The sequence below is a fragment of the Rhodothermales bacterium genome (genome assembly GCA_017643395.1).
Lineage (GTDB): Bacteria > Bacteroidota > Rhodothermia > Rhodothermales > UBA10348 > JABDJZ01.
In genome coordinates this window covers 807401-865071 of the sequence record JAEPNP010000001.1, presented here as the reverse complement: position 1 = coordinate 865071, position 57671 = coordinate 807401, and the positions used below count along the sequence as shown (strand labels likewise).

General features: G+C 62.8%; 41 protein-coding genes (2 of these 41 running past the window's edge). 26 read left to right on the top strand and 15 right to left on the bottom strand.

The window, feature by feature from the left end; translation table 11 throughout:
- The 6 genes from pglX to JJ896_03355 all read right to left on the bottom strand — a co-directional run.
- Positions 1 to 1484 carry the beginning of a BREX-1 system adenine-specific DNA-methyltransferase PglX gene (pglX, locus tag JJ896_03380; GenBank protein MBO6778676.1) on the bottom strand. 2596 nt of this gene lie to the left of the window's left edge, so the window shows 1484 of its 4080 coding nt (coding positions 1-1484); it begins with the start codon at positions 1482 to 1484; the stop codon falls past the left edge of the window.
- 2 nt (positions 1485 to 1486) lie between these two features.
- Positions 1487 to 5029: a BREX system P-loop protein BrxC gene (gene brxC / locus JJ896_03375; protein ID MBO6778675.1), complete on the bottom strand. Its 3543-nt coding sequence runs from the start codon at positions 5027 to 5029 to the stop codon at positions 1487 to 1489.
- Between the two features lie 12 nt (positions 5030 to 5041).
- The gene (locus JJ896_03370) at positions 5042 to 5620 is read right to left on the bottom strand and encodes a DUF1788 domain-containing protein (protein MBO6778674.1); all 579 of its coding nucleotides are present in this window, start codon (positions 5618 to 5620) and stop codon (positions 5042 to 5044) included.
- Complete coding sequence (locus JJ896_03365) at positions 5617 to 6396, bottom strand: DUF1819 family protein (GenBank protein ID MBO6778673.1); 780 nt, start codon at positions 6394 to 6396, stop codon at positions 5617 to 5619. The genes JJ896_03370 and JJ896_03365 overlap by 4 nt, the downstream gene beginning before the upstream one ends.
- On the bottom strand, positions 6393 to 6953 hold the full coding sequence (locus tag JJ896_03360; protein ID MBO6778672.1) for a BrxE family protein: 561 nt from the start codon (positions 6951 to 6953) through the stop codon (positions 6393 to 6395). Before JJ896_03360 ends, JJ896_03365 begins: the two co-directional genes overlap by 4 nt.
- A 262-nt stretch (positions 6954 to 7215) precedes the next feature.
- A complete protein-coding gene (locus JJ896_03355; GenBank protein MBO6778671.1) occupies positions 7216 to 10629 on the bottom strand; it encodes a TM0106 family RecB-like putative nuclease in 3414 nt (1137 codons plus the stop codon).
- Positions 10630 to 10791: 162 nt separating this feature from the next.
- Here JJ896_03355 and JJ896_03350 point away from each other — a divergent pair, with 162 nt between their 5' ends.
- Positions 10792 to 13869 carry a DUF3427 domain-containing protein gene (locus JJ896_03350; GenBank protein ID MBO6778670.1) on the top strand — a complete coding sequence of 1026 codons (3078 nt, stop codon included), beginning with the start codon at positions 10792 to 10794 and terminating at the stop codon, positions 13867 to 13869.
- Between the two features lie 15 nt (positions 13870 to 13884).
- Here JJ896_03350 and JJ896_03345 read toward each other — a convergent pair whose 3' ends face one another.
- The 3 genes from JJ896_03345 to JJ896_03335 form a co-directional block, all read right to left on the bottom strand.
- On the bottom strand, positions 13885 to 14340 hold the full coding sequence (locus tag JJ896_03345; protein MBO6778669.1) for a hypothetical protein: 456 nt from the start codon (positions 14338 to 14340) through the stop codon (positions 13885 to 13887).
- A gap of 92 nt (positions 14341 to 14432) precedes the next feature.
- Entirely contained in the window at positions 14433 to 15401 is a 969-nt protein-coding gene (locus tag JJ896_03340; GenBank protein ID MBO6778668.1) for a hypothetical protein, read from the bottom strand.
- Between the two features lie 72 nt (positions 15402 to 15473).
- Positions 15474 to 17360, bottom strand: a complete 1887-nt coding sequence (locus JJ896_03335) for an ABC-F family ATP-binding cassette domain-containing protein (protein MBO6778667.1) — start codon at positions 17358 to 17360, stop codon at positions 15474 to 15476.
- A gap of 128 nt (positions 17361 to 17488) precedes the next feature.
- Here JJ896_03335 and JJ896_03330 point away from each other — a divergent pair, with 128 nt between their 5' ends.
- The 3 genes from JJ896_03330 to JJ896_03320 all read left to right on the top strand — a co-directional run bounded on the left by JJ896_03330 (position 17489) and on the right by JJ896_03320 (position 23513).
- The gene (locus JJ896_03330) at positions 17489 to 17785 is read left to right on the top strand and encodes a DUF1272 domain-containing protein (protein ID MBO6778666.1); all 297 of its coding nucleotides are present in this window, start codon (positions 17489 to 17491) and stop codon (positions 17783 to 17785) included.
- 335 nt (positions 17786 to 18120) lie between these two features.
- A complete protein-coding gene (locus JJ896_03325) occupies positions 18121 to 22215 on the top strand; it encodes a choice-of-anchor D domain-containing protein (GenBank protein MBO6778665.1) in 4095 nt (1364 codons plus the stop codon).
- 20 nt (positions 22216 to 22235) lie between these two features.
- Positions 22236 to 23513 (top strand): hypothetical protein, encoded by a 1278-nt coding sequence (locus tag JJ896_03320; protein ID MBO6778664.1) that lies wholly within the window; start codon positions 22236 to 22238, stop codon positions 23511 to 23513.
- On the opposite strand, the gene JJ896_03315 is transcribed toward JJ896_03320, so the two are convergent.
- Both JJ896_03315 and JJ896_03310 read right to left on the bottom strand, forming a co-directional pair.
- Positions 23506 to 24168: a TetR/AcrR family transcriptional regulator C-terminal domain-containing protein gene (locus JJ896_03315; GenBank protein ID MBO6778663.1), complete on the bottom strand. Its 663-nt coding sequence runs from the start codon at positions 24166 to 24168 to the stop codon at positions 23506 to 23508. The genes JJ896_03320 and JJ896_03315 overlap by 8 nt on opposite strands.
- Positions 24165 to 25181, bottom strand: a complete 1017-nt coding sequence (locus JJ896_03310) for an NAD(P)-dependent alcohol dehydrogenase (GenBank protein ID MBO6778662.1) — start codon at positions 25179 to 25181, stop codon at positions 24165 to 24167. Before JJ896_03310 ends, JJ896_03315 begins: the two co-directional genes overlap by 4 nt.
- 114 nt (positions 25182 to 25295) lie before the next feature.
- Here JJ896_03310 and JJ896_03305 point away from each other — a divergent pair, with 114 nt between their 5' ends.
- Complete coding sequence (locus JJ896_03305; GenBank protein ID MBO6778661.1) at positions 25296 to 26540, top strand: ATP-binding protein; 1245 nt, start codon at positions 25296 to 25298, stop codon at positions 26538 to 26540.
- A gap of 3 nt (positions 26541 to 26543) precedes the next feature.
- Here JJ896_03305 and JJ896_03300 read toward each other — a convergent pair whose 3' ends face one another.
- On the bottom strand, positions 26544 to 26834 hold the full coding sequence (locus tag JJ896_03300) for an N-acetyltransferase (GenBank protein ID MBO6778660.1): 291 nt from the start codon (positions 26832 to 26834) through the stop codon (positions 26544 to 26546).
- Positions 26835 to 27035: 201 nt separating this feature from the next.
- Between JJ896_03300 and JJ896_03295 the strand changes: the two genes are divergently transcribed.
- From JJ896_03295 to JJ896_03265, 7 genes are all read left to right on the top strand, one after another.
- The gene (locus JJ896_03295) at positions 27036 to 28832 is read left to right on the top strand and encodes a hypothetical protein (protein ID MBO6778659.1); all 1797 of its coding nucleotides are present in this window, start codon (positions 27036 to 27038) and stop codon (positions 28830 to 28832) included.
- 123 nt (positions 28833 to 28955) lie between these two features.
- Positions 28956 to 30452 (top strand): NADP-dependent isocitrate dehydrogenase, encoded by a 1497-nt coding sequence (locus JJ896_03290; protein MBO6778658.1) that lies wholly within the window; start codon positions 28956 to 28958, stop codon positions 30450 to 30452.
- Positions 30453 to 30463: 11 nt separating this feature from the next.
- Complete coding sequence (gene mmuM / locus JJ896_03285; GenBank protein ID MBO6778657.1) at positions 30464 to 31366, top strand: homocysteine S-methyltransferase; 903 nt, start codon at positions 30464 to 30466, stop codon at positions 31364 to 31366.
- A gap of 73 nt (positions 31367 to 31439) precedes the next feature.
- Entirely contained in the window at positions 31440 to 32750 is a 1311-nt protein-coding gene (locus JJ896_03280; protein MBO6778656.1) for a T9SS type A sorting domain-containing protein, read from the top strand.
- Between the two features lie 15 nt (positions 32751 to 32765).
- Complete coding sequence (locus JJ896_03275) at positions 32766 to 33899, top strand: serine hydrolase (GenBank protein ID MBO6778655.1); 1134 nt, start codon at positions 32766 to 32768, stop codon at positions 33897 to 33899.
- 108 nt (positions 33900 to 34007) lie between these two features.
- Positions 34008 to 34238, top strand: coding sequence for a hypothetical protein (locus JJ896_03270; GenBank protein MBO6778654.1), 231 nt, complete (start codon positions 34008 to 34010; stop codon positions 34236 to 34238).
- Positions 34238 to 34507: a type II toxin-antitoxin system RelE/ParE family toxin gene (locus JJ896_03265; GenBank protein ID MBO6778653.1), complete on the top strand. Its 270-nt coding sequence runs from the start codon at positions 34238 to 34240 to the stop codon at positions 34505 to 34507. The genes JJ896_03270 and JJ896_03265 overlap by 1 nt, the downstream gene beginning before the upstream one ends.
- A gap of 10 nt (positions 34508 to 34517) precedes the next feature.
- On the opposite strand, the gene JJ896_03260 is transcribed toward JJ896_03265, so the two are convergent.
- Entirely contained in the window at positions 34518 to 36752 is a 2235-nt protein-coding gene (locus JJ896_03260; protein ID MBO6778652.1) for a S9 family peptidase, read from the bottom strand.
- A gap of 171 nt (positions 36753 to 36923) precedes the next feature.
- On the opposite strand from JJ896_03260, the gene JJ896_03255 reads away from it, so the two are divergent.
- The 3 genes from JJ896_03255 (at position 36924) to JJ896_03245 (ending at position 40838) form a co-directional block, all read left to right on the top strand.
- Entirely contained in the window at positions 36924 to 38708 is a 1785-nt protein-coding gene (locus JJ896_03255) for a T9SS type A sorting domain-containing protein (protein MBO6778651.1), read from the top strand.
- A 488-nt stretch (positions 38709 to 39196) separates the two neighbouring features.
- Positions 39197 to 40117, top strand: coding sequence for an SDR family oxidoreductase (locus JJ896_03250; protein ID MBO6778650.1), 921 nt, complete (start codon positions 39197 to 39199; stop codon positions 40115 to 40117).
- 79 nt (positions 40118 to 40196) lie between these two features.
- Positions 40197 to 40838: a tellurite resistance TerB family protein gene (locus tag JJ896_03245; protein MBO6778649.1), complete on the top strand. Its 642-nt coding sequence runs from the start codon at positions 40197 to 40199 to the stop codon at positions 40836 to 40838.
- Here the strand turns inward: JJ896_03245 and JJ896_03240 are convergent, their stop codons facing one another.
- Positions 40839 to 42758 (bottom strand): cation:proton antiporter, encoded by a 1920-nt coding sequence (locus JJ896_03240; protein MBO6778648.1) that lies wholly within the window; start codon positions 42756 to 42758, stop codon positions 40839 to 40841.
- Between the two features lie 185 nt (positions 42759 to 42943).
- Here JJ896_03240 and JJ896_03235 point away from each other — a divergent pair, with 185 nt between their 5' ends.
- Together JJ896_03235 and JJ896_03230 are read left to right on the top strand one after the other, a co-directional pair.
- Positions 42944 to 45103 carry a TonB-dependent receptor gene (locus JJ896_03235; protein MBO6778647.1) on the top strand — a complete coding sequence of 720 codons (2160 nt, stop codon included), beginning with the start codon at positions 42944 to 42946 and terminating at the stop codon, positions 45101 to 45103.
- 65 nt (positions 45104 to 45168) lie between these two features.
- Complete coding sequence (locus tag JJ896_03230) at positions 45169 to 45495, top strand: hypothetical protein (GenBank protein MBO6778646.1); 327 nt, start codon at positions 45169 to 45171, stop codon at positions 45493 to 45495.
- Positions 45496 to 45517: 22 nt separating this feature from the next.
- On the opposite strand, the gene JJ896_03225 is transcribed toward JJ896_03230, so the two are convergent.
- Positions 45518 to 47956, bottom strand: a complete 2439-nt coding sequence (locus tag JJ896_03225; protein ID MBO6778645.1) for a TonB-dependent receptor — start codon at positions 47954 to 47956, stop codon at positions 45518 to 45520.
- A gap of 155 nt (positions 47957 to 48111) precedes the next feature.
- Here JJ896_03225 and JJ896_03220 point away from each other — a divergent pair, with 155 nt between their 5' ends.
- From JJ896_03220 to JJ896_03180, 9 genes are all read left to right on the top strand, one after another.
- Positions 48112 to 49491 (top strand): serine hydrolase, encoded by a 1380-nt coding sequence (locus JJ896_03220; protein MBO6778644.1) that lies wholly within the window; start codon positions 48112 to 48114, stop codon positions 49489 to 49491.
- A 92-nt stretch (positions 49492 to 49583) separates the two neighbouring features.
- Complete coding sequence (locus JJ896_03215; GenBank protein ID MBO6778643.1) at positions 49584 to 49928, top strand: hypothetical protein; 345 nt, start codon at positions 49584 to 49586, stop codon at positions 49926 to 49928.
- A gap of 937 nt (positions 49929 to 50865) precedes the next feature.
- Complete coding sequence (locus tag JJ896_03210; protein MBO6778642.1) at positions 50866 to 52290, top strand: 1-acyl-sn-glycerol-3-phosphate acyltransferase; 1425 nt, start codon at positions 50866 to 50868, stop codon at positions 52288 to 52290.
- A gap of 31 nt (positions 52291 to 52321) precedes the next feature.
- Positions 52322 to 53038: a hypothetical protein gene (locus JJ896_03205; GenBank protein ID MBO6778641.1), complete on the top strand. Its 717-nt coding sequence runs from the start codon at positions 52322 to 52324 to the stop codon at positions 53036 to 53038.
- A gap of 33 nt (positions 53039 to 53071) precedes the next feature.
- Positions 53072 to 53932 (top strand): phytanoyl-CoA dioxygenase family protein, encoded by an 861-nt coding sequence (locus tag JJ896_03200; GenBank protein ID MBO6778640.1) that lies wholly within the window; start codon positions 53072 to 53074, stop codon positions 53930 to 53932.
- A gap of 21 nt (positions 53933 to 53953) precedes the next feature.
- Complete coding sequence (locus JJ896_03195; GenBank protein MBO6778639.1) at positions 53954 to 54703, top strand: TIGR02206 family membrane protein; 750 nt, start codon at positions 53954 to 53956, stop codon at positions 54701 to 54703.
- A 54-nt stretch (positions 54704 to 54757) separates the two neighbouring features.
- Positions 54758 to 55585, top strand: coding sequence for a urate hydroxylase PuuD (locus JJ896_03190; GenBank protein ID MBO6778638.1), 828 nt, complete (start codon positions 54758 to 54760; stop codon positions 55583 to 55585).
- Positions 55578 to 56993 (top strand): FAD binding domain-containing protein, encoded by a 1416-nt coding sequence (locus tag JJ896_03185; GenBank protein MBO6778637.1) that lies wholly within the window; start codon positions 55578 to 55580, stop codon positions 56991 to 56993. Before JJ896_03190 ends, JJ896_03185 begins: the two co-directional genes overlap by 8 nt.
- Positions 56980 to 57671, top strand: partial view of a molybdopterin-dependent oxidoreductase gene (locus JJ896_03180; GenBank protein ID MBO6778636.1) — the beginning only. It continues 1582 nt past the right edge of the window; the window shows 692 of its 2274 coding nt (coding positions 1-692); it begins with the start codon at positions 56980 to 56982; its stop codon lies beyond the right edge, outside the window. The genes JJ896_03185 and JJ896_03180 overlap by 14 nt, the downstream gene beginning before the upstream one ends.

Sequence of the window (57671 nt, the reverse complement as noted above, 5' to 3'; positions counted from 1 at the left end):
AACAGCTCGGTATCGGCCCGTTGATCAGGCTGCCCAGGCACAAGCTCTAGCTGTCTGGGGCGCGACTCCCAGCGCTCTTGAGCTTCTCGGATCGCCCCCTGGATGTTGCGCTCAATCTTGAGCAGCATCCCAGCTTCATCGGCAATCTGGGTCTGCTTGAATGCCTCGTCCGCCAGGTGTCGAAGAGCCGGAGGCGTCAGCCCGGACGTGAATGCCTCCCAAAGCTCACTGCCGCCGGGCATGGGCTCCGCGATGGCGATGTTCGTCCGGCGAATAGCCGGTCGATAATTCCTTGCCGTCTCTTGTTGGGCCCAAGCGGTTTGTGCCCGCATCCACAGCGCGAGAGCTGCGATCTGAGCGGTGCGACTGTCAATATCAACGCCATACAGATTGTGGGCAAGCACAAGCTGGGGAACCTGTCGCAGGAGGTCCCGGCGTTCAGGGAAGTCGGCCCGGAGCGTCGACCCTGTCAACTTGGATGGCGGGCTATCCGGATCACCCCATGCTTCCTCATAGATCGTCTGGAAGAGAGAAAAGGCGTAGAGCAGAAAGTGCCCTGATCCACATGCCGGATCCAGCACTCGGATATCTCGGGGGTCCTTCTTCTCACGCCTTGGAAGCGACCCGGTGTCATCATCCTGTTCGGGCGATCTTGACTGATGCTGCGAGCCCGCCGGAACTGCAAGAAAACGACATCGCTGTGCAATGCTCGATCTCCCTTCACGCATCTCCATCCAAAGCCGTCCTAGGGTGTTGTCCACCAGAAACCGGACCACATATTCAGGCGTGAAGAACTGATTCCTGACTGCCAGCTCGCGACTGTCGAGTGGTGGCTTAGGACGACCATCGCGATCGTACTTCGCCTCATTGTTCTCCTTTTCGCTGTTGAAGAACTGGTAGACCCATCCGAGCGTCTCGTCCTTGACCCAGACGCCGGCGAGCTCGGTGTCGTTCAGAATACCGAGTAGCTCGAGGAGAGTGCGGCGATCTGGCCAGAGTAGACTTGCGGCGTTACTCCGATCGAAGAGGACCTTGATTTCCTGCCCGATCTCGTCAAACAGGCTTTCCAGATATAGGCGATATCCGTTGTCCGGCAGAGCGACAAGTCCTGGAGACAGAGCGACGAACTCGGTGAATCCAGCTGACTGCTCTCCGTTTGAGACGCATTCGTGAACGAGGTCCCGAGCCTCCAGCATCTTGAGCGCCACGAAGCGGTTGAGTGTCGTGAAGGCCATTTCGCGGATGAGCGTCTGCATAGCCTTGGTGGCCGTCGCTCCGCCCAAGCGTTCGTGTCCGAGCGCTGAAAGCAGCTTCTTCCGCACATGCCGCTCGCTTGCGGAGAGATGGTTTCCTTGGTCTAAGGACGGGGCTCCGTTGGCCAGGATATCGTACCTGCCCTCGAGTTGGTCACGGTAGGCTCCCTCAAGCAGCTGCCGCGCCCGCTGCGTCGCATCCCGAATTGCGTCCCGTGTCGCTTTGTCCATTCCTACTGCACCAGCACTTTCTTGCCCTCACCCAGAAGCTTCTCTACGCGCTTCTGGATGGCGCTCAGGGATGCGTGCAGCTGCTCAGGCGTTTCGATCCGGGCCTCAAAAAAATCGCCCGCATTTAGCGTCACCAATCTGCTGCCCTCAAGTACCTCCATCATCTCCTTGACGGCTGTCTTGAAATGCTGAGGGCAGGCGCTGATCTCAGCTCGCAGGAAGGGGATCGAGTTGTTGCGCTTGTCACGCGCGGCGGTGCGTGATCTTATGGGCTGCTCAATCCGATTCTTCTGCTCCTCGTTTAGCTCTGACCAGGCATCCATTTCCTGCAGCCGGTCCAACGCCTCGACATAGGCTGTGACTCGGGTCTGATCGGCCTGGGCGAAACGGTTTCCGTACTCCGCTAGTAGCGCGCTCGCCGCCTGCTCGATAGCAGGCAGGTCCCGGAAAAAGGTCTCCTTGGCCATCCGGTCGATCAGCGCCGCCGCGCGGTCCGCCACGCCCTCCGCGAGGTCAGGCTCCGATTCCAGAAATGGCCACGCGTCGTTTATCGCACGCCGAGCACGGGCTAGGTCGCTTAGCGCAGTCGTCGTGAGGGCCTGCCGCAGGTCGGCAGCGCGCTTCATTGCTTCCTTCAGATCCTTGTGCGCCGCATTGAACGAGGTGATCGCTCCATCCTCGGTTCCTGCACGGATGGCACGCATCTGATCCGCCGCCTCCTGCAGAATCTCGGAACCTGGCAGGTCATTGGTGAGAAGGATTCTGAGTGCTTCGTGGAGCTCCTCTTCGGCGTCACCGACCGCCTTGCGGATGCTGCTGGCAATCACACTGGCCTGAAGCTCTGGTAGGTGTTTGCCGAATACATCCTTGTACGCTTCCTCGCATTCCAGCCAGTCGTTGATGTCGGTGCCGCTGACTTTCTTCTGAAAGGAGCACGCGCGGAAGAGGTTGTTGCTGCCAAAGGCGCTCTTGGCTTCCACCGAAAGCGCGGAATCGATGATCGTCCCTTTGCTTGTCGCCCGAATGCTACCAGACCGGACTAGGCTCACGACAAACAGCCGAACCACGTCCAGACTCCAACCAAAGGGCTCCCTGGAGAACTCATCAATCAGGTACTTCCCGGTGGTGATCTCGCCGTAGCTAGCTCGGTTTTCGATCCTGTCGAGAACCACTTTGAGTGGGGCTTGGTCGGTGTTGAAAACCGGCTGCCCATTCTCATCGCGGATTAGCTTCAGCTGCGCGAAGACAGGTGTGAGACCCAGTAGGTTCTCATTGGTGAGGAGCGCATCCAAGTCCTTGGCAGTAACCCGAGCAGCTCCCTCGGAGAATCGGTTGTAGACGTCGGGCAGCACCTGCCCTAGCACCCGATTCACGGCCTTGGTGACCGTGTCAACGGTATGATCGGGGCTGCGATCGTTACCCCGGAAATAGATGGTACCCGCGAGCATCGCGTCTCGGGTAAGTCGCCTGAGTTCAGCCTCATTGCGCCGAAGGCGTTGCTTCTCCTCGCCGACAAGGGCCGTTTCGTCTTTGGTCCTGGCGCTCCGTTCCTTTCTTGCCAACATCTCTTTGGAGCGATGTACATCGAGAGTCATTCGCTCGATGGTGTCATCGATGGCAGCTACCCAGAATACTTCCTGGTGGTCGCTCTGGCTTCGGCTGCGGGCCTCCGCCGCACGCGTCGAGAATTCCTCGCCAGCTTCGGCGAAGACTACGTTCACACGGATGTCGTCCTCCGTAATGGAGCGGCCGTTGAAGGTGAGACCGGCCTTGAATGCCCTCGCGTCCTCCAAATTGTAGACGGGTTTCGGTTCCCAATGGGCCGACACCATAGCGGTATGGATCCGATTGATATCGCCCTGATTCGCTTGGATGCCTGCTCGGGTTACCTCCCAGTCGTCCTCGGTCGGGGTAGGGATCCGGAACTGGCCGTCGTGCAGGCGGACTTTGTGTGCCGCAACCAGCTTCTCCAGGGCCTGCTTGACCTCGGTCAGCAGCGAGTCGCCGTCCACAGTCGGATGTAGCGTTGCGGCGATGTTCTCTGAGGTCCGATGGATGTTCTGGACGTACTGAAGGAGGCAGATCGACTTGGCGACCGGTTGTGCTAGCGGATGTCCGACCTCCTGCGCGATGGCGCTGATCTTGCCCCGTATCTCACTGGGAATATTCCCTGCGACCAGATCGTAGATCTGATCCACACGCGCTAGGCTACCGACGGGTTGGTCGGCCAGACCGACCGCATCATGAATCAGAAGCTGCTGGGCCAGCTTGATGATCGTCCGATTCGCTCCGCCTACGTGCTTGCTCGCCCCACCCTGCATACGTAGTCCCGAAACGACCTCGATAATGAGGTCAATCTGGTAGGGAAGCAGGGGATAGAGATCCATGAAGCTCTGTGTGCTGAGCTCCGGGAGTTGCACATCGGCTGATAGCTTCGTGTGTGTGGTGAGCCGGCCGCTATTCTCGGTATACAGGCTCCGAAGGGTCCCTTCTGCATCCGCGTTTTTGGAAAGCACCCGTTTGCTGGTGACCTCCGAGATATCGGATGGCTCGAGGTGTACCTGGAGGGGGAATCGGTCCATCAGCCGAGCAAGCTCGACGCGCTTGTCGTCCAGACCGCTAACTAGCTCTGTCAGCTTTTCCTGAGAGGTGACGATCAGCCACACGTTGCCGCGAGAAACGCGGCCCAGGCTTTGGACGACGCCCTGGAGGTCCAGCATTTTCTGGACATCGCGCGATACGAACTGTCCGACCTCATCGACGACAAACACGAGGTTCCGACCGGGACGCCGTCGCTTCATCAGCGACTTGCACTGCTCAGCGAGCTTTCCAGCCGTGATGTCGTTCCGATCCTGCGCGGACTGCACCCAGCTGTCGGGCGTGGCATAGACGGTTGGCGACAGCTTGTGCATTACGGCGCTGGCCTCGCCCAGCGACAGCGCAACAAGGTCCTTGTTTTCGTCCCAACCTTGTCCGAACTCTCCCTCGTAGGCAGCCTTGAAGGTCTCCAGTTCCCCTTTCTGCTCAAGGGTGATTTCGAGGGCGGCCAGGTCGAGGTCTTCGGCGTAGCCCAGACTCTTCAGGAAGAGCCGGTGCATGATCTCCGTGATCGACTGATTACCGCTCTTGATGCCCCGCTCGGTGGATACATCAAAGATCACGGAGTCAGATGGGATGTGCTCGGCTATCTGGGAGAGCAACACCTTCGTCGTGTTGTCGCCCGTGCGATCGGCAAAAAGCGTCGCGGCCGACTGTCCCAACACCTGGCGGTTCTCTAGGGCGAGGCCGAGCATCTTTGCAAAGCTCGACTTACCGGAGCCGAAGAATCCGGAAACCCAAATGCCGATGCCCTCATGGGGATTATTGAGCGTCTCCCAGTATCGCTTGAAGATGGTCCGGTAGTATCCGCGAATCGCGTCGGTCGCGACATACTCCGAGATCTCATTGTGGACGATCTGCTCATCATCCTGGTCGACCTTGATGACCTCTTCGATGGGCCGCTCGATATCGAGCGCAAAGAGCTCTCTGATGCGTTGGTCCGACATACGGTTGGTCGTCTAGAAGATCTTTGGCCGGTAGTTGTGTTCGGCGTCCAGCACGCCCATGAAGCGCAGGCCGGCTGCCCCGTCCAGGTCGCCCGGGTAGAACAGGACTGCTGGCACGTTCACCTTTCCCTTCATCTGCTCTAGGAGGGATGACGTCCGATAGAAGGGGAAGAGTGCGCCAGCCCGAGTGAGGAAAACGACGTCCCTCAACGGGTCCGCGTCCGGCGGGATGCCCTCCGTGACGAGCTCGTCCAGTGGGTGCCGATAAGACAGTACCTTGTGGAAGGTGTCTATCATCTTGTGTGTGCCGGTCTGCTTCTCCGCCTTGGCGATGCGTTCGGTGGTGAGGTTGCCACGAGAAAGCGCCGTCCTTAGGCACTCTGCCAGGGAAATGGTCGTGACCCGCTTGCCCGCCGCTTCGAGTCGTGTCCTTAGCATGCTGCACTCGCCGCGCACTGCGAACTCTGCTTCCGGCGGGTACCGGAAGATGGCGTAGGGCATGTTGTGGTAAGCACTTATCTCTGGGCGCGGGTCTTTCGACGCCAGAATCGGCTCCAGACCCTTTGTCAATCTGTCCTTCCAGTCACTCATTGCGTCATCGCCCCCGCGAAGTCGCTCGATGACTGGTAGGGAAGCGTGAGCTCGACTAGGGTGCCAGCCTTCTCAAATCGCAGCTTGCGGAACTGGTGGAGGCGATACACATCACGCTCCACGTCATCGGCGCTCATCAGGTACATCCGCCAGTCCTCTGAGTGAATGACGTCATGGCCGTTGCCGTGCTGTTCATAAAGCGCGTGAAGGAGATAAAGGAAGCTCTCTTCAGGCAGGTGATAGGAATTGAATTCGCGCGCCGTCGTGCCCGTCATCAAGTCAAAGTCCACGGCCATGCGGAGGAGTGCCGAAGCCACTCGTTCCAAAGTCGTCTTCTTCCACGGTGCGTCGGTCAGCCCGCGTCCGTGGAGAGCGACCAGGTAACCGTGTAGGTCAGTGGTCCGGAGCCGGAAAGCGCCGTCTTCGTATTCAGCGTAGAGCCAGTTGACCAAAAAGTCGCGAACGAGAAACTCATCGCGCGTCATGTGCCAGAGGAGCGCGGGCTTCCAGAAAGAGAGCGGCACCCGAGCCTGGGCCATCGCGACGAGGTTCCGGTCCCGGCCATTCGGGTCAAAGCGGCGGCTGATTACAAAGTTGACATCTCGCAACCAGTTTTCGCTGGTTGCCCCGATCGGGTTTTGCTCTCGAACCCGCCCCAGGTTGTGTTCTTTCGACCGATCGCAATCCCAGTTCTGGAAGATGTGATAAGTTTCCTCAATTAGAGACCCTTTGATCACCGTGAAGGAGGAAACGACGTCAGACCGCGAACCACTCATGCGCCCGCCCCAAGCCTGATGTATGGGACCGCCAGCTTCCCGGGTTCGCCGCGGGAGAACGAGGCAGCGAGGAGCGCAATAGCATCGTTATCCAATCCTTCAGCACCTGAGACCAGAACCGCACGTTCCTCGGCCGAGCGACGAAGTGACTCAACTCGACCAATTTGGTCAGCCGTCACCAGGCCCTGGGACCTCAGCAGCTCTAGGAGATCGCCGGGCACCGATTGGAGCTCCTCGAAATAGGGCGGCCAATCTCCCGAGTCGATCCACGTCTCCCAGCGCGCATCGAACTCGTCTTCAAGCTCGGCGGGGAGACTCCAAAGCGAAACTGCGTTGGCGACGCCTGAGAATCTCTCCGCACAGCGTGAGGTGGCGACGGCGAACACAACTCGCGCTTGGGCGAAGAAGTGGGTCCGCGGGAGACCGCGGGCATACAGCAGTGCTCCCTTTCTTCCCAGCAATCCGTTGGTATTCCACCACTGCGCGCTATCCATCTCCCCGAAGCGTGCGACGGCGAGGCGGAGCTTCAGAAGCCGGTCAAGATCGATCGTTGACATAGATCTGGCGGGATCCAGGGGCGAAGAAACACAGAGGCCGCAGAGTTCGCGTCACACGAGACATGGTCAAGGTGTCTCGCATCGAGATTGTCCCCACCTTCGAACAGGTAAAAGTGAAACTTCATGCCGGCGGTATTCGGAGAAGCTCCTCATTGCGATCAAGGTCGTATCAGTTTCGGCACGGCGGCGGGTTGACAGCTTTGGTAATCGTTAATTAGTGGGAGAGCACGCAAAGTAGGCATCTGTTCCAAACGCATTCGGATCACCCATCGACTTCGCTCACACCACTCCTCTCCCCAAACGCACAAACCCCATTAGCCCACCGCATCGCCTCCACACTCACACACTCCGGCTCCAACACCGCCGGCGACGCCACCAGCACACAAACACATCTAGCCCTGCTGGTCGCCACGTTTAGCCGATTCGGCGAGTACAAGAAACTCATCCCCCTCGGCGCGTCCTCCGCACTCGAACTCGCCATCGAATAGATCACAACCGGCGCTTCCTGACCCTGAAACTTGTCCACGGTGCCCACCCGGGCTCCATCCGGAAGCTCCCGCACCGAAGCGCCGACCTGATCGTTGTACGGCGCGACAACCAGGATGTCGTCGATGGTGAGCGCACGCGCCTCGCCCTGTCGGTCGGTCCACGTCACGCCCGCCGCCGTCAGCTCATCGATAATCGCCGCGACTGCGGCCACCTCTTCTGGTGAGCCGCTCTGATTGCCGAAATGCTCCACCGGCTCATAGAACAGGCCGGACCCGGCAAACCGGGTAGGCCCGTTGATGCGCTGCCGCGCCAGATCCTCCCGTGAGCGCAACCGTCCCTGGTAGTACATCTCGGAGGTGAACCGGCAGATGTCCGGATGCAGACGCCAGGTTTCGTCAAGAAAGAGCCCACGGTCGTCGGGTATCGTATCGCGGCCGTTCAGGACATGCACAAGCGTCGCTACGTCGGCTCCTTCTGGATGCGACCCCTGCTGAGGCTGCTCCAACTGCTGCGGATCACCCAACAGCACCAGGTTGCGGGCCGCTCGGGATGCCACCAGCGTGTTGGCCAGAGCCATCTGCCCGGCCTCGTCGACGAACAGGAAATCCACCTGCTCAGCCAGCTCGGGCCGGGCCCACAGCCACACGGTCCCGCCGACCACCCTTCCGTGAGCCAGCGCGTCGATCACGTCATCATTCCCGATCTCATGGTAGCCGGGATCGTCGGGGACGTCGTCAGACTTGTGGGCCACCTCGCGGTCCGCATCCGCCTCACGCACGTTCAGAAGCATGTTCTCGATCACCTTGTGACTCACCGCCGTGACGCCGATGCGAAAACCGGCCGCCGCCAGGTGCGCGATCATGTGGGCACCGATGTAGGTCTTGCCCGTGCCCGGCGGCCCTTGGATGGGCAGCACGCCGTGATCCAACCCCTCGGCAAGACGGATGGCTGCCGACAGGAGTTCTTCCCCATGGCGTCGCAGCGGGCCCCTATAGTTGTCCTCCAGTCGCGGAGGTTCATTCAGCAGCAACCGGCGCCCGGCCACGGAGGGCCCATCGCCCGAAAAGTCGTCCGACGCCACCTGCTTTCCGAGTTCTAGCAGGGTCTCGCGTAGTCGCTTCGCCGGGATGAGGTCCCAGAGAAACACGTCCGACGGCGCCAGCTCCTTGGTCTTCCTGGTGTGCTTGATGTCGATGGTGCGCTCCGAGATGTCCACGGCCACCACGTGCCCCAGACGCTGCTCCGACGTCACCCAGACGTCCTTGTCCGGCTTGGCCGACAGCTCCTGCTCGGGGTAACGGTAGCGATTGGTCGGGATGCCCTGCCTGGACACTTCGAGCGTCTCCAGCAACTCAAGCCCCGCCACTCCGTGCCGGTCTCGTTCCCGGCACTCGGCGTCGAGGTCCGACAGTCGGAACTTGTCCCAAAACGTGACCTTGTCCTCGCGCCAGTGGTATTCCAGCATGTGCGCGAGGAGCCATCGCGCTTGCTGTTCGGCGCTGCGATTGGCCGCGGCTTCAGGCACGCCCGCCACCAGCGCCTCGAACACCGCTGCGACCTCCTCCGCCCGGTCCTTGCTGGTCTCTGACGTACCGTCATTCGGCTCCGGCCGATCAATCGGACCCACCTCCGCCACCAGCTCCGCACGACGCTCCTCGAGCCAGTCTCTCAACACCAGCGTGGACGCACAGTCCTCCCGGTTGTACGCCTCGATGGTTGCGCGCACGTCGTCATCGATGTCGCGGCCCAACTCCAGGTCCCACGCGGCCGTCCGGAGCGCCTTGCGGACTTCCGGCAGCGGGGCCGCCCGTTCGAATCCGACAAGTGGCTCCAACTCCTTGAGCCCGTATCCCTCGATACCCGCCCGCACACCCTGCTTGGTGACCGCCATCAAGTCCACGAAGCGCAGCCCGCGAAGCAGCTGGTCGACCTCGTCCTCGCGACTGCCATGACGTCCCATCAGCCGGCTGAGCGTGGCCTTTTCGTAGGGTGAGAAATGGTAGATGTGGGCGTCTGGATATTCTTCGAAGCGCTTGATGAGAAAATCCACGGTCTCCTCGAACGCGCGCCGTTCCTCGGCCCGGTCCGTGGCCCAGATCGGCCGGTACTCCCAGGCTCCGTCGGACTTGTAGTACAGCCCGAACAGGTATTCGAGCCCGCCACCCTCGACGAAGTTGTCGGACTCGATGTCGAAGAATACGTCCCCCTTGTCCGGGGCGGGCAGCATGGCCAATCCACGACCGGGTTCATGGACGATGAGCTCGCGGTGAATGGCACCCGTCCGCCGGGTCTCCAGCTGGGCGCGGGCCTGCAGGTGTGCGCGCTCGAAGCCCTCGCGTGACCCACGGCTCGGCCGCGCGGGCAAGGCGTGCGCCGCCTCGGCCCAGGGCTCCAACTGCGTGATGCCCTGGCTCTCCAATTCAACACGGTGCAGGCGAGTCACGCCAGCAACCAGCGACAGGTGGTCATCCTCGCGCCGCTTCGTGTCGCAGTGCTTCCACCAATCGCAGATGTCACACTTCGCGCAGGGCTCGGGGTACGTGCGGCGTGGGGCGGCTTGGACCGTTTCCTGAAGCCGCCGCTTCACCAATCGGTAGTAGGCGCCGAAGTCGTTGAAACGAAAAGATTCCAGCTGGAAGTCCGCGCCGGGGCGCACGACGTGTACAAACTCTGGCATGCGTCCCTGCAGTTCTTTCAGGAGGTCGGCGTACAGGCAGAGTTGCAGAACCGTCGAGCCCTTGGTTTCCGAGGCCAGCTTGGTGTCGATGGGCTCGTAGTGCCAGTCGCCCAGCGCGCTGGTGCCGGGGACTTTGCGCAGCACGTCGGCGATGCCAAGCCAATCGCCATGGACCAGGCGAGCCTGGACAATGAAGTCGGCGCCGTCCCGCATGGCTTGCAGCGTGCGCTCGATCGCTTTCAGTCTCGCGGTCTCTTTCTTGTCGCGGGGGAGGTCCTGCGGGACGTTGAGGTTGCGCACGTCGGCGCCCGTTGCCTCAATGTGCGCAACATAGTCTGCCTCAAACCGTCGTCCGCGCTCTTGAAGGAGTGCCAGCGCGTCGTTGTGATACGTGGGCTTGGCCCGCTCGCCGCGGATGGCGCTCAGGTTCAGCTGCGTGAGATGGCGGCAGCCCAGGTGGTTGGTGAGGTCCGAGGCTGAGAGGACAGTTTTGGAGCCGGTCTTGCGCACGAAATGTGGTGGGACTGTTGTGGTAGTCCAATATGATGGTCCGGTCAGGAAGAAACACGCGGCCAACGGGCCGAGACCCTCAGGTCGGTAGTAGCGATTGAATTCGGCCGCGGGCGATCATTGCCCCCGGCGTACTCGATCTCTAACCTCTCCCGTAGAGCTTTGGCGCAGGAACATCTCCCATATGGCCTCTACGAGCGCGTAGTCACCAACCGACTCCGCACTGAACTAGAGCGCGCCACGGAGAACGCCGCCGCCCAGCTCAGCAAGCTCGACGCCGACGAGGCCCACATCCTCCTGGCGCAGTACATCGGTGACGCAGTCCAGGCCGCCCTCCGTGCGCTTCCCCGCACGAAGCGCCTGGAGAACCAGGTGCACCTGGCCAACCGGATTCTCGAGACGGTGCATGGCGTGATCCCGGCCGCGGTCGACTCCGAGGATCACGTCCAGCATGAGATCCTCCAGGCCGTCCTCCAGCCGAATCAGGAGCCGCCTCCGCGCCCTGGCATTCCGCTCTCGCAGTCGGAACTCCTCGTCAACGCGCGGGACGAATACCGCATCGGCCACGAACTCATCCAGGAGATCGAGTCTGCGGACCGCATCGACCTGATCTGCTCCTTTGTGAAATGGGGCGGGGTTCGGCTGATGCGAGACGCGTTGAGCAAGCACCTCAAGCGGGGTCGGGCGATGCGCGTGCTGACCACGACCTACCTGGGCTCGACGGACCAGAAGGCACTCGACTTTCTGCTCGATCTCGGCGCCGAGATCCGCGTCTCCTACGACACGCGCAGAACGCGCCTTCACGCCAAAGCCTGGTTGCTCCATCGGGAGACCGGCTACTCGACGGCGTACATCGGATCGTCGAATCTCTCCGCGACCGCGCAGACGGACGGCCTTGAGTGGAACGTGCGCGTCTCCCAGGTAGATGCAGCGCGCATCGTGCAGAAGTTCGAGGCGACGTTCAACAACTACTGGGGTGATGGCGAATTCGTCCCCTATGACGGGTCCGAGGAGCAGCGAAAGAACTTCGCGCGGGCCATCAGCAAGGAGCGGGACGGTCCGGATCGCGAACTGCCCATCACGTACTTCGACATCCGGCCGTACCCGTTTCAGCAGGAAATCCTCGACCGGCTTGAGGTGGAGCGAACAGTCCGCGGCAGATCTCGCAACCTTGTCGTAGCAGCGACCGGGACGGGCAAGACCGTGGTCGCGGCCCTGGACTACAAGCGGCTCAAGAAGCGAAAGGAGGTCGAGTCACTCCTGTTCGTAGCCCATCGCCAGGAGATCCTCAGGCAGAGCCGGCGCACGTTTCGACATGTTCTGAGAGACGGTTCGTTCGGCGAACTCCTGGTTGCGGGCCTGAAGCCGGAGGAAGGCCATCACGTGTTCGCCTCTGTGCAATCCCTGGCGCAGATCGAATTGTCGGACCTGGACCCCGCGTCGTTCGACATGGTGATCGTCGACGAATTCCACCACGCGGCCGCGCCCACCTACTCCAGGCTACTGAACCACCTCAAACCTCGTCAGCTGCTCGGCCTCACCGCCACCCCGGAGCGCGCAGACGGCCGGTCCGTCAAGCACTGGTTCGACGACCACGTGGCATCCGAACTCCGGATCTGGGATGCCATCGAGCGCGGACTCCTAGTCCCGTTCCACTACTTCGGTGTGCACGACAACACGGACCTGACGCAGCTGGCCTGGCGGCAGGGCAAGTACGACGTCTCCGAACTCGAAAACCTCTACACGGGCGATGTCCTCCGTGCCAATATGGTGCTCGGTGCGCTGGAGGAAAGTGTGCGTTCAGTGGCGGAAGTGCGCGCACTCGGCTTCTGCGTGAGCAAGGCGCATGCGCATTTCATGGCGGACGCGTTCAACCGGGCGGGCGTGCCCAGTCTCGCGCTCACGGCCGACACCCCGTCCGCGGAGCGACAAGGCGCCATCGCCCAACTGCAGTCCCGGAAGCTGAACGTCATCTTTGTGGTCGATCTCTTCAACGAGGGCGTAGACATCCCCGAGGTCGATACGGTGCTCTTTCTGCGGCCGACGGAAAGCGCGACGGTGTTCATGCAACAACTTGGGCGCGGGCTTCGGCTGTTCGAGGACAAGGAGTGCCTCACGGTGCTCGACTTCGTTGGCAATGCCCGCAAGGAGTACCGGTTTGATAAGCGATTTGGCACCCTGCTCGGCATGGGTCGAGGACGAGTCCGCAAGCAGGTGGAACAGGGCTTTCCACTCCTTCCGAGCGGATGCAGCATCAAGCTGGATCGGCAGAGTCGCGAGATCGTGCTGGAGAACCTCCGGCGCACGGTAGGCGCGGACAAACGATCCCTGGTCTCCGAGCTGAGAAGACTCGGTCCCGACATGCCGCTTGCGACCTTCTTGGAGGAGGTCGGCCTGGAGCTAGAAGACCTCTACCGCGGCGGTCGCTTCATGACTGACTTGCGCGATGCAGCCGGAGGCACTTCCCAAGGCGCGGGTCCCAAGCAGGACAGCCTCGGAAAAGCCCTCGGGCGCATCCTGCATATGGACGACCCGGACTGGCTCATCGCGTCGCGACGATTTGCGCAGGGACACTCCTGGGAAGGCTACTCGCCCCGGGGTCGGGCGATGTTGCTGGTGAGCCTGCTCGGAGCAGAAGCCTATCGGGACCTCGACGCTGCCGAGGCACTCCTCCGGCAGCACCCAGCTATTTGCACGGAGCTGGCAGAATTGCTTGAACTCCTTCTCGAGCGCGTGGACCACGTCCCTCGTGAATTCGACCACCTGCCGGATGTGCCCCTTAAGCTCCACTGTCGCTACTCACGGGATGAGATCATGGCGTCCTTCGATTTCACCAAGAAGGGCGTGCTGTATCAGCCGCGAGAGGGCGTGGTGTTCGACCCGGAGTCCGGAGCGAATCTGCTCTTCGTGACTGTCAACAAGTCGGAGAAGGACTACTCGCCCTCGACCATGTACGAGGACTATGCCCTCACACCGACCGAATTCCACTGGCAGTCGCAGGCCACAACGCGTCCGGAGACGGAGAAAGGCAAGCGGCACTGGCAGCACCGGGAGTTGGGGATCACGCCGCTTCTCTTTGTGCGCGAGGCCCGCAAGACGGAGTACGGAGCCACGGCGCCCTACTTCTTCCTTGGTCCGGTCGAGTATGTGAAGCACCACGGCGAGCGCCCCATGAACGTGACCTGGCGACTGCAGCAAGCGATCCCGGCGGACTGGATGCGCAGGTTGCGGGTAGCCTGAGGAAAACGTCCGCGCCTAGTCAGCGGTCAACGACTCCCGATCTCGCGCACCCGCAACTACCTCCGGAAACGAGATGGCTCCCGGCTGGTCCTCCAGCTGCTCAAGAGACCAGCGGCCTCCGTTCCAAAGCGAGTACGCCGCCCAGAAAGAGCCGCGCGCGGCCGCATCCTCAAGTAGTTGCCAAGCGCGGGAAGAATCGGCAGGTAACTCGGGTAGACGCTCGTCGACAGGGTTGAGCAAGTGACTGACCACCCTGTTCATGCTATTGGTATCACCAAGCCGTGCAAGAGTCTCAAGTGCCTCCCAGCGCTCCTGGCGCATCTGCTCCTTCGCTCGCTGTTGCTTGGGTCCCTCGGCGATGCGCTCATAAAGGGGCTGGACAAGACGGGCCGAGGTGTCGGGACTCACTGCGCCGGCCAATAGCAGAATCAGCAGAACAGCTGTGGTGGAGGTGGTCTTGGGATACTGCATGATCAATCGGGCTGGTGGGCACCCGTGTTCATCGGCCGAATCGCGCAGAGTGTTAAACCCACGAATCCACCTGGCGCAACGGCTCGCGAGGACTACCTACGCCCAAACCCTCCAGTCCGCGCCTCAATATCCACGGCACCCAGCAGATCCTGCATCGCCTGCTTGCCCTTGCGCAGTCCGTAGCGGTATCCCCACCCGGTTGCCCATCCGAAGGCCAGGCCCACCGCAGCTGAGATCGAAGCGGTCAGCCCCGCAATGCCGACCCACCCCATCGCGGACTTATTGGCAGCGATCAGGGCCGTCATCAGGGCGGTGAACGCAGCCATGCCGCCACTTATCCAGCCGCCGACTCTGAAGCTGCGCCATTTGCTTGCCGACAGGTCGACCTGAAGGGATACCTCGGTGCGCTCGGCATCGATCTCGTGGAGCGTGGCGGTCATGCGATTGAGCGTGGAGTGGCTCATCGCGTAGGCGAACGAGTTGATTCCGCCGGCAGCTGTCATGATCTCGGATGTGGGCACCCGGAAAATCAGGGTGGAATCGGCCAGGTTGCGGGGGTCGCCGATGGCCTCGACCAGCTGGAGGTTGTATCGCTCACTGGTGAAGATGTCCTCGACCGCCTTCAGCACCGATTCCCTGTCGGCGTGGATCACGCGGGAGATGCTGATCTGCTCTTCGTTCGACCCGAGCAATCGCTCGGCGAGGGCCACCTGCTCGGGGCTGGGGGCTCCGACATCCAGTTTCTGGGCCGCATGCTGGCGAACGGCAAGGTCGATGAACTGCGCATTGATGCCCGCCTCATCCCCAATGTGCCTGATTTCGTCCAGGGAAAACGACTGGGAAGGCGTGCCGGATGACTCGGCAATCACCCGACTGCGCTCGTCCAGGCGTCGGCTTGCCTCGGCCTGAAGACGTGATGCGATGCTCCAGATGGCCTTTGCCTCCGCCGGATCAAACTGGCCGTCAGAGGCAGAATCGTCGGCCACGCCTGCCAGCTCGATTTCGTCGGCTGCGAGACCTTCGTCCGTGGTGACAGGACTGGCAGAGCGAGTGCGTTCCATGTCTCAAAAACTCGATAACGAAATCAACCCAATCGCAGCACCTCCCGGGGGTTCCGCAATCGGTCCGGTCGCCTATGCCCGCTCCGAAAGCTCCGCCCAGCGCTCCACGTCCCGGTCCAGCTGATCGCTCAGCTCACCAAGCTCCCTCGACAACCGCTCCAGCGTCTCGAATTCCCCTCCGGCCCCCCCGAGCTCGGCCTCCAACTGCTCCTTGCGAGCCTCGCCCGCCTCAATGCGCGCCTCCACATCCTCGAGCTCCCGTTTCTCCTTGAACGAGAGCTTCCCGTCAGCCCGCCCGGCCGCCTTCTTTTTCGGTGCCACAGCCTTGGGCGATGGCCTCGAAGCCGCCGCCGCCACCGCAGCCTCTTCGCGAGCACTCTGCTCCAGATAGGCCGAATAGTCCCCCGGATACGCCCGAACCTCCCCATCCTCACCAAAGCGCAGGATGTGATCCACCGTGCGGTCCAGAAACCACCGGTCGTGCGACACCGCAATCAGCACCCCCTGAAACGTGTCCAGGTACTCCTCCAGTGCCGCCAGCGTCGGGATGTCCAGATCATTCGTCGGCTCATCCAGGAGCAGCACGTTCGGCGCTTCCATCAGCACCAACAAGAGATGCAGCCGCCGCCGTTCTCCGCCGGACAGCTTGGCCACCGGTGTGTACTGGACCGCAGGCGGAAACAGAAAGCGCTCCAGCATCTGGCTGGCAGAGATCACCGCACCGTCCGCTGTGCGCACGCTCTCGGCCACTTCGGTCACCGTATCGATCACCCGCAACTCCTCCTTCAGCGGCCGACCCTCCTGGTCGAAATATCCAATCACGGTGGTGGCTCCTCGCAGTACGGAGCCCGAATCAGGCTCCAGGCGACCCGAGATCATCTCCAATAGCGTCGTCTTGCCGCTCCCGTTGGGCCCAATGATGCCGATGCGGTCATCGCGCTTGAAAGAGCGCGAGAACCGGTCGACCACGGTCCGCCCATCGAACGTCTTCGTAACCCGCTCCAGGTCGATCACCTTGTTGCCGAGTCGGGTAGACGCGGCTGACAGCGCGAGCGATGGGTCCTTTCCCGCGCCCGACGCCTCCTGCAACGCCTTGGCGCGCTCAACGCGATACTTCGCTTTGGACGTGCGCGCCTTGGGCCCCCGACGCAGCCACGCCAGCTCCCGTCGCGCCAGGTTCTGCCGGGTCCGCTCGGTGGCCTCGGCCAGCCGATCGGCCTCTTCCTTCAGCTCCAGATAGCGCTGGTAGTTGCCCTCATACCGCGTCACCCCGCCCGGGTGTACTTCCAGCATGCGGTTCGTCACACGGTCCAGGAAGTGCCGGTCGTGGGTCACCAGCAATAGTGCGCCCGAATAGCGGATCAGCCACTTCTCCAGCCAGTCTATCGTCGCGGTGTCCAGGTGGTTGGTGGGCTCGTCCAGAATGAGAAGGTCCGGCTCCAGAATGAGCGCCCGGGCTAGAGCCACGCGCTTTCGCTGCCCGCCGGACAGCGTGTTCACCCGGGCCGCGACGTCGGTCAGCCCAAGTCGGTCCAGAACGGCCCTGGCCGCGGCCTCCCGATCCCAACCGCCCGACACATCGAGCTGATGACTGAGCTCGGTCACCCGATCCAGAACGGAGTCGTCGCCGCGCGCCAGTCGATGGGCTGCCTCTTCATAGTCATGCATGAGCCGAAGCGCGGGGTCGTCCGCGTCGAACACGGCATCGAGAACCGTATGTGCGGGATCGAATTCGGGATTCTGCGAGAGCATCGCCACTCTGGATCGAGGTGGAATCCAGACGCGCCCCCCATCGGCCGTTTCCTCTCCGGATATGATGCGCAAGAGGGTGGACTTGCCAGAACCGTTGGCTCCGATGAGGCCCATCTTTTCGTCCACTCCAAGGCCGAACGTGACGTTTTCCAGCAGCGGCTTCATGCCGAAGCTTTTTCTCAGGCCCTCGACCGTAAGCATGTTCATTGGAGCACCACCACGCGCGTTAGCAGCGCGCTTGTAGCTGGCAGGAAGGCGCATGATCCCCGCCGATGCGATTGGCGGCCGCTCGGCCCCAAATGCGGGCACAGGCCCAGCTTGACACTCGGGGGTGAATGGCCCGTACGTCCTCCGACGACACACCGCAAATCCGAACCTGCCATCTCATGCTCGAAATCCGCCCAAACTGCGAGTGCTGTGATCGCGACCTGCCCTTCGACTCCGCCGATGCGCTGATTTGCACGTTCGAGTGCACGTTCTGCCGAGACTGCGTCGATGGTGTGCTCCAGGGCACGTGTCCGAACTGCGGCGGCAACTTCGTACCGCGTCCGATTCGGCCCAAACGCCTGATCGCAGCGTACCCCCCGTCGCAGAAACGAGTGCTGAAGGAAGGCGGTTGCGTGGCTGCCTGAGGTGCTGGCCGATGGGCGGCTTCGACTTCACAACATTGACGGTGGACGAGCGGATGCCCCAGTGAAAGCACCTCCGTTGTGGAAGAATTGCGCTAGCTCGGACCGGCCGGTACGTCACACAGCGATCGACCACTTGCGGCGCGCTCAGCGGGCCGCATCTGTTCGAGCATCCACAAGACGATCCTGATCGATCGCGGTGGCCGCCAGCGGCCCCTCCCCCCGAAGACATCGGGCCGGGATGTCACCGGGGATTCAGATTTATTCAGCGCGAAGTCTGCACGCGGACGAAGGTGGTGGGAGTAGTCGGGCAAGAGATAGTCAGGAGCCCATACACCATGAGAGTCCTCATACTTGCCATCTGCTCATTCCTCCTTCTTTGGCCGCACGACGCGGCATCGCAAGCGCTTCGGGGTGAACTCAGTCCGTTCGTGGAGACCGCCTCCATGTTCAGCGCCTACGACCCTACAGCGGAGCAGATTTCTGCCGCCGCTTGTGTCACGGCCCCGACCAGCCTAGAGGGTGGGGAAACGTTCTTCATCGACCTCTCCGGCCGAATTCGCCAGTCCGACATCAAAAAGAAGTTTGGACTGGATCTACAAGGCAGTTACAACTGGAAGGTGACCAAGGCCTCCGCAACGCTCAACTACCTGCGGGAAACGGAAACCTCGGGCTTCTCAATAGGCGTCAACTATGCGGCAGACTACACGCTCGGCTCTGAGCGAATCGCAGGGGACGCCACGCTGACGGCCAACACGCCGGATCCGACCGGCAATCCAGGTGGGTTCGCGGAGAAATGCGGGAGCTCCTTCATCTCGCAGATCGATTACGGTGCCTACCTGATGTTCTCGGTTCGCATCGATTTTTCCTCTCGCGAGGATCTGGAAGACTTCAGGGCATCCTTCAGCATTGAGGGCCCTTGGGGAAGCGCAAGTAAGAACCTCTCGGCGTACGAGAAAGCTCTGAGCAGAGACGCGCGGATCAGCGTGTCGGTGACCCAAATAGGGGGCATCGCTTCTCAGGCGAAAGAATTGCTTGGAGAGGGCGGAGGGCAGGGTACTACGCAGTGTCTCACCGGCAACTTCGGTCGGTGCCTTGGGGTGGTCGCCGCGCTGATAGACTACTCCCAGACCGGATTTCTGACCCAACTTGAAGACCCGAACGGGCCCAAGCCAATTCGATACCACTATGCGCCATACACGGACCTTGGTTACTCGCCGGGACCGTGGCCCATGCTCGAGGCGGCCATCCTGGGTGCACGGGAGTCCCTATCCGTCCAGATGGAGCAGCAGCTCAACGTGCAAGCGGTAGCACTGCGGTTGCTCCAGTACCCGCTAGGCGCACGTAGATCGGCGGTCGAGGAAGGGCTGGCCGCCAGCGAAGCCAACATCGTGCTCATCGCCGACGCGACCGTTACGTGCTACACCCGAATCCCGGAGTGTCTTCAGGCTGTGGCTGACCTTGAATTGACCCCGGTCGACCAGGGCGCTCTTGAGTTTCCCCCGCGACCTACGTCAAGCGTCCGGATCTACAACACCCTGGAGGGTCTGCTTTCCGAGGCAGAGTCCGCCAGGCGGCTGGAAGCGGTGGACAACCAGGCTGACGGAGAAGTGACCGCGGACATGCACGCCGCGCTCGCGCCAAACGGGGGAAGCTCTACCGTAGCACTCCTGATCGATGGCCAGGCGCTCGAGACAGCGCAGTTCAGGTTCGACCGGGTAAGCGATCCGCTGCGGGTCCTTTGGAACGGAGCCGCCACCAACGGCGGCCTGAAGTCGCAGACGACCATTCCTTTTGACGAACTACCGGATTTCAAGAGAGTGGGGGAAGCACGTCTGCTCTTTTTGACAGACGATACCAAGCTGGAGGACGACGACGGGCTTTATGCGGGGCGGGATATCAATATCCCCGTCTCTCGATCGGAGATCATCAGGGGGAGGGACGGTCGAACTCGGCCCGACGATGGGTCCGGGCTGTTCACGAGCAGCGGATACTTCTACGTGTTGGTCTTCGACGGATACGGGCGCGAGTACCGATTCAACCTCGCATACTCGGAGTGGATCCTTGAGCCGCGGCGCGTAGCGCCAGAGGGGAATCGGCGGAACGGCACAGAGGCTTCTTCAGATTTCTGGGAAGTGACGGTTGATTCGAGGACCATCTGGCACAACACGAACTCCGCTCCTCCCAAGGGGCGCTTGCTAACACGGCGAGTCGTGGGAGACACCGGTCAACCGAAGACGTTTCCTCGCAATCGTGAGCAGTACGACTACTGGGGCGCGGCCGGCTATGACAGCCCGTATTACTGGTGGTACGCAGACGGCATCGAAACGGTGGCTAACCCGGGTCGAGGCGCGCTCGTAAACATCTGGCATCCCTACTCAGACGGGGTGGGCGGCGTGAAGGAGCGCAACGTGATTTACCGATTTGACAAGGACATCGCTGTAAGTACGAATTCTCCCCTTTATCGCTACGCCAACACGGGTTCAGGAGCAAACTCGGAGGCCTCCGTCTTCATGTACGATTGGGCTGCCCGATTTGAGGCCGATGCCAGATTGGCAAGCCCGACACGGGACTCCACCAACTTTGGCAGCACCGAGATTGGCGAGACGGCGGTACGCGAAGTCGTGTTGATGAATGAAGGCAATGTGGCGCTGGAAGTCACACCCGCCATCTCAGGTGATCAGTACGGCGCGTTCAGTGTGGCGAGAGGAGGCAGCACCTTTGCGATCGAACCCGGACTGACCGACACCCTGCAAGTCCTCTTCACGCCCAGCACTTTCGGCTCTCAAGCGGCCGTGCTATCAGTCCAGCACACGGCGGACAATCAGTCGAATCCGCTAGAGTTTCTCCTCTCCGGGGTAGCCGTTGGCTGTCCCTGGACCGCGAGCCCGACGAACCTCGTAGCCACCATTCGCGGTCAGGCCCAGGTCGATGGGGAGCCGGCCACGTCGGACGACTGCATCGCGGCGCTAGACGAGGACGGTAATGTGGCTGGCGCAGGCGATCTCGCGATAGACGGTGGGGTTGCTTACATCAACCTACGAATCTACGGCGACGATGAGACGACCACAGATGTGGATGAGGGCATGTCCGGGTCCGAGGATTTCACATTGAGGCTGTTTGATTCCTCCGGCTCTCAAATCCTGGTCTACCCCCATGCCCTGGGCGGGTGGAGGAATACAAACGGACAGCCTCTTCCCGACTACTCGGACTTATCCAAGATCTACAACTTCACGCAGTCTGGCGTTCAGTCTCTGACCCTTGAGGAGGGCTGGAGTCTGGTGTCGCCGGTAGTGCAGCCATCAGAGGCATCAGGCGCCCTCGAAGAGGTAGCGCAGAGGGCCCCCGACGTCACCTTCGTCTCTGGGTTCAGGTGTCCGTCCGACTCGTCTCCGGGCGGCATAATCACCTTCGATCCCACGGGACCCCCGTTCCTACAAGACCTGAACGCTCTGGAGGCAGGTCGCGGATACTGGTTTAGATCAGGCGCGGCGGCGACCCTCGAGCTAGAAGGGTTGGGGCTGCCTTCAGACTTCAGTCTATCCCTATGCGAAGGGTGGAATCTGGTGGGGTATTGGGGCACGGGTTCCTTACCCGTGAGAGAAGCCTTCGCGACGCTGATAGCCGATGACATTCTCGAGTTTGTCACGGGCTTTCAAGGGGGCGTCAAGACCTTCAATCCCGCCGACCCCGATTTCATAAACGACCTCGACACGCTGGAAACCGGCCTCGGCTATTGGGTGAAGGTTCGAGACGACGTGAGTGGCTTCCGGTATGACGAATCTTCCGGATCGAGCGCTGTCGCGGGAAGGCATCTCACTCAGAACACTCAGACGCAGCCGAAGCAGCTGCGCCCCAACCCGGTTTTCATGACCGTCGGCGGAAGGGTGACTTCTGACGGATCCGAACTGCCGCGGGAGATCCTGGTCCACGACCCGAGGGGTGTTCTTGTGGGGGTGCTTTCGGTCTCGAGCGACGGACGCCTTCGCACCACCGCAGTCTACGGTGATGATCCTGGCACGCAAGACGTGGATGGGGCACTTGCCGGCGAGTTGCTGTCGTTCTCTGCCGAGGGCTGGCAGATCACGAGTAGCCATCGGTTTGGTTCAAGCCTGGACCCGACGAGCCTCGACCTCGGCGCCACGCGGACGCTGCAGGCGGAACTGCCCTCAGAAGTGGAGCTGGCCAAGAACTATCCCAACCCATTCAACCCCTCCACGACGCTGAGATTCGCGCTCCCGGAGGCTGGCCGGGCAAAGCTGACGGTGTTCAATCTGATCGGCCAGCAGGTGGCACGGCTGGTAGACCAGGAACTGACGCCGGGTTGGCATGAAGTCCAATTCAATGCTGCTGAACTCGCTTCAGGCGTGTACCTCTATCGCCTAGAGGCAGGAGGCACCTCGCTGCTCGGCAGCATGCTACTGCAGAAGTAAGTAACCCGATCCATAGAGCTATGAAGAACCTGACACAGGGCACGCTTGCCGTTTTCATTCTGGTGCTCGTCCAGGTGGACGCCACACAGGCTCAGCAAACGGTGGGGCCATATGCATTCACACCCAATACTCAGGCTGCCAAGTTTCGCGGGCAGGCGACGATTTCAGGTGTTGCCGCCAAGGCTGAAGACGTGATCGCGGCGGTGGATGAAGGTGGAAACGTCGCGGGTGCTGCATACATCAAGGTAAACGCCGGGGTCGGGTACATAGACCTCACCATTTACGGCGACGAGCCGAGAACTTCGGCGGATGAGGGCATGGATGGCTCGGAGACCTTCACTCTCAGACTCTATGACACATCGGAAGGTGTTGAGTACGAGTCTGCACAGGCGTTCTCGGGTTGGACCAACACGAATGGACAGCCTTTGTCTGACTATGCTGAAATCACGACGATCTATGACTTCGTGACGCGTGTCGCGGCCGCACCGGAAACGGTAGCCGCAACGCCCACCCAACCGTCCAGCGAGGTGACCTCTCTCTTTTCCGACGCCTATGCGGATGTGACGGTCGACTCGTGGTCGGCCGAGTGGGACCAGGCCGATGTTGAGGACATCGAGATTGCAGGAAATGCGCTGAAGAAGTACACGAACCTTAACTACGCGGGTATCGAGTTCACGTCGTCCCCAATTGACGCGTCCGGTCACACGCATTTCCGGCTTGACCTATGGACACCCGACGAGGTCACCGCAGGCACGGTCAGGGTGAAGCTGGTAGACTTTGGTGCCAATGGGGTATTTGACGGAGGAGACGATACCGAGCACGAGCTGACTTTCGATGCCTCGTCCGGATTGGCTGCGCGTTCGTGGGTATCAATCGACATTGCTCTCTCAAGTTTTGCCGGGCTGGCGTCTCGCGAGAACCTGGCACAGTTGATTATTTCTGGAGACCCGGGTACGGTTTACCTGGACAATGTCCTGTTCTACGGTGTGGCCTCCGGAACGGGGACGGGTGTCGATGATCAGCTCGATCGCCCCGCAGCGTTTCGACTATCCCCTAGCTACCCGAACCCGTTCAACCCCCAGACCACGATTCCCTACTATGTTGATCGAGCGACCAAGGTCAATCTGTCCGTGTATGACCAGCTAGGGCGCCGGGTCGCCACGCTCGTGGACGGCTCCGTCGGGCCGGGTCACCATGAGGTACTATTCATCGCGGGCGGACTTCCAAGCGGCACGTACTATAGCGTATTGCGTGCGGCAGGCAGCCTCACAACGAGGGCTCTGACGCTGATCAAATAGCGCGGCCCCCCTCCGAACCGTCCAGCAACCTCTCCAACCCATCCAGCACCAGCTGCAGGCCGAGTTCAAAGTCACGTCGGCCGTGATGCCGGCGCTCCGCGACGGCCCGGGTCATTTCGGTCAGATGCGGCAGCGCCTGGGTTTCGAGCATTGGCAGGTAGGCCGCGGCGGTCTCCGCGTAGGCATCTTCTTCGATGGGAAAGTCCAGTTCCTGCAACACGAATCCGTAGACGTAGCTGTCCAGAATTCCCCACGCCTGATCTACAAGGTCGATGGAAAATCCGCCGGCCCGGAGTGCACCGATGGTACCGTCAACATAGCGCAGCATATTCGGACCTGTGTTGACGCGCGACATGAGCAGGCCGGCGAGCCAGCGGTGGGCGAGCAGCACCGCACGGGCGCTTCGACATCGCAGTTCCATGGCGGATCGCCATCCCGACATGGTAGAAGGAACGGCAATCTCTCCGACAGTCAGGTCTACGATGCCGTCCAGGACGGCATCCTTGTTGGCGACATGGTTGTACAGCGACATCGCCTCCACACCAAGCTCCTTGCCCAGGCGACGCATGGTTAGTGCGTCGAGTCCGTGCTCGTCGGCAACGCGGACGGCCGCGCGCAGCACGCGGTCCCTGGTGAGCGGAGTTCTCCGGCTCATGCGGCGGACCGCACGCTGATCACGCGTTTGCCGCGGGCTCCGCCACTGGCCTGATCGGCCAGGGCCCGAGGCGCCTGCTCGAGGTCGTACGTCTCCTGGAGCACCGGGCGCAGTGTGCCCTGTTCGACACGCCTTGCCAGTTCCTCAAGCTTCTCCGCGCCGGGCATGGTGATAAAGCTGATGATTTTGGCGCTCTTGCCGAGATTGCCCATCGCCGCCGTCAGCATGCGCGGGATCGGCCCCAGCCAGTCGCCCAGGTTGCCGGCGCTCACAGCCACCCATCGGCCGCCCGGCCGGAGCATGCGGCGCGCGGTTCCAAGAGGGAGTCGGCCGGCGGTGTCGATGACCACATCGTAAGCAGCCACCGTCGAGGAGAAGTCCTCCTTTCTGTAGTCGAACGCATGGGCAGCACCGAGTTCGCGTGCCAGCGGTGCGTTGCGTTCGCTGGAGACGGCGTGCACCTCCGCGCCCTCGGCTACAGCGATCTGCAGTGCGAAGTGGCCTACACCTCCTGTCGCGCCGATGACCAGAACGCGATCGCCCGCGGTGACCTGGCCGTGCTCTTTGACGGCTGCCAGCGCGGTCATGCCCGATGTCGGAATCGCGCCAGCCTGCTCGAAGGTCAGCCCTTTGGGCATCCTGGCCAGCAGGTCCTGAGAACCCACCACGTAGTCGGCGAATGCGCCACGCTCGAGTTCGCCGTAGACCTCATCGCCCTTCTTGAACCGGGTTACGCCTTCGCCAACCGCATCCACCACGCCGCTGACATCGAGTCCGGGGCGACCATACTTGGGGGCCAACACGCCGTATCCGAACAGGCGAATGAGATAGGGGCGGCCGGTCATCATGTGCACATCGCCAGCCGCGACGGACGAGGCGTGCACGCGCACACGCACTTCTCCAGGTCCGGGTTCGGGAATGGGCTGTGTGGTACTGAGGGAGAGCGTGTCCGGGCCTCCGTATTCCCGTTGGATGACGGCCCGCATGGTGGTCGGCGTGAGGGGTGCGTTCATGACTGCCCAGTGGTTGTTGTGGAGGGTTTCTGAGCAGACTTACGATGTAAGTTTGGAAGAGTTGCGTAGATAGGCCACGGTCAAGCCTTACCGAAGAGCTATTCATTCGCATGAATGATTATCATTCATGGCGTGAATAATCCTCATGACCTGATATCTCGCCACCTGACCTCGGTCCTGGACCGGCACCTCAGATCAATGCCGGTTGTGGTTATGACCGGGGCACGTCAAACCGGAAAAAGCACGCTTGCCCAGTTCCTGTTGCACCAGGACCGGATCTACCACACACTCGACGACCTCGACGCGCTGGAACTCGTTGGATCGAACCCGGGAGGGCTCATAGGAGACCGCCCTGTTACGATCGATGAGGTTCAGCGTATGCCGGAGCTGCTGCTGTCGGTGAAGCGTAGTGTAGACGCGGATCGAGTAGCCGGACGTTTCCTTCTCACGGGCTCGGCCAATCTGCTCTTGATGCAGCGTGTGTCAGAACCCCTTGCCGGCAGGGCGAGCTATCTGACGCTGCGGCCATGTACCAGGGGAGAGCTGTCGGGGCTGCCCCCAAGCTTGTGGACGCAACTCCAACAAGTGGAAGACAGGGAGTGGCAAGCGGTCATCCAGGATTCCGCTCGGCCCGCTGCGCGTTGGGCAGCCGTAGCCCGGCGCGGGGGCTTCCCTACGCCCGCTCTTGGGTCTGAGGAGCATGGCGCCGCATCACCCTGGTACCAGGGCTACATACGTACCTACCTGGAGCGGGACCTGCAGGACTTGTCGTCCATCTCATCACTCGTCGACTTCCGGCGCCTCATGCGCCTGGTCGCTGCGCGGACGGGACAGATCCAGAATCAAAGCAATCTGGCACGGGATCTGGGCATGGCGCAGCCGACTGTGCATCGATATCTGAACCTACTGGAAACCAGCTACATGCTGGTCAGGCTCCCCGCGTACACTGCCAATCGAGGAAAGCGACTCATCAAGTCGCCGCGCATCTACTGGGGAGATACGGGTCTCGGCTTGCATATGTCTGGCTCCCCGGACCCCACCGGTGCCCACCTCGAGAACCTGATCCTCCTGGACCTCCTCACCAGTCAGGACTGCTACAATCAGATCAACCAGCTGTACTACTGGAGGACCACGACCGGCCAGGAAGTGGACTTCGTAATCGAAGGCTTAGACGGCAGGCTGATGCCCATAGAGGTTAAGGCCACGGCAAAACCGCGGCTGGGGCATTGCAGGGGATTGAACGCGTTTCTGGATGAGTACGGAAAGCTCTGCCGGTCAGCCCTCCTGCTTCACGCCGGCTCGGAGACGCGTTGGCTGACGCCCCGAATACTCGCTACTCCGTGGTGGGCCGTGGCGTAACAGTCAGCGTCCTTCCACCAGGTCCGCGTACTCCGGATTCCGATCGATCCACTGCGCCACATACCAGCACTGGGGCCGGACCTTGAGACCCTCCTCCCGTGCCCAGTCCAGCGCTGTCTTCACCAGCCGGCCGGCAATCCCCTTCCCCCGGAACGCGTAGGGCACGAGTGTATGGTGGAATGACACCCTGTCTCCCGCGCGGATGTAGTCGGCGATGGCCACGGGGCCGCCGAGGTCGATTTCGAAGCGGGTTTTGGCCGTGTTGTGGTGGACTTCGAGTTCAGCTAGATCCATACGATTGACTGCGGGTAGATCGACACGATCGGGGAAGCGTTCCGGACAATGCAACGATTTCATTCCGACGATTGCAACGCTTTCGTTCCGACGATTGCAATCAACGCACTGCGAAACCACCGTGCCCCGGCCTTCCGACAAGCGGCGTATCCCCAACGGACCAGAGCAGTAGAAGTTGGAGCAACTTATCCCTCCAGCTGCATGCCCAAGTCGTTACTGCTCCTGATTCTGGCTGCGTTTCTGCACTCCCCTGCCGTCGCTCAAAGCGTGACAGTCCACATTCTTGCGGAAGTGCCCATCGGCGCCCGGCTGGAACTCAGGGGAGATACGGCCCCCTTGTCCTGGGATGCTGGCCTTCCCATGCAGGCTGTCGGCGGCACGCACATCCTTGCCCTGGAGTTCGAGGACGGGGTCGAGTCGGTCCAGTACAAGGCGGTCCTGATCCGAGACGACGGCTCGGTTGAGTGGGAGCCAGGCGACAACCGGCTGCTGCTGCCGGGCCTCATGGATGAGGACCGCCGGGTGTTTGGCGCTGCGCAAACGGGTCTGCCCGAAATCCGCCTTTCGCTGGATGCGCTGCAGGAGGACGCGGCCGTGCTGTGGAGCACACTGAACGCAATTCACCCGGGCCTTTTGCTGCACAATACCCCCGAGCAATCCGCTCGCATACAGACGGAGCTGCGCGAGGAACTCAGCCGACTGGCGACTGAATTTCAGGACGGCGTGCCGCTGTCCAGGGCCTATCTGACCATCGCCAAATCCGTGGCCGCGATCCGGGACGGCCATACACAGGTGTCGATGTACAACCAGGGTGGCTACCTGAGCAGCCTGTTCTATTCGACTCCGGACAGGGTGCCTTTCACATTTCGCATCGTGCAAGGCCGCATGATTGTAACAGGGGACGCCACACCCGGCAACGTGCTTCCCAGGGGGACGGAGGTGCTGGCCCTCGACGGCCGGCCCGTATCGACCGTGCTGGAGGCGCTCCGCCGCTACGCCTCGGCCGACGGGAGCAATGACGCCAAGCGCATCGAGCAATTGGAGGTCTCGGCAATGCCCGCGCCTGCCCAGCGGTTCGATGTGATCTACAGTCTGTTGTTCGAGCCGGAAGGTCCGCTGGCATTGACCGTGCGGAGACCGGGACAGGCGGAAGCCGCTCTCGAGGTGAACAGAATGACCGCCGCCGATCGACGCGCCGTCCTGCAGCAAAGAGATCCGTCGCTTCCCAAGACTCGGGACGACCTGCTTCGAAGCTACTGGTTGGATGACGGTACTGCGGTGGTCTATGTCGGCTCCTTTGCCACGTTCAACATGAGCATCGACTTCAACGGCTGGGTGTCGAACGCCTTTCGTGAGATCAACGCACGTGGAGCGGAACGTTTGATTCTGGATCTGCGCGATGTGGCAGGCGGCATGGACAATGCGGCCGCCTATCTCCTGCGCCACGTGCTGCAGTCTCCGGTAACTCTGGAGCGGTGGCAGGGCGTCACGGCCTACCAGGTGCTTCCGGCCGAGCTGCGGCCGTACGTCCGGTCGTGGAACAACGATTTTCATGACCTGACCGGCAGGGTGACACAGGACACGGACGGCACGTATCGCTTGCCTGCCAACCCGCCTGTGACGCTGCGTCCCGCGCCCGACGCGTTCGTGGGGGAGGTCGCCATCCTCGTGGACGCCACAGCCTCATCGGCCACCTTCTATCAGGCCAACTATATCAAGGAAAACCAGATCGCACCCCTGGTGGGGCAGACCACGGGAGGCAGTCTCAAGGGCCTCAACGGAGGCCAGATGGTCTTTCTGACGCTGCCAAACACCGGCATCGTCGTGGACGTGCCCCTCTATGGATCCAGGCCGGCGGTTTCCGGACCTGACCGCGGCGTTGAGCCCGACCTCCTGGTCCCTGAAGACGCCGAGACAGTGATTGCGGGCCGGGACCCGGAGCTGGAGGCGGCAATTCGACTGCTGAAGGAGCGCTCCGGGGCCAGAGGTGGCAACTAGGACTCCGAGCCGCAACGGTTCAGTCAAGAACGGCTCAATAGCGGTCCGGGCGATAGTCCCCGGGGAACCACCGCCGCGCCAGAGGGGTCGGGGGTGGACTCTGATCAGCCACCCGAGATTTCCATGTCGTCGTCGCTCGCCAATCCTGTTTCCGAAACCGAATCCAACGGCCGTCCGGTGGATACTGGCGTCACCGTAGCCGCCGGAGACGGCATCGGCCCGGAGATCATGGACGCCACGCTGCGTGTGCTGGACGCGGTCAGGGCACCCCTGCGTTACGAGACCATCGAGGTCGGCAAGAAGGTGTTTGAGGCCGGCCACACCAGCGGCATCAAGCCCGAGGCGTGGGATACCATCCGTCGCAACCCGGTCTTCCTCAAGGCGCCGATCACGACCCCGCTGGGCGGCGGTTACAAGAGCCTCAATGTCACCATCCGTAAGACGCTGAGTCTTTTCGCCAACGTGCGGCCGACCAAGTCCTATGCGCCCTATGTGGCGTCGCCGCATCCGGGCATGGACCTCGTCATCATCCGCGAGAACGAGGAAGATCTCTACGCGGGCATCGAGCATCAGCAGACGCCCGAGGTCACCCAAGTACTGAAGCTGATCACGCGGCCGGGCACGGAGCGCATCGTTCGTTATGCGTTCGAATACGCCCGCGCGTATGGGCGCGAGAAGGTCACTTGCATGACCAAGAACAACATCATGAAACACACCGATGGGCTCTTCCAGCGGGTGTTTGCGGAGATCGCTGAGGAGTATCCGGATATTGAGAGCGAGCACCAGATCATCGACATCGGGGCGGCGCGCGTGGCGGCCATGCCGGAGCAGTTTGATGTGATCGTGACGGCCAACCTGTACGGGGACATCCTGTCCGATATCGCCTCCCAGGTTGCCGGTTCAGTTGGCCTGGCGGGCTCTTCCAACGTGGGCGAGACCGTCGCCATGTTCGAGGCCGTGCACGGCTCGGCTCCAGACATCGCCGGAAAGGATGTGGCGAACCCGTCGGGCCTGCTGTTCGGCGCGGTGCAGATGCTGGTTCATCTCGGCCACTCGGACCTCGCCGAGGTCATCAACAACGCCTGGCTGACCACCATTGAGCAGGGCATCCACACGCCCGACATCTACCGCGAGGGTGTCAGCAAGCGCGACGTGGGCACGCAGTCTTTCACAGATGCCGTCATTGCAAATCTGGGCGAGAAGCCCAAAAAACTGCGTTCGGCGAGCTACAAGAAGGGTGGCATCAAGGTGCGTCTGTCGGAGACGCCGAAGCAGAACAAGGAGCTCAAGGGCATCGACGTTTTCCTGGATTGGGCAGACGCCGACCGCAATCCCGACGTGCTGGGCGAGGGCCTGGAAGCCGCGGTCAAGGACGCCGGCTGGAAGCTCAAGATGATCACCAACCGGGGCGTTAAGGTGTATCCGGATGGCATGCCGGAGACGTTCTGGACGGATCACTGGCGATGCCGTTTTCTGCCGACAACCGCCGACACAGTCACGTTTGACGAGGTGCTGACGCTGCTCAGCGCCGTGCACGCGGGAGGCTTCGACGTCATCAAGACGGAGCACCTCTACACGTTCGACGGCGAGCGCGCCTACTCGCTGGGACAGGGGGAATAACACCGGCCGATGTGAGCAACCCGCTCCAACCGTTTCTGGATGCCCAGGGCTTTGTCGTGCTCGACGGAGGCCTGGGCACGAGCCTGGAGGCGGAGGGCGTGGACATCAACGACCCGCTGTGGTCGGCGAAGGTGCTGCTGGGAGACATGGCGCCGCTGCGGCGGGTGCATGAGCAGTTCCTGGAGGCCGGCGCGGACGTCATCGGCACATGCACGTATCAGGCCACTGTGCCGGGGCTGGTTCGGGCCGGGCTTTCGGAGGCGGAGGCCCGCCGCGTCATGGGCGATGCGGTCTCGCTGGCCCTGGAGGTTCGGGATGGGTTCACGGCGCGCAGGGCGCTCGTAGCAGCCAGCATTGGGCCGTATGGTGCGTTTCTCTCGGATGGATCTGAGTACACCGGCGCGTACGGTCTGACCGCCGGCGAGCTCAAGTCATTCCACCAGGAGCGGGTTCAGATTCTGGCTGAGTCTGGAGCCGACCTGCTCGCGTTTGAGACCATTCCGTCTCTCGCGGAAACGCAGGCGTTGCTCGATCTTCTGGACGAGTCGCCGGGAGTCTGGGCGTGGATCAGCTTCAGCGTCAGGGACGCCGAGCACCTTGCGGACGGCACGCCGCTGGCAGAGGCCGTTGGCGCTGTGCACGAGCACCGGCGCATTGCCGCCATCGGGGCCAACTGCTTCGCGCCGTCCCTTGCGGTGCCTCTGGCCGAGCAGCTCGCTGGGTTAGTCGACCTGCCCATCGTCCTCTACCCGAACTCAGGAGAGCGCTATGATGCCCGGTCCAAGTCGTGGTCGGGTGCTGGAGCGGGCATCGGGCCCGCCATGCTGCGCCAGGCAGGAGCCAATTGTATCGGAGGCTGCTGCAGGACCACGTATGGCGATATCAGACGACTGCGAGAGTCGCTTTTGCCCTAGTGGGCGCCCGGACGGAAGCAGGGAGATTGCGAGCGGGGAGTGACACTCGACCTTGAGGGATAGATTTGAGCGCATGAAGGTCCGCCGATTGATACCTCGCCTGCTCGGGATAGCACTACTACTCTTTAGCGCGAGACTCTCGAGTGCGCAGTACACCGAGCGCATCGACGACTCCTACACGGACGGTGTGCTGTCCTCCAGGTCGCGCACCACCCTGCAAGGCGATGCGAGTAATGGCTCACGTGTCGCGACCTTCTACGATTGGGTGGACAACGACTGGTGGCCGGTGAATCGCAACCACTCCCACTTCGGCGATGACGGCCTGATCGCCGCGACGGTGCACACGTACTGGACGGGAAGCGAATGGAAGATCACGAGGCGGTATTCCTACGAGTATGATGCCGAGGGTCGCCGAGTCTCCCAAACCGCCGAATCCTGGAACGGCACCGCGTACGACAAGCTCTACCGGGAGCTGTCCGCTTACGACGCGGAGGGCCGTCCGATCGAGTACGCACGCGAGTACTGGATCGATGGCGGCTGGCAGTTTGGTGTATGCCCGTTTTGCCGGCACCACCTCCCCAGCTCACGCTCTACGGTGGCCTATGCCGCCAATACGCGGGAGTACCTCTGGTTGACCTGGAACGCCGGCTGGGACCCCGTTCGCAGGGAGGTCCGTGAGTACAACGACTCAGGACAACAGCTGACCTGGCTTCGCCAGGACTGGGCGGACGGAGCGTGGCAAAACCGGCGATGGGAAACCTTCAACGAAACGGGCACCGGGGTCACTGAGTCGGAACACATCTGGCACGACTGGACCGACGGAACGTGGGTGCCCACCCGGCGGCAGCTGACGACGCGCGACGCTGACGGGCAATGGCTGGGCTCCGTCACGCAGTCTCGTGTGGATTCGGATTGGTTGAACGTCAGTCGGATTGTCAACACATATGGCCTGTGGGGCCAGGATAGACAGGAAGTCCAGCGATGGCAGTCGGGCGGGTGGGGCACGACGTCACGCGTCAACTGGACCTACGATGGCGAGGGCTTGCTGATCGAACAAAAGTCGGGATCGTGGACGGGTTCGGTGTGGCAGCTGACCCGCGTGACCACCTACGGGTATGGCGCCGTGGTCTCGGTAGAGCCCTCTCCTGAGCATGCCCGCGGCCTCGAGCTCTTTCCCAACCCGGTCGCCGCTGGCGAGGCTCTTCACATCCAGTTGCCGGAATCGGCGGAGGTGCACCTTTTCGACGTCACCGGCCGGCTGGTTCGCACGGGCATCGGGGACACGCAAAGGCTATCAACCTCCGGCCTCACCCCGGGACTGTACTTTGTGCGGGTGCAACTGAACCACCGCGTCGAGACACGACCTGTGACGATTGTGCGATAGGCCCTCAGCCACGCCATGCGAATCTGCCTCCTTCTGGCCGCGCTCCTCGCGGCGGCTGCCCCCGCCATCTCCCAGCCCTGGCCGGCCGGCACGCCCGCTTCGGAAGGGCTGGACCCCATCGCCCTCGAAACCCTGGACCTCCGCATCAAAGCGGGAGACTTCGGCTTCGTCAACCGCGTGGTGGTAATGCGAAACGGCCTGTTGGTCTTCAATGCCACGTACCCGCAGGACTTCGAAGCGATCAGTGCGGGCCGCGAGAACGCCATCGGCTGTGGATATGGGTGCCAGGACCCGTCCTGGGACCACCAGTTCAACTACCTGCATCCGGACTGGCATCCGTTTCATCAGGGCACGGACGTGCACACGCTGCAGTCCGTGACCAAGTCCGTCGCGGCCACGGTGCTGGCCACGGCCATGCACAATGGTGCGATCGGCTCAGTGGATGAACCGCTGCTCGCCTACCTCACGGCGTACGACCTGACCGGCCTCGATCCCCGCCTGCAGGACGCCACGCTCGAGGACCTGCTCACCATGCGCACCGGTATCGAGTGGCACGAAACAGATCGCCCGATGGACATGACCAATACGACCATCGCTCTGGAGCGGGCGGATGACTGGGTGCGCTTCACGCTGGCGCAGCCGATGGACGCGGCTCCGGGGGAGAAGTGGGTTTACAATTCAGGCGGCAGTCACCTGATGGCGGCCATCGTGCAGCAGGCCACTGGCCAGCGCATGGACGCCTATGCGGAGGAGCACCTGTTCGGGCCGCTGGGCATTGAGGACTACCACTGGAAGATCACGCCGGCCGGGCTTCCGGACGCGCTCGGTGGGCTCTATTTGGAGGCCATCGACCTCGCGAAAATCGGCATGCTGTATCTGCGCGACGGGGTCTGGGAGGGGCAACGTTTGCTGCCGGAAGGCTGGGTCCAGGAGGCTACCTCAAAGCACGTCGAGAGTCCCGGGTACGGCTACCAGTGGTGGCGCCCCGATCCCGGCGGAGTTGAAGTCTGGGCGGGGCAGGGCTTTGGAGACCAGTACCTGCTGGTGCTGCCCGACTACGACACGGTCGCGGTGATCAACAGCTGGAATCTGCTGGCCGGACGGCGGGCGAATCTGCGGAATGCGCTGGTGGGGGTGCTGGCGAACTAGCCAGCGAAGAGGCCCCGACCTGTTGTCACCGCTCGCGAGCCGTGTGAGCCCGACGGAACCGGTCAACGGACCCGTTCGTTCGCATTGACGTTACAACGTTATGACGTCATGTCCAAAGACAAGAGAGTCACAGTCTATTTCGATCCGGAAGTACACCGTGTACTCCGACTGAAAGCCGTCGAAACTCAGCGCTCCGTTTCGGACCTCGTCGACGAAGCCCTGCGCGAGTACCTGCGCGAGGACGCCGAGGATCTGGCTGCGCTCCGGGATCGCGTCAGCGAGCCGACGATCCCATACGAAGCCCTGCTGGAGCAGATGAGGTCAGCCGGCGAGATCTAGTGGCCGAGCGTCGCGTCTACAGGATCGAGATCACGGCCAAGGCGGCCCGGGAGATTCGTGCCCTGCCAACCAAGCATGACCGGGCGCTCGTCATGCGACGCATACAGGCGCTGGCCCACGACCCGAGACCGCCCGGATGCAGGAAACTTGTCGGGCATCAGGCCTGGCGGGTTCGGCAGGGACGCTACCGAATCCTCTACACCGTAGATGACGACGTGGTGTCGATCGTCATCATCAGGGTCGGCCCCCGAAAATACGTGTACCGCTGACAGGCCGTCCCTAAGACCCAGACGTAGCAGGCTCCGGCTCCACCTCCTCTTCCGCGCCGGCCTCCTCCTCCAGCGTCTCCAGCACCATCTCCCACTCGAACTTCTCGCCGATCCCGCGCACGTAGTAGTCCATCCAGGCCATCTCGCTCACCGACTTCACCAGTCGATTACGTGCGTCCGGAATGCCGTGGCTGCGGCCGGGATACATGAAGAGCTCCGTCGGCACACCGAGCTTCTTCAGCGCCATGTGCAGCTCCACCGACTGTGGGCTCGGCACGCGCGGGTCACCCTCGACCACGTGTACCATGGTCGGCGTCTTCGCATTGGCGATGTACTTGAGCGGGCTCTGATCCCAGTACGGTTCAAAGTTCTCGTACAGGAAATCGTCCCCGATGTAGAACCGCCGGTTCCGCTGCACATCACTCTGGGCGTACATCGAAATCCAGTTCATGGTGCCGGCCCCCGATGAGATGGCCTTGAACCGGTCCGTCTGCGTTAGAATCCAGTTGGACCAGTGACCTCCAGCACTCCACCCGAACGCACCCATGCGGTCCCCATCGACAATCCCCTCATCGATCAGGTGGTCCACACCTGACATGATGTCCTCGTACCCCATCGTGAAGTAGTCCCCCACGATGTCCGTGCGATGGGCATTGCCGTAGTTCCGAGAACCGCGATAGTTCGGCTGGAAATGCACATATCCAGCACCGGCGTACACGTTGGCGTTGTTGTCGAACCGGAGCAGGTCCGCCGAGGCAGGGCCGCCATGAATGTCGACCACGAGCGGATACCGCGTGCCCTCCTGGTAGCCCACCGGATACGTGAGCACGCCGCCCACCGTCTTGCCGTCCGATGAGGTCCACTCCACTTCCACCATGTGTCCCCGGGCGATGTGGTCCAGCTGCGGGTTGGGTTCCACGAGCTGAATCCAGGTGTCCTGGTTCGTGATGTCGTCCAGGGACGCGACCGTGAACGGCCCCGAGGGAGTCTCCGGGTCGGCGTAGTTCAGCATCAGCCGCCCCGAGTCTTCATCCCGCGAGGTGAAGAGCGATCCCCGCACGTTGGTGACCTGCTGCACGCGGCCAGTCGCGATGTCGATGGCGTGCAGCTGGTTCGTCACCTTGACACCCGCCGTGAAGTACATTGTCGATCCGTCTTCTGACCAGAATCCGCCGCGCACGCTGTTGTCGAAGTCGCTTCCGAGCTTGCGGAACGCGCCTCCCGCATCGCCCACTTCACGCACGTACAGCCGGTTTTCGGTCATGGTGTAGCGCGTCAGGTCATCGGGTGCGCTGAAGGCCACCCAGCGGCCGTCCGGGGAGAACATCAGCCCGCTCTCGGACACCTCGAAGTTGTCGGTGAGGCGCTCCACGTTGCCCGTGGCAACCTCCATCAGCCACGCGTCGGCGTACAGAAACTGACCTGTGATATTGCGTTCGTAGCGCTCAAGCGAGCCGCCCCGAATGCCAATCCAGGCCCCGTCATCAGAGAGCGTGAAGCCTTCCACGCTATACTCGCCATTCCGGCCGGCCAGGTGGGTGGCACTGCCGGACAGATCCACGGACCACAGGCTGGATGCGGGTGTCACCTGATTCCGGACGTCGACCGTGAACCCCATTTTCCGGCGTTTGCGGTCAGCATCGTCGACCTCGTCATCCCGGATGAAATAGATGCGGTCAGACGAGGGGGCCCACTCCCAGCTGCCGGCGGGGGCCTCTCCGTCCGTAAGGGCGATGGGCTCTTCTGTGGTCAAGCCGGCCGTCGGCAGCACATGGATCTGCCGCGATTCGGCTTCCCCCGCGCGGAAGGCGAGCCACATACCGTCCGGGCTGAAGGCGTAGTCGGACACGCCGCCCTCGACCTCAGTGAATCGCTGTCCCTCACCACCCGCAAGGCGAAGCAGGAAGAGCTGTCGACCGGAGTCTTCGCGGTCGGACAGGAATAGCACGCCGGTGCCGTCTGGTGTCCAGCCGGGGGAGGTTTCGTCGTGCTCGGTCGTGAAGGTGAGCTGCCGATCCGACTGCACGCCCTCGGCCATCGAGACCAGGTGGACGTCAGTTTGTCGCTCGTCCTCCTTCCAGTTCGGGGTGGACAACGTGTACAACATCCAGGCGCCATCCGGTGACGGCGTGAACGAGCCAGCGCGCTTCAGCTCCTGCACGTCCATGAACGTCATGGCGCGCTGCTGCGCGGTCGCGGCGAAGGTTACCGAAGCGAGGAGGACGAGAGGGAGGAAGCGGCGCATGGCAGTCAGGGGTGTGGATCCCCACAATTACGTGGCGCGCGCGGGATGGGGCAAGGCTTGGGGGTACCTCCCTACCTTCCGTGTAAGCAAGTCGACCGGCCCCAACAATTCCGGCCGGCCAACGCCTCTCCCCTCGGGCGCTGAGAGTTCAACCTAATTCTACTATCAGCCATGCGCCTGTCTACCGTACTGAGCCTGCTGCTGGTCGCCCTGTTACTGGCGCCCGCGGAGGCCGTCGCACAACGCATCCACGCCGACCTGGAAACCTCCAGCGATCCGGCATTCACGGAGCTGACCCGCTCCTTCACGGCTGCCGACACCATATATATCCGCGTGATCACGCAGAACGCCGATGCGGTCGCGCTCGCCCTCGCCCCGCGTGGCGCCGGCGACGCCATTTCACTCACCCCGGAGGTGGCGGACGGTCGGTTCGCAGCCCGGATTCCTGCCTCCGAACTCACTCGATCATCGCATTGGCTGGTGATCGCTGAGGTTACGACCGGGGACCGTACACGCCGACTGACCCAGCCCATCCGCATCGGGGACCGCGGTGACGGAAATGATCGCCGTTTGGTCGAGATCACCGGTGCGATTGAGGCCGTTTCAGACTCCTCGATCACGGTAGACGGCACCGAGATCCTGGTGACCGATTCGACCCGCATTCATGCCAATCGGAATACGCCCGTGACCTTGGCAGACCTTGTACCGGGGCTGTTCGTGCAGGTCATTGCGACGCCCGGGCGGGACGATGTGCTCATCGCCCTCCGAATCCGGGTGCGCGAGTACGACCCGGATCACGTGACGGTCTCCGGTCGCATTGAGGCCCTCGGACCAGATGCCCGCACGCTTACGGTGGCATCGATGGTGTTTCAGGTCACAGACGACACGGAGATATTCACGCGCTCCGGCGAATCCATGACGTACGCAGATCTGCAGGTCGGCATGCCGGTGCGGGTCCATGGCGTCGTGCGTGACGATGCGCTCGTTGCGACTGAGATCCGGGTGCACGACTCCATATCGGTGCGAGGTCGCCTGATGGCTGGCGTCACGGAAGGGGACGGATTCAGCGTGGCCGGAGTCACCTTCATCATCGATGATCGCACCCGTGTCCAGAATCAGGATGCGCTTCCGGCGCCGGGCACCCGGGTTGTCGTGGGTTTCCGCTACAGTCCAGACGGCGGGCTACACGCGGAGCACATCCGCATCCTGGACCAGAATGATGCCCGCGATACCCTGATCGGCACTGTGCTCATCGACGGGGACGCGCTGTTCGTGTCTGGTATCCGCGTCGGACTGACCGATTCCACCCAGTTCCTGAATGGCGAAGGCCAGCCCATTACCATCGAGAGCCGCATGCGCGTGCGGGTGCTGGGCGACTTCAGTCAGGGCGTCGTGGCATCTGTGATCCAGGCGCGTGCCGAGAGTGACGTCACCGGCCGGGTTACCTCCCGTCTGGGCGATGCGCTCACAATAGCCGGCGCGGTCGTCACCCTGACGGAGACCACGTCGGTTCTCAACGCTGACGGGCGGCCAGTAGAGGCTTCGGAGGCGCAGCCAGGCCAGTTGCTCGAAATCGTGGCCTCAAGCGGAGACTCGGGTCTGGAGGCGGAGATCGTGACCATTCTGGAGTCTGCCGACTTCTCGACGTCGACCGAGCCCTCCGCGGAGTCACTGCCCGAGCGATTCACCTTGAAAGGCAACTATCCGAACCCGTTCAACCCGACCACGACCATTGCGTTTGAATTGGCGGAAACCACGGATGTCCGGCTGGAGATCTTCGATGTGATGGGTCGCCGTGTGGCCATGCTGGCATCCGGCGTGCTGCCGGCCGGCAGCCATCAGGCCTCGTGGAACGGACGGGCGATGTCCGGGGAGCCGGTCACGAGCGGCATGTATCTCTACCGCCTTTCGGTGGGCGATGTGGCCCAGACTCGATCCATGCTTCTGCTGAAGTAGGGCTCGCCGGCCGTCAAATGAGGGGGTCGCTCCGCGCCAAGGGCCGGGGCGGCCCCTTCTCATTGGTGTCGAGTGGAATTCAGCCGGCCGATTCCACACGGGGAATGTTTGCCGCGCGGGGGCGTGTCGAATCGGGGCCCGTATTCCACTCCGCAGCGGCAATTTTCGGGGGTTCTGTGGAAAACGGCCCTCGTATTCCGTTTCGGGCGGTGCCAGGGCGCGCTTGGCGGCGTTTTGGCCCGCCCGGCGCCGCGGCCGTCACCGCCACGCCCACGGCAGGCGCCGAGCCAGGCGCCGCGCCGCGGCCTTCACCGCCGCCGCGCCCCGGCCAACGCCGCGTCCCGGCCAGCGCCGCGCCAGGCCCCCGACGCCACGCCAGGCCCCCGACGCCGCGCCAGCCCCCAACGCCGCGCCAGCCCCCAGCGCCCCCCCACAAGCGCCGCCCCGCTCCGGGCCGTACCATTGCCCCGAAATCAAACCCCATCGTGATGCGCACGACCATTCTCTGCCTCGCCTTCCTCTTCGTGCTCACCCCCGCTCAGGCTCAGCAGACGGTGCTTGTTACCGGCGCCAGCTCCGGCATCGGCCTTCGCATGACGGAAGTGCTCTCCGAGAACGGCTTCCACGTCTACGCCGGCGCGCGCAAACAGGAGGACCTGGACCGTCTCGATGCGATGGAGAACGTCACGGCCATCCGATTGGACGTGACGATCCAGGAGGACATCGATGCTGCGGCTGATCGTGTGCGTGCGGAGGGGCGAGGCCTGTTCGGGTTGATCAACAATGCGGGGGTGGCCGTGGTCGGCCCACTTATCGAGATGCCCGAGGAAGACCTGGACTTCCAGCTGGACGTCAACGTCTTCGGGCCCTACCGCGTCACACAGGCCTTCGGTGACCTCATCATCGAAAGCGAGGGGCGCATCATGAACACGTCCTCCATTTCCGGCATTCTGTCGGGAGGTTTCCTGGGCGCGTACAGCATGAGCAAGCACGCGGTCGAGGCCTACACGGACGCCCTGGCCGCAGAGATGGGCGTGTTCGGCGTGTCCGTCGCTGCCGTGGAGCCGGGCAACTACAAGTCTCGCATCATCCAAACCATGGTTGAGCGCATGGAAGCCGCGGGCTACACAGCGGAGAACTCGCGCTACGACCGTTCGATGTACGAGGTCTTCGGCGGCCCCAGGGATCGCTCCAACTTTCAGGAGCCCGATGACGTGGCGCTCGCCGCGCTGGACTTCATGACGTCCGACACGCCCCAGAGACGGTATATGGTGGTGCCCAACCAGCGAGAGGCGCAGATCACCATCATGCAGATCATGCGGGAGATGGTTCAGCTGAACGAGAACCATCAGTTCTCCTATTCACGGGACGAACTGGTGGAAATGCTGGACGGGCTCCTCGGCAACTGACCTTCTTGAATCCGGGCTTCATAATGCAACCCCGGCGCCCGCCGTCGTAGGCAGAATTACCTCACCTGACTCGACTGCGATGGACGTCAAACTGCTGCTGGATCAATTCCTTGGAGAGGGGGCTTCGACCCCCGGAACGGACACCAACCGGGCCGCAAAACGCGGTGCAGCCGGCGGATTGGCCGTGGGCGGTATGCTGGGGTTGATGATGGGCAGCAAAAAAGTGCGCAAGAAGGCGCGCAAGGCCGCCAAGTATGGCGGAGCGGCGGCGTTGGGCGCATTGGCGTATCGTGCCTACCAGAATTACCAGACCGACCAGTCGGCGCCCCACATTCCGGAGGACCGGTTCCTGCCGTCAGCCGCTCCTTCTGCGGACGGGCAGCCCTTCGAACTCGCACTGGTTCTGGCGATGATCTCTGCGGCGAATGCGGACGGCCACATCGGGCCGGACGAGCAGCGCGTGATATTCGAGCGCGTCGGAGAGTCGGACCTGGAAGCTCTGGAAAAAGGCTTCGTGTTCGATGCGCTCTCAGACCCGCCGGGGCTGAACGATGTGGCCGCGCTGGCAACGGGTGTAGAGCAGGCCACCGAGCTCTACATGGTGTCTCGAATGGCCATAGACGTGGATCACCCGGCAGAGGTGGCTTATCTCGAGGCCCTTGCGGCCCGTCTGCAACTGCCTCGCGAGCTGGTCAACCAGATTGACCAGGAAGTCGGCTAATCAATAGCCGAGTCGCAGAGTCACGGCGTCGAGGCTTTCCCGACTGCCGAGCAGCGTGATTTCGTCCCGCAGCTTCAGCACGGTCGTGCCATGTGGTACGAGCGAAGCACGGTTGCGACGGATTCCCAGCAGAAGCACATCGCCCGGGAGACGCAGGTCGCGCACTTCAACCCCGCTCATTTCCTCGTGGCTGAGGGTGATCTGGATGACCTCCCGGTCGTCGCCCTGGTGGAGGAGCAGAGCGGCCGTCTGGGGCGCGCGCACGGCCTGATCAATAAGGCTGACCAGGGCAGAGGTCGCATCGACCACGAGCACGCCCATCTCCCGGAAGGGGCCCATGTTCTTCATGTCCTGCAGCCGAACGACCATGCGGTCGACGCCATACCGCTCAAACGCCTGGGTGCAGGCCTCCAGGTTGGCTTCGTCGCTGCGCAGCATGGCTACGAGCGAGTCGGTGTCGCCCGACAGCAGCTGACTCAGTGCATTCGGGTCGTCCTCGTCGAGCACATGGCCCGTGAGGCCGGAGCCCTCCAGGCGCTTGATCTGGGCCGGGTCGGGATCGGCCAGTGCCACCTGCCAGCCTTCCTCCTGGAGCTGTCGCGCGAGGGCGATGGACTGGCTTTCAATCCCGAGGATGAGCACATCCCGAACCTCATCTGGTGTGCCGTCCTCGGGCAGGTTGGTTTCCCCGACGCGCTTCAGCGCGGCTTTCAGGAAGAGCGGCCCGAAGATCTCGTTCAGGACCACAACCGAGATAATGAGGGTGGCGAACGCGTCTCCCAGCGCCGGGAACTGCACGGCCACCTCGCGGGCGAGGCCCAGCGCAATGCCGGCCTGCGTGATGAACGCCATCCACGAGATCCTGCGGTGCTGCGGCGAGACACCGGCCAGCGCGCCGCCTGCGAATGAGCCGATGAAGATGCCGAGCCCTCGCACAACAAACAGGGCACCTGCGACGGGCAGCACAGTGATCAGGATGTCCAGCTTCAGGGAGATCCCCGTGAGCGTAAAGAAGGCGACGTAGACGGCGGGGCCGATGGCATGCAACAGGTCGTCAAACTGCGCCCGGTGGGCCGTGTAGTTGGCGACCAGGAATCCCGCCACCAACGCAATCAGCAACGGCTCGATGTAGATCTCGAACGGCAGCTGGGCCGCGGAGAACTGCTTTACCTGACCGGCCAACAGAAAGATGCTCCAGCCGATCAGTACGACGAGGCCCTGTTTGAGCCAGATGTGCCACCTGGCGGCCAGTAGGGCCTGGAGAAGCTTGCCGACTATAAGCCCGATCCCGATAGCCAGCGTCAGGTCCAGCACGAGCACCCCGACGAAACCGATGCTGAAGGACACATCCAGGAGCAGTGCGCTTGCCACGGACGCGCTCACGGCAAACAGCACGATGATGGCGACGTCCATCAGCACCGTCACGCCCAACGTCGTGGAGGTGAAGGGTCCGCGGGCGCGCGCCTCCTTTATCACGGCGATCGTCGAGGGGGGGGAGAGGGCAAGCAGGACGGTGCTGCCCAACAGGGCGACGGCAAGACGGCTGGCCGGCTCCATTCCGCGGGTGAACGGAATGAACTCGGTGAGCACGTAAATGGCGACACCACCAAGCAGCAGCGCCACGACCAGGATGCCGCCGGTGGTCCAGAGAATGCTTCCGAGCCGGCTTCGGAGGTCTTTCAGGTAGAGCTCGCTGCCTGCAACGAACGCGATGACCGCCAGCGAAAGCTCGTCAATGAAGCGAAGGTCCTGAGCAGCGCCGGAAGGGATGAAATCCAGCCCGAATGACGCCACCAGCGCCCCGGCAAACAGGTATCCGGTGATGTACGGTAGGCGGATCCATGAGAAGAACTGCCCGATGCGGTGCGAAGCCAGGCAGATTACCACGAATCCGACCGTGTACAGAAGCGTCTGGACCATTCAGTGCCGGATGTGCAAGGGTGGGGGCGAGTCGGCAAAGATAGGATTCCCGCCTGTCTGCGCACGGCGTCTGCCCGCGCAGATAGGCCGAATACTTCCGTTGGGGGAACTCAGAGGGCGCGAGCGCGCTGGGAGGGGGCTGTCCATCGGGCCTCATGCCCGCCGACCACCCATCCCCACAACGCATGCGGCTCATTCTCGGAATAGTGCTCACTTTTGGCGTAGCGACCGCTTCGGCCCAAGACTTTCGGGCCCGGGTGACCGATGCCCACGACGGGTCGCCGCTGGCCGGCGTGAACGTGACGCTGGAGGGCACCACCACGGGAGCAGCCACGGATGTGGACGGCCTCGTGTCGATTGCCGGGATCCCGGCAGGCCCGGGCGTGCTCGTGTTCTCGTACGTCGGATTCGAAACCCTTCGCCTGCCGCTCACTTTTCCGTTGGCGGACCCCGCCAGGGTGTTTGAGGTCAGCCTCGAGGAGGACCATGAAGCGCTGGAGGCCATTTCGGTGAGCGCAACGCGAACGAGTCGCAGCATTGCCGACCAGGCCGTACGCGTGGAGACCATCGCAGGGGAGGAGATCGACGAGAAGATCTCCATGGAGCCCTCCAACATCTCCATGCTGCTCAACGAGTCGCCCGGCATCATGGTGCAGCAGACTTCTGCCGTGTCGGGGGGTGCCTCCATCCGGATTCAGGGTCTCGACGGACGCTACACGCAGATGCTGAAGGACGGATTTCCCGTCTATGGCGGGTTCTCCGGGGGGCTCTCGTTGCTGCAGGTCCCGCCCCTGGACCTCGCGCAGGTCGAGGTCATCAAAGGGCCATCATCGACACTTTATGGGGGCGATGCGATCGCAGGCCTCGTAAACCTGGTCTCGAAAGGTCCCGATGGAGAGCCTTCGCTGGATCTCCTCATCAATACAACCAGCGCCGGCGGTGTCGACGCGGGCGGCTTCTATCGGGCTCGCCGGAACCGCGCAGGTACGACCGTGCTGGTGTCGGCAAATCGGCAGCAGGCCTACGACCCAGACGACGACCAGTTTTCCAACCTGCCGGAGTCCCGGAGACTGACCATCAACCCCCGGCTGTTCTTCTATCCGTCTGAGCGCACGACGGCATCAGTCGGGCTTTCGGGCATCGTTGAGGAACGGAAAGGGGGCGACATGGCCTTGTTGACCGACGAACGATTCTCGGGCATCCCATTTCTCGAGCAAAACAACACGGCACGAATCACCAGCCAGTCAAGGATCGACCACCGCGCCGAGCGATACAGGCTGACCCTGAAGAACAGTGTGAGCCTGTTCGATCGGACTATCGAGGTGCCGGACTATCGATTCGAAGGACGCCAGATTGCTACTTACTCGGAGGCCTCCGTATTGGTGGACGGCACCCACCGAGATCTGGTGTTCGGCCTGGATCTTCGCACGGACTCGTTCCGAGAACGAGATGTGCCCATCGCTCGGAAACGGGACTACGCCCATGCGTCCCTGGGCGGCTTCGTGCAGGATACCTGGGATGTTTCGGGTCGGTTGGTCCTGGAGACAGGTCTCCGTGCCGATTGGCACGATGCCTTCGGCGCGTTCCTGCTGCCGAAGGTGTCGGCACTACTGCGCGCGACGCCGAACGTGAGCGCCCGCATCAGCGGTGGTCGCGGTTACAAGGCACCGACCATCTTCCTGAAGCCCTCTGAAGAGGTGGCGTTTCGGGACGTGGTCCCGCTGGACGATGAGGTGGTTGCCGAGCGTTCGAACGGCGGCAGTCTGGACGTCAATTACCGGGGCGTGGTCATGGAACGGCTGGCTGTGAGTCTGAACCAGGCTGTTCATTTCACGACGATCAATCACCCGCTGATTCCCCATCGCGACCAGGCCGGCTTGCGGTACACGAACGCCGAAGACCCGATCACGACCCGGGCATTCGAGACGAACATCAAGCTCTCCCTCGAACACCTGAAGCTCTTCCTCGGATACGTGCACCTGCGCGCCAGGGGACCGGATGCCGAGCGGCATCCGCTGACGCCCCGGCACAAGACGTACACCGTGCTCGTGTACGAAAAACACGGTCGGGGAAGAGTCGGATTGGAGGCGTACTACACCGGCCGCCAGCACCTCGCGGACGGAAGCTCGACGGACGGATTCCTGATCATGGGGCTGATGGGCGAGAGGCGGATAGGCCGCGCGCGGCTCTTTCTCAACCTCGAGAACTTCCTGGATACCAAGCAGAGCAACTACGCGCCGGTAGTTCGCGGCTCCAGAGAGAACCCGCTATTTGCGGAGATCTGGGCGCCGATGGACGGGTTCGTCATAAACGGCGGGGTCAAGCTGGCGGTCTTGGGGAGGTAGGAGCCGCCGGCGCAACCGCTACTTGGCTGTGTCGTAGTCCCCAAAGACACCATGAGGACGCTCCCATGCCATTTTGGCTCCAGATAATTGTAGTTGCATCCACCCTGGCCGGCCTTGGCATTGCCGGCCTTGCGGTGTGGGCCGGTCTGCGCGGATGGGCAGGGGCCCGCGACGCCGAGGTTGATGCGGTGACGGCCGAATTGAAGGAGGTCGTGCAGCACCAGGCGGTGGCACTAGCCGCAGCGGAACGACGCATTCAAAACCTGGAGGCGATCGTGACCAGCCAGGAGTGGGATTCTCTCCAGGAGGGCAAGCCCCTGATTGAACTTGAAGATGCCGAACCCGCGGACGCCGAACGTGCCGGGCAGATAGCGCGCGGCTTGAAGGTCTGACGTCCCCGGGTTCAGCCAACGGCTAGTTGATTCCCATGTCCCCCATGCCCTCGTCACCGCGCTGTGCGTTGCGACGCTGCTGCTTGGGCGCCTGACCAAAGTTGTACGTGAAGGTGAGGGTGGCACGGCGGGACTCCCAGTTGCGCTCGCCGAGTTGGTAGAAGGTCGGCGAGTCCAGCTCAAACGTGAAGCCCATCTGATTCAGCGGGTCGCTGACGCGCAGGCTCAGGGAAGCCTTGTCGTTCAGCAGCTTCTGCCGCAGTGACAGGTTGGCCACCTGGAAGGAAGCAATTCGACCCTGCGCCACCTCACGCGGTGCGCGATAGAACCAGAAGGCCTGCATGTCGAGTCCTTCCCGGACATTCCAGGAGAGATTGGCCCGAGTAGACCACGTCAGATCTGAAGAGGCAAGGTCATCTCCCAGGCTGGAGGCGTCGGTGACCACCCGGTAGGCATTGAACGACGCGAATCCGCTGAACTTGCGGCCGAACCGCAGACTGCCGACCAACTCGGCGCCGTAGGAGTCGCTCTGGTCAAAGTTGCGCCACGTCGTGGTGGACGTGCCGTCCTGGCTCACGGTCTTGAAGCGCTCCATTTCATCAACCGTGCGACGGAAGTAGGGCGAAAGGCTGAGAGAGCCTTTGCGCGAGAACTGCTGCAGGCTGAGTTCGAAGGCGTGCGTGTATTGCGGCTTCAGAAAGGGGTTGCCCACGAAAAGGTTCTGAGGATCGGAGAACGTGGTGAACGGGTTCAGCATGCTGGTGCGTGGCCGGTTCACACGCTTGCTGTAGCTCAGTTTGACCTGTCGGGTGAACGAAGGCTTCCAGGAGACAATGCCGCTGGGGAAGACCGAGCGGTAGTTGTTGTTGAACGTCTCCCCCGTGGTGGCCAGGTCAAAGTCGGTCAGCACCTGCTCCACACGAACGCCCCCCTGCACATCGAAAATGCCGATCGATCCACTCAGCAGTCCGTACGCAGCATGGACCTGCTCCTGGTAGTCAAAGGTGTTGTTGCGGGTGACGTCTGCTGCGAAAGCTCCTGAAGCGTTCAGAAACTCCGAGAACAGCGTGTTGTCCATCGCAGACAACGTGCCGCGATAGCCCGTTTCCAGCTTCAGGCCACCCACCGGCTTGATCACATCGAGCTGGCCGGTCCACTCGTTCTCCGCAATGTCCAGGGACTCGCGGCTGCGATCCCGGATGCCCAGCATGGATCCGTCATTGATCCCCAGGCTCTGCTCCTCAAACGCGTCCAGGTTGGTATTGGTGGAACGATTGAAACGCAGCTCTGCCGTGACCTCATTCTGATTGGCCTCGAGAACGCGTCGGAAGGCGCTCGAGAAATCCATGTTGGAGCCGTCCCCGTTGCCGAACGTCAGGCGGTCATATCGTCCGGTGGGACTCGCGGTCTGTGCGAGTTCCAGGTACTGGTTGGCGTTGTTGCTGGAGCCGGAGCGCGTGCTCAAGAGCGCTGAACCGGATAGCGTGGTTTGCCCGTCGATGGCGTAGTCCGCATTAACATTGCCGACGTGGCTGCGCGACTCGCGACCTCCGAACGAGTTCTGCTCGAGGAACGTGAGCGGATCCAGGAACCGGTTCTCCCGGAACGTGAACCCACTGGAATTGCGCTCGGAGGAGCGGAATCCGTAGTTCGAGAATACGGTCAGCTTACCCTTCTGAAGGTTCAGGTTTCCGGAGGCATTGTACTCTCCCGTCGACCCGGCGCCGAGGGTCACACCGCCGGATGTGCCGAGCTTCGAGCCTTCCTTCAGCACGATATTGAGCATGCCCGCCATGCCCTCGGGATCAAATTTGGCGGAGGGGTTCGGAATCACCTCGATGCGGTCAATCATCTCCGCCGACAATTGCTGGAGGAAAGCAGTGAGCGCATCGCCCCTTGCCGGAGCCGGCCGGCCGTTGATCAGGATACCCACGTTCTGATTGCCCCGAAGCGAAATGTTGCCATCGATATCAACCTCAACAGACGGGATGTTTTGTAGGAGGTCCGTCGCATTTCCGCCGGCCGCCGATATCTGATCCTTGGTGTTGTAGACGGTGCGGTCAATCTCGAAGGCTACCTCGGCGCGCTCGGCTGTCACTTCCACGCCTTCCAGCTCGGCCGAGTCAGGCTGCAATCGAATCTGGTTAAGGGAAATCTTGCGTGAGGTCGTCGAAATCTCGAACGCCTCGGACCGGAACGGCGCATAGCCGACAAACGAGGCCTCCAAATAGTAGGACCCGGGGTCGAGCGGAGAGACCTCGAAGGCGCCGCTTTCGTCAGCAATGGCACCGGTCACAAGTGTCGAATCTGGAAGCGCCCAGATGGCGACGGTGGCGGTGGCGAGTGGCGTGCCGGTGTCTGCGCCAACGACCCGGCCCTCGATGGTACCAATGTTTGAGAGCGGATCTGCGGACGATGAGATGGCTGCCAGCAGGCCGACAAGGAGTGTGAAAGACTTCATGGGGACGATGCAACTAGTTGTCACAACAAGTATCGTGACTGTCGCGACGTGCTCGAAGCCGGTTGTCTTTGGCAGTAGCCGCTTGTCGAGCGGATCGCCGGTTTGCCTTCGAAGGGCATCGGAGCCTACCCTGGACCTTCGCCCTTGAGGAGTCCATGCGCACTACTCTGATCCTGCTTCTCTCCCTGACGGCCGCGCAGGTCCATGCCCAGCACGCTGCCATCGACTCGGTCATGGCCCGGTTCAATCGCACCGATGCGCCGGGCGGCGCGGTGACCGTGGTCGAGCGAGGCGAAGTGACCTACCAGAAGGGACATGGCATGGCGAGCCTGGAGCAGGGCATCGCCATTCGCCCGGAAACCATCTTCGACATTGGCTCGGTCTCAAAGCAGTTCACCGGCTTCGCCCTGGCCATGCTCGACGCGCAGGGCGCGCTGAGTCTGGACGACGACATTCGTCTTCACCTGCCAGAGGTCCCGGACTTTGGGCACACGATCACCATCCGACACCTTCTGAACCATACGTCGGGTCTCCGTGAGATCTACGACTCGAAAGGTTTGGCCGGATGGAAGGGCGGCGACGGCATCGAACAGTTCGAGGCCCTGCGGATGACGCGGCACATGACGGAGCTCAACTTTGTGCCCGGCACGGAATACCTGTACTGCAACACCGGCTACATGCTGGCGGCCGACATCGTGACCCGAGTTACGGGTCAAGCGTTCCCGGAATGGCTGCAGCGCCACGTCCTTGAACCGCTGGGTATGGACAGTGCCGAAGTCATGGACCACGTCGGCGAGGTCATCGTCGGGGCGGCAGACTCGTATTCGCCGCAAGACGGGATGGCCTTCGTGCGTCGCTTCGACAATTCGAGCGCGTTCGGCCAGGGCGGGATCTACGCGAGCGGATCGGACATGGCGAAGTGGATGGCCAACATGGGCAGCATGCGGGTGGGCGGGCAGGCCGTCTTCGATCGGCTGACTACCCGCGGCGTGCTAGCCTCGGGCGATACACTGAGCTATGCGCTGGGCATCTCCGTGCGCGAGCATCGCGGGGCGACCGTCTGGATGCACACCGGTGCCAGCGCAGGATTCCGTTCGGTGTTGGCCTGGTTTCCAGACCACGAGACGGGCGTTTTTGTGCAGGGAAACCGCTCCGACTTCGGCTCGGTGGCGCGCCTTTGGGCTGTGGTGGACGCTGTGCTGGGAGATCGACTCGACGCCGCGGAAACGGCACGGACGCCATCGCCCGAAGCAGGGCCCGAACCGGCGACAGGTTCCCCGAATCCGGATGCGTTCGTGGGTCGATTCCTCTCTGACGAATTGCAGGCCGTGTACGAGGTGGCTCTGGACGATGGGCAGCTCATTCTGAGTCACCGGCGGCACGGAGACCTGACGATGGAGCCGCGCGGAGGCGATGCGTTCAATGTCCCCGGTTTTGCCTATGTGGTGTTTGAGCGCAGTCCGGCGGGGGGTATTACTGGCTTCAGGGCGAGCACAAGCCGGGCGCGGAACGTGCTGTTCAGGCGGATTCGCTAGCGACCGGCTATCATGCGCGCCCGCCGCTCGGAGGCGGGGCGGGGACACCCTGTCAGGCGGATCACGTCTGGGCAGGCATCGTTGATCTGGTCGTGCTGGTCATCTTCAACGATAGCTGCTCCAAGTGCGCCTACTTCGCGGAGGCGGCAGGAAACCGAAACTGGACCGCCGTGCGTTACCTGCACGGCGAACTGACCCGGGAGATGCTGGACGCCATCTTCGAACGGTACGACGGGCCCGTTTCCGACCTCGTTCGCACCAGGGAGCCCACCTGGAAGGCGCTCGATGTCGGGCTCGACGAGTTGGGACCTGAGGCGCTGAAAGATCTCATCCTTGAGTACCCCATCATCCTTCAGCGGCCGATCGTGCTGAAGAAGGACCGGGCCATCCTCGCCCGCGTGCCGGAGCGCGTGTGGGATACGTTCGCTGACGATTAGGGATCGGCTGGGCTCGGCGCTGCTCCCAGCGCGGTGCGTTTCCCGCGCGGCGCTGGATCCTCCCTGGCCCCGGCCCCGCCCCCCGCCCTCCGCCCCGCCGAGCGCCTGACATGGGATTCGGGGGCGATATTCCACTCCGCGCCTGCGCTCGCGGCCTCCGGAGTCGAATGCGGCCGCCTATTCCACATCGCCTCCCGGCCGGAGCGCGCCAACATGGAATAGCCCCGCCGTTTTCCACTCGGGGGGCGGTGGGCGAGCGCCACCCCCGGCCCCGGCGCCACCCCCGGCCCCGGCGCCACCCCCGGCCCCGGCGCCACCCCCGGCCCCCGGCGCCACCCCCGGCCTCGGCGCATCCCCCGGCCCTCGGCGCCGCCCCGGCGCCGGTGCCTCCGCCGCGCCCGAGCGCCTGACATGGGATTCGGGCGCGATATTCCACTTCGCGCCTGCGCTCGCGGCCTCCGGAGTCGAATTTGGCCTCCTATTCCACATCGCCCCCGGGCCGGAGGGCGCCAACATGGAATAGCCCCGGCGTTTTCCACTGGGGGGCGAGGCGCCCGCCCGGGCCCGGCCCCGGGGTCCCGCCGAGCGCCCGACATGGGATTGGGGGGCGATTTTCCACTCCGCGCTTGCGCTCGCGGCCCCCGGAGTCGAACTAGGCCGCCTATTCCACATCGCCCCCCTGGCCGGAGGGCGCCGACATGGAATAGCCCCGCCGTTTTCCACTCGGGGGTGGCGGGGAGCGCCCCCCCGGCCCCGGCGCAGGCCCCCCGGCCCCGGCGCCACCCCCGGCCTCGGCGCCTTCCCCCCACCCCCCGCCCCCGCCCAGAAACACCCGCACCGCACCCCCCCAATTGCCCCGCAACCCTTCGCGCATCCATATTGGGGCACCTTGCGCCAGGACCGCCTATATCGAGCCTGCCGCACCGCTGTCCGGCGGATGCTGCGCCTCTTTTTCCGGGAAGTGGTCATTGAGGGCGCCGAAAACATCCCGGCGGATCGAGGCGGGCTGTTCGTGGCGGCGCACCCGAACGGCCTGATCGACCCGGCGCTCATCCTGGTGGGATGCCCCCGCCACGTAGTGTTCGGCGCGCGTCACGGCCTGTTTGACTGGCCTGTGCTCGGTCCCCTCATGCGTCGCATGGGTGCCGTGCCCATCTATCGGGCGATGGACGAGTCGACACTCACAAAGGCCGAGAAACTGGAGTTGAACCGGAAGAGCCTGGAGGGATTGGCCGGCGCTCTTGTCAACGGGTCGTTCTCCGCTCTCTTTCCTGAAGGCAACAGCCACGACCTGCCTCACCTGATCCCGGTAAAGACTGGGGCAGCCCGGCTCTACTACCAGGCCCGCGCGCAGGTAGCCGTGGGGCAGCCGGCGCCAGCCATTATTCCGGTCGGCCTGCACTACGACCGGAAGAACATATTCCGGTCACGCGTGCTGGTGGTCTTTCACCCGCCGCTTGACCTCCCCGCGGACCTGGACTGCGTGCCTGATCCGGCGCGACTTCGCTCCGCAGTGAAGAACCTCACGGAGCGCATCGCCGAGAAACTCACGGAAGTCGTGGGCTCGACGGACGATTGGCGGCTGCACCACCTCATGCACCGCGCCGGCAAACTGGTGCGGGCGGAGATGGGCTGGCGTCGCGGCAAGCGGCACGAAAAACCCGATCTGACCGAAAAGCAGCTGGCCTACCAGCGGATTTGGGCGGGGTACCAGGCCCGAGCCGAAACACACGCCGAAGAACTGGCCGGCTTCCGCTCCCGGCTGAGTGCATACGACCGGTACCTGGGCCTGCTGGGACTGCGCGACCACGAGCTGACCGACCTCCCGAAACTGGCCTCGCCCTGGCTTCTGACACTGTTTGTCGGCCAGGTGGTACTGGTCTATTTCCTCTTCCCGCCGCTCCTGGTGCTGGGATTCCTGATCAACATCGGTCCCTACTACCTCCTCCGGCGCGTCTCAAGACGCTTCTCCGCCAAGCGAAAGGACGAGGCCACCGTGAAAATTCTCGGCGGAGCGGTGCTCTTTCCCCTGGCGTGGATCGTTGTCGCGCTGGGCGCCTGGTTCGCCCATGAGGAATTGCGATCCCTCTTTCCCGGCATGCCGGATGTCTGGGCTGCCGTCGTTCTTGTGACACTCTTTGTAAGCGTGTTTGGCGGCTATCTGGCCTTGATCTACGCGGAGTTGTCCCGCCAGACGTTTCGTGCGATGCGGGTTCGGGCGACCCGCAGGCGACGGCAGGCACTTCTGGACAAACTGATCTCCGAGCGCTCCTTCCTGTGCAACGAACTCCTGCAGCTGGGAGAGGGCCTCGAATTGCCGGGCGAACGGCTTCCGGACGGACGGCTGCAGCCGGCTTCGTGAACCCGGGGCACCATGCGGCCGTAAGTGGGCGATGTTCCGAAAGCTCCTCCTTGCCCTGATGCTGGCAGCGCTTGCCGTGCCCGAAGCCCGCGCCCAGCCGCAGGAGGAGACGGTGGTGCTCCTCCACGGACTGATCCGTTCGCACCGCTCGATGGCCAAGATGGAACGGGCGCTCCAGCAGGCGGGCTACAGAACCTGCAACATCGGCTACCCGTCCCGTCGCCACACGGTGGGAGTGCTGGCCCGCGAGCACATCTTGCCGGAGATCGAGTCCTGCGCGCCGGAAGGACCGGTGCATTTCGTCACGCACAGTCTTGGCGGCATCCTGGTTCGGGTGCTTGCAGAGGAAGGGCAGCTCCCGCGCATGGGTCGGGTGGTGATGCTGGGCCCGCCCAACCAGGGCAGCGAAGTGGTGGATGCCGTCGGCAGCTGGTGGCTGTTCGGAAAACTCAATGGTCCCGCTGGAGGGGAACTGGGTACGGGTCCCGACAGCGTGCCGAACACGCTCGGACCGGCGACCTTCGAGGTCGGTGTTATCGCGGGCACGCGGTCCATCAACTGGATTAATTCCTCGCTCATTGACGGTCGCGACGATGGCAAGGTCTCCGTCGAGCGCGCGAGGCTGGAGGGCATGCAGGACTTCATCGAAGTGCCTTCCACCCACACCTTCATGATGCGCTCCGGTCGGGTGATCCGCCAGGCGCTGCATTTCCTGGAGGCCGGACAGTTCGATCGGGGCGAGTCCTAGCGGGCGACAGGATCACGCCGCCTATCTTCCCGCATGCACCCGCATCGATTTCCCTTCCCGTCCGGCGGCTTTCTGACGCGCGACATGCAGGAAGCCTTCGCAGCCAATGGATTCCTGATCCTGGAAGGGTACACCACGCGCGGCGACTGTGAGGCCCTGCGCGCGCGTGCCGGGAAGCTCATGGAGGAGGCCGCCAAAGATTCGAAAACGGTCTTCTCGACGACAACCCGGGAGCACGCTGCGGACCGCTACTTCATGGAATCCGGCGACAAGATCCGGTTCTTCTGGGAGAAGGATGCCTTTGACAGCGTCGGAAACCTCACCCTCGAACCAGAGCGCTGCCTGAACAAGATCGGACATGCGATGCATGACCTGGACCCGGTGTTCGAGGCCTTCTCGTACCGGCAGCCCATCGCCCGAATGGCCCGTGCCCTCGGCCTCAGGGTCCCGGCCATCATCCAGTCCATGTACATCCTCAAACCGCCGCACATAGGTGGCGAGGTCTCGCTCCACCAGGACTCCACGTACATCTACACGGAGCCGGACAGCTGCCTGGGCTTGTGGTTTGCCCTGGAGGACGCCACCGAGGAGAACGGCTGCATGTATTTCCTGCCCGGGGACTATCCGCTCGCGGAACGGAACGTGCGCACGGGTCCCTACGCCACCAGGAACGTCTCGCTGGCCGAGCCGGCCTGGGATTCGGGCGATGCGGTCGCTGCTCCGGTTCAGGTTGGCAGCGTGGTACTCTTTCATGGCCGCGCGCCGCACTTCAGTGGCCCCAATCGGTCTGACCGGTCCCGCCACGCCTACACGCTGCACCTGATAGACCGGACAGCCCGGTACCCGGAGGACAACTGGCTGCAACGCGAACTCCCCCTGCGCTCGCTATCTTGAGTTGAGCCCCCAATCTCCCGCATGGAACGCTATTTCGACGTCAACTGGACGGGTCCGGCCTTTGACCTGTTCGGCCCGGCCCACCTCACCATAGTCGGTCTGTTTGCCCTCCTGGCCACGGCGATGATTGTCGCCGGGCGGCGAGGTCCGGCCGAACGAAAGGATCTGATCCGGCGGACGTTTGGTGCGCTGATGCTTCTCAATGAAGCCGGCACACACGTCTGGAAGGTCAGCTACGGCACGTGGGCCGTCGAAGAGTCGCTGCCCCTGCAGCTTTGCGGCGCCATGGCGTGGATTTCCGGGTCCACCCTGCTGTTCGGCTGGAAGAAGCTCTGGCCCATGCTGTATTTCTTCGGTGTGGGAGGGGCCGTGCAGGGCGTTATCACGCCCAACGCCACGCAGTATGGGTTCCCGCACTATCAGATGATCGAGACCATCTTTGCCCACTCGGCCCTGGTGGTCGCAGGCCTCTGGGTGGTGCTGGTTGAGGGCTACCGTCCCACGCTGAGGCAGTTCTTTACCATCTTCCTCGGCCTGAATGTCGCGGCGCTGGTGATGTATTTCGTGAACCTCGGGCTGGGCTCGAACTATCTGTTTGTCAACGCCAAGCCTCCCGATGCGTCCATCATTGATGCGATGCCGGAGTGGCCGTACTACATCCCGATCCTGGAAGTAATCGCATTCGTGCAGTTCGGGGTGCTGTACCTGCCATTTGCGCGCCGAGGAACGGGTGAGGTGCCCGCACCAGCGAGATCCGGCGTACGCTCCTAGGGCCGGGCCGATTGGGCAGTTCGCCTGGCTGCCGCCACCCCTGACCACAGTCGCATGGACTTCGACCTTCTCGGCACGCTGCAATACCTGGTCCGCTGGACGCACGTGTTCGCAGCCATCCTCTGGATCGGACAGACCTATCTGTTCAATTTCATGGAGGATCGCCTGGAAAGCGCGGACGGAGATGACGTCATCATCGGAAAGCTCTGGATGGTGCACGGAGGCGGGCTCTTCCGGGTGGAGAAGCAGCGATACGCGTCCTACCTGCCACCGGTGCTTCACTGGTTCAAATACGAGGCCGCGGCGACCTGGCTGAGCGGCATCGTGCTCATCACACTCGTCTACTACGTCGATGGGCTGCTGATCACGCCTGATCAGGACTTCCTCACGGCAGCACTCGTAGGCGGGTTCTCGCTACCGGTCGGCTGGTTGCTGTACGATGGGCTGGTTCGCTCGCCCCTGGGGCGTCGCCCGGTTCTGTTTGCGGCGATCGGCCTCGTTCTGATCATGGCCCTGCACTACGGCTACCTCCAGGTGATGAGTCCGCGATCGGCGTTCATCCATGTGGGTGCGGTCCTGGGGTCAATCATGACTGCCAACGTCTGGGAGCGCATCCTTCCATCGACCGAAAAGCAGCTGGCCGCCATCCGCTCGGGCACGCCGGTTTCTGTCGATGTGGCTTCCACCGGACCGCTGCGGTCCCGGCAGAATTCGTACGTGGTCATGCCGGTGGTGGCCATCATGATCTCCAACCACTACCCCTCGGTCTCGTACGGCAACGAGCACAGCACCCTGGTGCTCGGTGTGCTCGTAGTCCTCGGATGGGGTATTGCGCGTCTGTTCCGAAAACCGCTTTTTGGACGGGGCGCCGCGCATGAATGAGCCCCTGCAATTCATACTGAATGACCGGCAGCTCTCCGTCGAAGTCCCGCCGGGCCTGCTGGTCCTGGACCTTCTTCGAGAGCACCTGCGACAGGTCGGCACCAAAGAAGGGTGCCGGGAGGGTGACTGCGGCGCCTGTGTTGTTCTGGTTGGAGAGCTCTCGGGCGATGGCGTGCGGTATCGCGCGGTCACGTCCTGCCTGATGCCGGCCGGCGAGCTGGCCGGCAAGCACCTGATCACCATCGAAGGCTTACGCGCTCCGGTACTTTCCAGCCTGCAGGAGGCCATCGTAGAGGAAGGTGCCTCCCAATGTGGATTTTGCACACCGGGCATAGTGTTGTCGCTGACCGGAGCCCTTTTGGAGCGCAGCGAGCCCATGGATGCGGCCGCGGTCAAGACTGCGCTGGGAGGCCATCTGTGTCGGTGCACGGGATATCGCTCGCTGAAGGCCGTGCGGCATGCGCTTGAGGATTCTCCCGTCGGTGTCCCGGCCCTGGTTGGCAGTGGTGAACTGCCGGGCTGGATGCTCACCATCCCTCAGCGGCTGCGAGCGCTTGGTCCGGACACCACAACGAACGGTGCAGCCTCCCCCGGGCGCGCGATTGCGGGCGGGACCGATCTCTACGTCCAGCAGGGGGATGCGCTTGCAGAGGATGCATCGGTACAGGTGCTCGGCAACCGCGCGGATCTGCGCGGCATTGTGGACAAGGAAGATTCCCTCTGGATAGGCCCGTCGACCACGTTTGAGCAGCTGGCCGAAAGCGACGCGATACGCAGGCTGGTTCCGGAGATTCGCGCGTACATGGATGACATCGCCTCGGTGCAAATCCGCAATCGGGCCACGGTTGGCGGCAACCTGGTCAATGCGTCGCCCATCGGTGACGTGACCATTCTGCTGCTGGCCTTCGACACCCATCTCGCGCTGACGGCGCCCGACGGTGCCGAGCGCACCGTACCGCTTCGCCGGTTCTATCGCGGGTACAAAGACATCGACCTCGGGCCGGGCGAGCTCGTCACGGGCATCACCGTGCGAAAGCCGCCGTCGGGTGCCGTAGTCAGTTGGGAAAAAGTCAGCAAGCGGCGCAGCCTGGACATCGCAAGCGTCAACAGCGCGCTCTTAATCCATTCCTCCGGGGATACGATTGAATCCGCCACGCTGACCTTCGGCGGAGTCGCGCCCGTTCCTTTTCTGGCGGCGCAGACCTCGTCGTGGATGGCGGGCAAGCCGCTGAATGCAGAGACGGTGCGCGAGGCCGGGGAGTACGTGCAGCGGGAGATCGCTCCCATTTCTGACATTCGAGGCTCGGCCTCTTACAAACGGCTGTTGGCCCGCCAGTTGCTCTGGGCGCACATCACTACCCTTTTCCCCGATCAGGTTCAGCTGGAGGCCCTGTATGAAGAACATTGACGGGGCACTCCATGTGCGTGGTGAGGCCGAGTTCGTCGATGACGAACGGCGTCCGGTGGACCTCGCCTTTGCGGCGGTATGCGGTTCGCCGGTGGCCCATGGCCGGCTGAAACAGATCGATGTGGCTGAGGCGGAGGACATGGAGGGGGTCCTTGCCGTGGTGCTCGCCGCCGACCTCCCCGGAGACAATGAGGTGGGTCCCATCATCCAGGACGAGCCGCTGCTGGCTTCGACCCTGGTGCGGTACATCGGTCACCCCGTAGCGCTTGTCGTGGCGGACACCGCAACCCGAGCGCGCGAGGCGGCTGCGGCCATCGACCTTTCCATTGAAGAACTGCCGCCTGTTGTGGACCCGCGGCGCGCCTTCGAAGCAGGCGAGATCATCGGCTCAACGCGCACGTTCGAATGTGGCGAGCCGGACGGCGCCTGGCAGTCCTGTGCATTCGTAGCGGAAGGACGCTGCGACCTCGGGGGCCAGGAGCATGTGTACCTGGAGACGCAGCGGGCCCGAGCCACACCGCTAGAGCATGGTCGGCTGCACGTATCGACCTCAACGCAGAGCCCTTACGCCGCGCAGAAGCACATCGCCAAGGTGCTGGGGGTGCCCAACAACCACATTGAGGTGGACGTGCGGCGCCTGGGCGGAGGATTCGGCGGGAAAGAGGATCAGGCCACGCA

Coding starts and splice junctions, on each gene's coding strand:
- JJ896_03295 (MBO6778659.1), top strand. CDS start 27,036: ATGCCCAAGTCGTTACTGCTCCTGATTCTGGCTGCGTTTCTGCACTCC.
- JJ896_03360 (MBO6778672.1), bottom strand. CDS start 6,953: ATGTCAACGATCGATCTTGACCGGCTTCTGAAGCTCCGCCTCGCCGTC.
- JJ896_03190 (MBO6778638.1), top strand. CDS start 54,758: ATGGACTTCGACCTTCTCGGCACGCTGCAATACCTGGTCCGCTGGACG.
- JJ896_03235 (MBO6778647.1), top strand. CDS start 42,944: ATGCGGCTCATTCTCGGAATAGTGCTCACTTTTGGCGTAGCGACCGCT.
- JJ896_03230 (MBO6778646.1), top strand. CDS start 45,169: ATGCCATTTTGGCTCCAGATAATTGTAGTTGCATCCACCCTGGCCGGC.
- JJ896_03255 (MBO6778651.1), top strand. CDS start 36,924: ATGCGCCTGTCTACCGTACTGAGCCTGCTGCTGGTCGCCCTGTTACTG.
- JJ896_03195 (MBO6778639.1), top strand. CDS start 53,954: ATGGAACGCTATTTCGACGTCAACTGGACGGGTCCGGCCTTTGACCTG.
- JJ896_03325 (MBO6778665.1), top strand. CDS start 18,121: ATGAGAGTCCTCATACTTGCCATCTGCTCATTCCTCCTTCTTTGGCCG.
- JJ896_03305 (MBO6778661.1), top strand. CDS start 25,296: ATGATTATCATTCATGGCGTGAATAATCCTCATGACCTGATATCTCGC.
- JJ896_03260 (MBO6778652.1), bottom strand. CDS start 36,752: ATGCGCCGCTTCCTCCCTCTCGTCCTCCTCGCTTCGGTAACCTTCGCC.
- JJ896_03200 (MBO6778640.1), top strand. CDS start 53,072: ATGCACCCGCATCGATTTCCCTTCCCGTCCGGCGGCTTTCTGACGCGC.
- JJ896_03225 (MBO6778645.1), bottom strand. CDS start 47,956: ATGAAGTCTTTCACACTCCTTGTCGGCCTGCTGGCAGCCATCTCATCG.
- JJ896_03210 (MBO6778642.1), top strand. CDS start 50,866: ATGCTGCGCCTCTTTTTCCGGGAAGTGGTCATTGAGGGCGCCGAAAAC.
- JJ896_03300 (MBO6778660.1), bottom strand. CDS start 26,834: ATGGATCTAGCTGAACTCGAAGTCCACCACAACACGGCCAAAACCCGC.
- JJ896_03240 (MBO6778648.1), bottom strand. CDS start 42,758: ATGGTCCAGACGCTTCTGTACACGGTCGGATTCGTGGTAATCTGCCTG.
- JJ896_03220 (MBO6778644.1), top strand. CDS start 48,112: ATGCGCACTACTCTGATCCTGCTTCTCTCCCTGACGGCCGCGCAGGTC.
- JJ896_03315 (MBO6778663.1), bottom strand. CDS start 24,168: ATGAGCCGGAGAACTCCGCTCACCAGGGACCGCGTGCTGCGCGCGGCC.
- JJ896_03340 (MBO6778668.1), bottom strand. CDS start 15,401: ATGGAACGCACTCGCTCTGCCAGTCCTGTCACCACGGACGAAGGTCTC.
- JJ896_03370 (MBO6778674.1), bottom strand. CDS start 5,620: ATGAGTGACTGGAAGGACAGATTGACAAAGGGTCTGGAGCCGATTCTG.
- JJ896_03365 (MBO6778673.1), bottom strand. CDS start 6,396: ATGAGTGGTTCGCGGTCTGACGTCGTTTCCTCCTTCACGGTGATCAAA.
- JJ896_03270 (MBO6778654.1), top strand. CDS start 34,008: ATGTCCAAAGACAAGAGAGTCACAGTCTATTTCGATCCGGAAGTACAC.
- JJ896_03310 (MBO6778662.1), bottom strand. CDS start 25,181: ATGAACGCACCCCTCACGCCGACCACCATGCGGGCCGTCATCCAACGG.
- JJ896_03320 (MBO6778664.1), top strand. CDS start 22,236: ATGAAGAACCTGACACAGGGCACGCTTGCCGTTTTCATTCTGGTGCTC.
- JJ896_03330 (MBO6778666.1), top strand. CDS start 17,489: ATGGCCCGTACGTCCTCCGACGACACACCGCAAATCCGAACCTGCCAT.
- JJ896_03290 (MBO6778658.1), top strand. CDS start 28,956: ATGTCGTCGTCGCTCGCCAATCCTGTTTCCGAAACCGAATCCAACGGC.
- JJ896_03280 (MBO6778656.1), top strand. CDS start 31,440: ATGAAGGTCCGCCGATTGATACCTCGCCTGCTCGGGATAGCACTACTA.
- JJ896_03345 (MBO6778669.1), bottom strand. CDS start 14,340: ATGCAGTATCCCAAGACCACCTCCACCACAGCTGTTCTGCTGATTCTG.
- JJ896_03250 (MBO6778650.1), top strand. CDS start 39,197: ATGCGCACGACCATTCTCTGCCTCGCCTTCCTCTTCGTGCTCACCCCC.
- JJ896_03205 (MBO6778641.1), top strand. CDS start 52,322: ATGTTCCGAAAGCTCCTCCTTGCCCTGATGCTGGCAGCGCTTGCCGTG.
- JJ896_03185 (MBO6778637.1), top strand. CDS start 55,578: ATGAATGAGCCCCTGCAATTCATACTGAATGACCGGCAGCTCTCCGTC.
- JJ896_03335 (MBO6778667.1), bottom strand. CDS start 17,360: ATGAACATGCTTACGGTCGAGGGCCTGAGAAAAAGCTTCGGCATGAAG.
- brxC (MBO6778675.1), bottom strand. CDS start 5,029: ATGTCGGACCAACGCATCAGAGAGCTCTTTGCGCTCGATATCGAGCGG.
- JJ896_03245 (MBO6778649.1), top strand. CDS start 40,197: ATGGACGTCAAACTGCTGCTGGATCAATTCCTTGGAGAGGGGGCTTCG.
- JJ896_03275 (MBO6778655.1), top strand. CDS start 32,766: ATGCGAATCTGCCTCCTTCTGGCCGCGCTCCTCGCGGCGGCTGCCCCC.